The sequence below is a fragment of the Burkholderia alba genome, from assembly GCF_034721475.1.
GTDB lineage: Bacteria > Pseudomonadota > Gammaproteobacteria > Burkholderiales > Burkholderiaceae > Burkholderia > Burkholderia alba.
Map to the genome: position 1 here is coordinate 158,329 of NZ_JAWJWL010000004.1, position 56,946 is coordinate 215,274.

Sequence of the window (56,946 nt, forward strand, 5' to 3'; positions counted from 1 at the left end):
GATGCCGGCGCCGCGCGTGGAAATGTAATTCATGACCTCGGCCTTAGTTGAGCGCTTCCATGCGCAGCTTCGTCACCTTGGACACGACCGTCGACAGCGCCTCGATGCCGGCGATCGCCGCATTGACGTTCTTCTCGATCGTTTCGTGCGTGATCAGGATGATGTCGGTTTCGCCGTTGGCGGCGTCGACGTGCTCGGATTCCTTCTGCAGCAGCGCGTCGATCGAGATGCCCGACGCGGCGAGAATCCGGGTGATGTCGGCCAGCACGCCGGTCTGGTCGGCGACGCGCAGACGCAGGTAGTAGCCGCTCGTCACTTCGTCGATCGGCAGGATCGGCGTATTCGACAGGCTCTCCGGCTGGAATGCGAGATGCGGCACGCGGTGTTCCGGATCGGCGGTGTGCAGCCGCGTGACGTCGACCAGATCGGCGACCACGGCCGACGCCGTCGGCTCCGCGCCCGCGCCCTTGCCGTAGTAAAGCGTCGTGCCGACCGCATCGCCGTGCACGACGACCGCGTTCATCGCGCCTTCGACGTTCGCCAGCAGGCGCTTCTCGGGAATCAGCGTCGGATGCACGCGCAGCTCGATGCCGCGCTCGGTACGGCGCGTGATGCCGAGAAGCTTGATCCGGTAGCCGAGCTCTTCCGCATAGCGGATGTCGGTGGCCGCGAGCTGGCTGATCCCTTCGATGTACGCGCGCTCGAACTGCACCGGCACGCCGAATGCGATCGCGCTCATGATGGTCGCCTTGTGTGCGGCGTCGACGCCCTCGATGTCGAAGGTCGGATCGGCCTCCGCATAGCCCAGTTCCTGCGCGGCCTTCAGAGCCGTCGCGAAATCGAGGCCGCTGTCGCGCATTTCGGACAGGATGTAGTTCGTCGTGCCGTTGATGATGCCGGCGATGTACTGGATCCGGTTCGCGGTCAGGCCTTCGCGCAGCGCCTTGATGATCGGGATGCCGCCCGCGACCGCCGCCTCGAACGCGACCATCACGCCCTGCTTGCGCGCCGCCGCGAAGATCTCGCCGCCGTGCACCGCGAGGAGCGCCTTGTTGGCGGTCACGACGTGCTTGCCGTTCGCGATCGCGCGCAGCACCAGCTCGCGCGCGATGCCGGTGCCGCCGATCATCTCGGCAATGATCGCGATCGACGGATCGTCCACCACCGCGTTGAAATCGTCGGTGAGCTGCGCGCCGCCGAGGCTGCCGCCGGCGGCGGCCAGCGCCTTCGCCGGATTGCGCACCGCGATGCGCGTCACCTCGATGCTGCGCCCCGCGCGGCGTTTGATTTCTTCCTGGTTGCGGCCCAGCACCGTGAAGGTGCCGCTGCCTACCGTGCCGAAGCCCAACAGGCCAACTTTGATCGGTTCCATGCTGCGTGTGATCTATGTAATGAAGTGAGAAGACGCGCCCGGCTCAAACCGAGTGACGCTTGCGATAACCATCGAGAAAACGTGCGATCCGATTGATCGAATCGGTCAGATCGTCGAGATTCGGTAAAAAGACGACGCGGAAGTGATCCGGCGTCGCCCAGTTGAAGCCCGTGCCCTGCACGAGCAGCACACGCTCCTCCAGCAGCAGGTCGAGGATGAATTGCTGGTCGTTCTCGATCGGGTACACCTTCGGATCGAGCCGCGGAAACATGTAGAGCGCCGCCTCCGGCTTCACGCACGACACGCCCGGGATCGCCGTGAGCATGTCGTAGGCCAGTTCGCGCTGCTTGTACAGGCGCCCCGACGGGACGATCAGCTCGTCGATGCTCTGGTAGCCGCCGAGCGCCGTCTGGATCGCGTACTGACCCGGCACGTTCGCGCAGAGCCGCATCGACGACAGGATCCCGAGCCCTTCGAGATAATCCTTCGCGCGGGCGCGGTTTTCGCCCGCGAGGCCCGATACCGACATCCAGCCCGCGCGGTAGCCGCACGAGCGATAGCTCTTCGACAGGCTGTTGAACGTGACGATGATCACGTCCTCGGCGAGCGACGCGAGCGCCGTATGGTGCTTGCCGTCGTAGACGATCTTGTCGTACACCTCGTCCGCGAAGACCACGAGGCCGTGCTGGCGGGCGATCGCGAGCAATTCGAGCAGCAGTTCGTCCGAGTAAAGCGCACCCGTCGGATTGTTCGGGTTGATCACGACGAGCGCCTTCGTATTCGGCGTGATCTTGCGGCGGATATCGTCGAGATCGGGCATCCAGCGGTTCGACTCGTCGCAGACGTAGTGCACGGGCGTGCCGCCCGACAGGCTCACGGCCGCCGTCCACAGCGGGTAGTCGGGGGCGGGCAGCAGCACCTCGTCGCCGTCGTTCAGCAGCCCTTGCGTCGCCATCACGATCAGTTCGGACGCGCCGTTGCCGATGTAGATGTCGTCCAGCTCGACGCCCTTCACGCCCTTTTGCTGCGTGTAGTGCATCACCGCCTTGCGCGCCGAGAACACCCCCTTCGAATCCGAGTAGCCGGACGAGGTCGGCAGGTTGCGGATCATGTCCTGGATGATTTCGTCCGGCGCGTCGAAACCGAACGGGGCCAGATTGCCGATATTCAGCTTGATGATCCGATGGCCTTCGTCTTCGAGACGCTTCGCGTGCTCGAGCACCGGGCCGCGGATGTCATAGCAGACGTTGAGCAGCTTGTTCGATTTCTGGATCGGTTTCACGACGGACTCGGTTCCTGGGTCATGCCTGCGGGCCTTGGGGGGATGGGGATCAAAACTGGAGAGCGGCCGGTCAGCGCGCGCTGTCTAGGACTGGTCTGAAGCGGCGATCGGGCACGGCTTATGGCGGCGCACGATACAAACGCCGCCCGGGGGCGGCTTAAAAGCTATAATTTAGCGGATTTTGGCTATCTTTCGCAATGCACCATTCCGGTTCAGGCCCGCGCGGCAACCGGTAACATGCATTGCGGGGCGGCCCGCCTGGCCGCCGGGCGCATTTGCCCGCCCCTTTCGGAACCCGGAACACCAATTTGAAATTACACCAGGACACGAGCAGCGCGCTCAATACCGTCACCGGCTATGGCCCCGATTATGTCGACATCAATCTGACGCGTCACGACGGCAGCGTCGTCGTGCTGCCCGACGCGCCCGTGATCGCATGGCCCGTCACGTCGTTCGACGCGCTCGCGCCCGAGCATTTCGATCTGCTGCTCGCCCCGGCGCCCGAGGTGGTCATCTTCGGCAGCGGCGCGAAAATCCGCTTCCCGCACCCTCGCCTAACGGCCAAACTGACCGCGCAACGGATCGGCGTCGAAACGATGGACTTCCAGGCTGCCTGCCGCACCTACAACATCCTGATGGCGGAAGGCCGCAAGGTGGCGCTCGCGCTGTTGATCGAAACCCCGGCCCCGACGCGTTAAAACTTCGGCGGTCCGCCGGCGTCTTATCCCCGTCGCGAGCGGGCCGTTCGCGGCGCGCCCGCGACGGGCGCATTCCACACACCGATTTACAGGCTGATAACTCATGAACGATACGCCGTCGAGGCTACCGCTCAATCGCGCCGCGCTGCTTCTGCTGGTCGCCGTGCTCGCCCTCATCTGGTTCGGGCCGCTCGGCCTGCGCCACCTGATCCCGAGCGACGAAGGCCGCTACGCCGAAATGGCCCGGGAAATGTTCGCCACGGGCGACTGGATCACGCCGCGCTACAACGGCTACAAGTATTTCGAAAAACCGCCGCTGCAAACCTGGCTGAATGCGCTGACTTTCGCATGGTTCGGCCTCGGCGAATGGCAGGCCCGCCTGTACACGGCACTCGCGAGCTTCACGGGCGTGCTGCTGGTCGGCTACACCGGCGCGCGCGTGTTCAACCCGCTCGCGGGCTTCTTCGCCGCGCTGGTGCTCGCGACGTCGCCGTACTGGAACCTGATGGGCCACTTCAACGCGCTCGACATGGGGCTGTCGTTCTGGATGGCCGTCACGCTCTGCGCGCTGCTGCTCGCGCAGCGGCCCGGCCTGCCGGCCGGCGCCGCGCGCGGCTGGATGTGGCTGTGCTGGGCGGGCATGGCGTTCGCCGTGCTGTCGAAAGGCCTCGTCGGCCTCATCCTGCCCGGCGCCGTGCTCGTGCTGTACACCATCGTTTCGCGCGACTGGGCGCTATGGAAGCGGCTCTACCTGGTGAGCGGCCTCGCGATCTTCCTCGCGATCACCGCGCCGTGGTTCGTGCTGGTCCAGCAGCGCAATCCCGAATTCTTCGATTTCTTCTTCGTCGTCCAGCAGTTCCGCCGCTACCTGACGCCCGAGCAGAACCGGCCCGGCCCGTTCTACTACTTCGTGCCGGTGCTGCTGGTCGGCTTGCTGCCGTGGCTGTCGGTCGGCTTCCAGAGCATCCGCCAGGCGCTGCGCATGCCGCGCCAGCCGAACGGCTTCGCGCCGATGGTGCTGCTCCTGATCTGGAGCGCGTTCATCTTTCTGTTCTTCAGCGCATCGCACTCGAAGCTGATCTCGTACGTGCTGCCCGTGATGCCCGCGCTCGCGCTCGTGATCGGCGCCTACCTGCCGCTCGTCACCCGCGAACAGTTCCGCCGCCACCTGTTCGGCTATCTGGTGTTCCTGGTCGCCGCCGCATTCGGCACGATCTTCCTCGGCCACCTGGGCGACACGCGCACGCCCAACGCGCAGTATCTGGAATTCCAGAAGTGGGTGTACGCCGCGATCGGCGTCGCGTTCGCGCTGACGCTCGTCGCCGTCTGGCTGAACCGTCGCGGCCGCGCGGGCATCGCTATCGCGGCCACCGCGTTCGGCGCCGGCTGGCTGCTGCTCGGCACGATCGGCGGCACCGGCCACGACGCGTTCGGCCGCTACAGTTCGGGCGCGCTGCTCGCGCCGGCGATCCGCGCCGAACTGGCGAAACTGCCGCCGGACACGCCGTTCTACTCGGTCGAGGCGCTCGACCATACGCTGCCGTTCTACATGCGGCATACGACGATCATGGTGGCGCGCAAGGACGAACTGTCGTTCGGGATCTCGATGGAGCCGGATAAGTGGGTGCCGACCGTCGACGCATGGGTCGAGCGCTGGAAGGCCGATCGCTATGCGCTCGCGCTGATGTCGCCCGACCACTACCGGCAATTTGTCGCGCAAGGCCTGCCGATGAAGGTGCTCGCGCAGGACAACCGCCGCGTCATCGTCGAAAAGCCCCAACCGTAATACAGGGACCGAACGCAATGAATCCCATTTCGCTCATTTGCATCGTCACCGGCGTGATGCTGAACGCATGCGCGCAGTTGCTGCTGAAAGCCGGCGTGAATGCGGTTGGACACTTCGAATTCACCCGTGCGAACATTATCCCGGTCGGCTTCAAGATCGCCACTCAACTGCCGATCATCGGCGGCCTCGGCTGCTACGTGTTGAGCGTCGTCGTGTGGATCGTCGGGCTGTCCCGGGTGGATGTCTCGATCGCGTATCCGATGCTGTCGCTCGGCTACGTCGTCAATGCATTCGCCGCCTGGTACCTGTTCGGCGAAGTGCTGTCGATGCAGCGCCTGGTCGGCATCGGCATCATCCTGGTCGGGGTCGTGGTACTGGCGCGCAGCTGACGCCGCGCGAGCGCCGGCGCGGCTCCGAGGCCCGCAGGCACTTAAGCGCCTGCCTACAAAAAGAGACGGTGTAATCTCGCCAACCGGTGTTAAATGCGCGTTTTGGGCGCCCTGCCCGGCCTGCCACTTTCATGCCTTCACGAGCCAAGCTTTCATGAGCCAGACTTCCGTTCCTTTCCTGCCGTTCGTCAAACCCGAGATCGACGAAGACACCATCCAGGGCGTCGCCGACGTGCTGCGCTCCGGCTGGATCACGACCGGTCCGCAATGCCGGCAGTTCGAGGCCGCGCTGTCCGAATACTTCGGCGGCCGGCCGGTGCGCGTGTTCAATTCGGGCACCGCGACCCTCGAGATCGGCCTGCGGATCGCGGGCGTCGGCCCGGGCGACGAAGTGATCACGACGCCCGCGTCGTGGGTCGCCACCAGCAACGTGATCATCGAGACCGGCGCGACGCCCGTGTTCGTCGATATCGACCCCGCCACCCGCAACATCGATCTCGATCTGCTCGAGCGGGCGATCACGCCCCGCACGAAGGCGCTGATCCCGGTTTACCTGGCGGGCCTGCCCGTCGACATGGATCGCCTCTACGAGATCGCCGCGCGGCACCGGCTGCGCGTGATCGAAGATGCGGCGCAAGCGCTCGGTTCGACATGGAAGGGCCGGCGCATCGGCGCATTCGGCGACATCGTGTCGTTCAGCTTCCATCCGAACAAGAACCTCACGTCGATCGAAGGCGGCGCGCTGGTCCTCAACAACGAAGACGAAGCGCTGCTCGCGCAGAAGTACCGGCTGCAGGGCGTGACCCGCACCGGCCACGACGGGATGGATTGCGACGTGCTGGGCGGCAAGTACAATCTCACCGACGTCGCGGCCCGCGTCGGCCTCGGCCAGCTGCCGCACCTGGCGCGCTTCAACGCGCAGCGCCGCGTGCTCGCCCGCGCGTACTTCGATGCGTTCGCCGGCGGCGCCGCCGTCCAGCTCGGTGTCGGCCTGCCGGTCGCGGAGTTCGAACACGGCAACTGGCACATGTTCCAGATCACGCTGCCGCTCGAGCGGCTGTCGATCACGCGCGGCGAATTCATGGCGCAGTTGCAGGAGCGCGGCATCGGCTCGGGCGTGCACTACCCGGCGATCCACCTTTTCACGCTATACCGCGCGCGCGGCTTCAAGGAGGGCATGTTCCCCCACGCCGAGCGCTACGGCGCGAGCACCGTCACCTTGCCGCTCTTCACGCAGATGAACGACGGCGACGTGCAGCGAGTGGTCGGCGCCGTCAACCAGATTTGCGAACAATACGGAAAATAAGCGGACATGAGTCACCTTGAAGCACCCGCCGGGCAACCGGGCGCAGCGAACCCCGAAGTATCGATCGTCATCCCCGTGTACAACGAGGAAGCCGGCCTCGCCGCGCTGTTTGCCCGCCTGTACCCGGCGCTCGATGCGCTCGGCACGTCGTACGAGGTGATCCTCGTCAACGACGGCAGCCGCGACCGGTCGGCCGCGCTGCTCGCCGACCAGTTCCGGGTCCGTCCGGACACGACGCGCGTCGTGCTGCTGAACGGCAACTATGGCCAGCACATGGCGATTCTCGCCGGCTTCGAGCAGTCGCGCGGCGAGGTCGTCGTGACGCTCGACGCCGACCTGCAGAATCCGCCGGAGGAAATCGGCAAGCTCGTCACGAAGATCCGCGACGGCTTCGACTATGTCGGTTCGATCCGGATCCAGCGCCAGGACAGCCTGTTCCGGCGCAAGGCATCGACCGCGATGAACCGGCTGCGCGAGCGCATCACCCGCATCAAGATGACCGACCAGGGTTGCATGCTGCGCGCCTACAGCCGTCACATCATCGATACGATCAACCGCTGCGGCGAGGTGAACACGTTCATCCCGGCGCTCGCCTATACGTTCGCGCAGAACCCGACCGAAATCGAGGTCGCGCACGAGGAGCGTTTCGCGGGCGAATCCAAGTATTCGCTGTACAGCCTGATCCGCCTCAATTTCGACCTGGTGACGGGCTTTTCCGTCGTGCCGCTGCAATGGCTGTCGTTCATCGGCGTGATCCTGTCGCTCGGCTCGGCCGCGCTGTTCGCGCTGCTGCTGGTGCGACGCTTCATCGTCGGCGCCGAAGTGCAGGGCGTGTTCACGCTGTTCGCGATCACGTTCTTCCTGCTCGGCGTGATCATCTTCGCGCTCGGCCTGCTCGGCGAATACATCGGACGAATCTACCAGCAGGTCCGCGACCGGCCTCGCTACCTGATCCAGACCGTGCTCGAGGAGCGCGACGGCCGGCCGGGCGTCACGCTGCCGGGCGAACGCAACCCGCAGGAAACCGCGCGATGAAGCCGCGCGCCGTCGTCTTCGCGTATCACAACGTCGGCGTGCGCTGTCTGCAGGTACTGCTAGCGCGCGGCGTCGACGTCGCGCTCGTCGTCACGCACGAGGACAGCCCGACCGAAAACATCTGGTTCGGCAGCGTCGCGGCAGTGGCCGCCGAGCACGGCATTCCCGTCGCCACGCCCGCCGATCCGCGCAGCGCGGAACTGCGGGCGGCGGTCAGCGCGGCCCGCCCCGACTTCATCTTCTCGTTCTACTACCGGCACATGCTGCCGGTCGATCTGCTGGCGCTCGCGCCGCGCGGCGCGTACAACATGCACGGCTCGCTGCTGCCGAAGTACCGCGGCCGGGTACCGACCAATTGGGCAGTCCTGAAAGGCGAGACCGAAACCGGCGCGACGCTGCACGAAATGGCCGCGAAACCCGACGCCGGCGCGCTGGTCGGCCAGACCGCCGTGCCGATCCTGCCCGACGACACCGCCGCACAGGTCTTCGACAAGGTCACGGTCGCGGCCGAGCAAACCCTGTGGCGCGTGCTGCCCGCGCTGCTCGCCGGTGAAGCGCCGCACCTGCCGAACGATCTGTCGCAGGGCAGCTACTACGGCGGACGCAAGCCGGAAGACGGCCGGCTCGACTGGTCGCGGCCGGCCGCCGACGTCTACAACCTGATCCGCGCGGTGGCGCCGCCCTATCCGGGCGCGTTCACCGAACTGCACGATCGCCGCTTCGTGGTCGCCCGGGCGCGCCTCGCCGCACCCGGTTCGGCCGCCGCGCGGGCCGCGGCGGATTTGCCGCCGGGGCTGCACGTAAGCGATAATGCGCTATTCGGCGTTTGCGGCGACAGCCGTGCCGTCTCCATTCTCGAACTGCGGCAGCCACGCGACGGCGGCGAGACCGTCGTGTCTCCCGCGGAATTCGCGCAGTTCATTCATTCTTCCCGTCATTCATGAAAGCGAAAAAAGTCCTGATCCTGGGTGTGAACGGCTTCATCGGCCACCACCTGTCGAAACGCATCCTCGAGACCACCGATTGGGAAGTCTTCGGCATGGACATGCAGACCGACCGGCTCGGCGATCTCGTCAAGCACGAGCGGATGCATTTCTTCGAAGGCGACATCACGATCAACAAGGAATGGGTCGAGTATCACGTGAAGAAGTGCGACGTGATCCTCCCGCTGGTCGCCATCGCGACGCCCGCCACTTACGTGCAGCAGCCGCTGCGCGTGTTCGAGCTGGATTTCGAGGCGAACCTGCCGATCGTCCGCTCGGCGGTGAAGTACCACAAGCACCTGGTGTTCCCGTCGACCTCCGAGGTCTACGGCATGTGCTCGGACGAGCAGTTCGATCCGGACGCATCGGCCCTCACCTACGGTCCGATCAACAAGCCGCGCTGGATCTACGCGTGCTCGAAGCAGCTGATGGACCGCGTGATCTGGGGCTACGGCATGGAAGGCCTGAATTTCACGCTGTTCCGCCCGTTCAACTGGATCGGCCCGGGCCTCGATTCGATCTACACGCCGAAGGAAGGCAGCTCGCGCGTCGTCACGCAGTTCCTCGGCCACATCGTGCGCGGCGAAAACATCAGCCTCGTCGACGGCGGTTCGCAGAAGCGCGCGTTCACCGATATCGACGACGGCATCAGCGCGCTGATGAAGATCATCGACAACCAGAACGGCATCGCGTCGGGCAAGATCTACAACATCGGCAATCCGAGCAACAACTTCTCGGTGCGCGAACTCGCGCACAAGATGCTCGAGCTCGCCGCCGAATTCCCGGAATACGCCGACTCGGCCAAGCAGGTGAAGCTTGTCGAGACCACCTCGGGCGCGTACTACGGCAACGGCTACCAGGACGTGCAAAACCGCGTGCCGAAGATCGACAACACGATGCAGGAACTCGGCTGGGCGCCGCAGTCGACGTTCGACGACGCACTGCGCAAGATCTTCGAAGCGTATCGCGGCCATGTCGCCGATGCGCGCGCGCTTGTCGAGCAGCAAGGCTAAGGACGGTCCGGCTTGGCTCGCATCGTTCTCAAGATCGACGTCGACACGTTGCGCGGCACGCGCGAAGGCGTGCCGAATCTCGCCCGCATCTTCGACCGGTTCGCCGCGCGCGCGACGTTCCTGTTCAGCCTCGGCCCGGATCACACCGGCTGGGCGATGCGGCGCGTGCTGCGGCCCGGTTTTCTGAAAAAGGTGTCGCGCACGTCGGTGGTCGAGCATTACGGGATCCGGCAACTGATGTACGGCGTGTTGCTGCCGGGGCCCGACATCGGCCGGCGCGCCCGCTCGGAGATGCGCGCGATCCACGAAGCCGGCTTCGAGTGCGGGATCCACACGTGGGATCACGTGTACTGGCAGGACAACGTCAAACATCGTCCGCGCGACTGGACCGTGCGCGAGATGCAGAAGAGCCATGCGCGCTTCGCCGAGATTTTCGGCGCGCCGCCCGTCACGCACGGCGCGGCGGGCTGGCAGATGAACGACTCGGCATTCGAGCAGATCGACGCGTGGGGCATGCGCTACGCGTCCGACGGGCGCGGCCACTCGCCGTACCTCCCGGTGCTGAACGGCAAAACGCTCGACCACGTGCAGATGCCGACCACGCTGCCGACGCTCGACGAAGTGCTGGGCGTCGACGGTATCGATACCGGCAACGTCGCCGCGCACCTGCTGAAGCACACCGAACGCAATCCACACGATCAGGTCTTCACGCTGCATGCGGAGCTTGAGGGCCAGAAGCTCGCCCCGGTGTTCGAGCAACTGCTCGCGGGCTGGCGGGCGCAAGGCCATACGTTCGCGACGATGGGCGACTACCACGCGACGCTGGACCGCGCCACGCTCCCATCGTACCCTGTTACGTGGGGCGAAATTCCCGGCCGCTCGGGCGAGCTGATCGTCCAGCCCGACTAGGCTCGCGCGGCCGAGCAGGCCGCGCCCGTCCATCACACCAGGAGAATCACGTGTCTGTCGAAGTTGGCCGTCAAGTTCCCGATTTCACCGCGCCCGCGACCGGCGGCGATTTTTCGCTGTCCGGACTGAACGGCAAGAAGCTCGTGCTGTACTTCTATCCGAAGGACAATACGCCCGGCTGCACGACCGAAGGCCTGCAGTTCCGCGATCTCTATCCGAAGTTCAAGAAGGCCGGCGCGGAAGTGGTCGGTGTCTCGCGAGACAGCCTGCGCTCGCATGACAACTTCAAGGCCAAGCTCGAGCTGCCGTTTCCGCTGGTTTCCGATCCCGACGAAACGCTCTGCGCGCTCTTCAATGTCATGAAACTGAAGAAAATGTATGGCAAGGAAGTCCGCGGCATCGAGCGTTCGACGTTCCTGATCGACGCCTCCGGCGTGCTTCGCCAGGAATGGCGTGGCGTGAAAGTACCGGGGCATGTCGACGACGTGCTGAGTGCTGTACAAGCGCTTTGAGGCGCGTTATATTGGGCTTCAATGAATGCCTGTCCGCCCCATTTTTCTCGTAGCTGCGCCGGTTGTCGAAGCGATGCTGGTTGGCATGTGACGCGCAGCACGACGGTTGAAGCCGAGCCGCTTGCCCCTGTTCGGGGCAGCGGCTTTTTTTATGGTTTTTGCGCCGGTCGCATCAACCCGGCCGCTCATCCCGTCAAGGAGCTGATCGAAATCTAGGCGAACCGGCGTTTCGAAACCCATGTGCGCCACCGCGCGCAAACTGCCTGCAACCCGTGAGCAGGATGCGATCAGCGGCGCATGCAATGCGACACGATTCCTCTCGAGGGACACCATGCCTTTGCCTACTCCCCCCAGCAAGCTCGGCAGTCTGCTGCCGCCCGACGACTACAAGGCGAAAGCGCGGCCCGCGAAGGCCGCGAAATCATCCGCCGAAGGGGACACCGTTCAAGCGGCCGAGTACGGCCCGGCGAGCGTCGCCGACCCGATGGCGCCCGCGGCCAATACCGCCGCGCCGCTACGCGCCGTCGCTTCCGCGCCGGATACCGCGTCGCGGAGCCGCAAGACCAAACAGACCGCCGCGCTGCTGCAGCCGGTGGCCGCGCCCCCCGCAACCCCGGCCCCCGCGCCGTCCGCCCGCTCGGAGCGCCCCGCCGCCGCCAAACCGGCCGGCGCGCCCGCGGCTGCGCCGCGCGAAGCCGCCAAACCACGCGGCCGCAAGGGTGCGGAAGCCGAATTGCAGAAGCTGTTCGTGCTCGACACCAACGTGCTGATGCACGACCCGAGCAGCCTGTTCCGCTTCGAGGAGCACGACGTCTATCTGCCGATGATGACGCTCGAGGAACTCGACAATCACAAGAAGGGGATGTCGGAAGTCGCCCGCAACGCGCGTCAGGTCAGCCGTACGCTCGATGCGCTCGTCGCGAACGTCGGCCCGATCACGTCCGGCATTCCGCTCGCTCGCCTCGGCAGCCGCGAAGCGCTCGGCCGCCTGTATTTCCAGACCACGCTCACGCATATCGAGCCCGTGGACGGCCTGCCGGAAGGCAAGGCGGACAACCAGATCCTCGGCGTCGTGCGCGCGCTGCAGCGCGAGCGCACGGATCGCCAGGTCGTGCTGGTGTCGAAAGACATCAACATGCGGATCAAGGCGCATGCGCTCGGCCTGCCCGCCGAAGACTACTTCAACGATCAGGTTCTCGAGGACAAGGATCTGCTGTACTCGGGCGTGCGCGAGTTGCCGCAGGATTTCTGGGCGAAACATGCGAAAGGCATGGAAAGCTGGCAAGACACGAAAACCGGTACCACCTACTACCGCGTCACGGGCCCGCTCGTCGCGTCGCTGCTGGTCAACGAATTCGTGTATCTCGAGCCGCAGAACGGCGAGCCGACCTTCCACGCGCTCGTTCGCGAGCTGAACGGCAAGACCGCGCTGCTGCAGACGCTGCGCGACTACAGCCACCACAAGAACAACGTGTGGGGCATTACCGCGCGCAACCGCGAGCAGAATTTCGCGCTCAACCTGCTGATGAATCCGGAGATCGATTTCGTCACGCTGCTCGGTCAGGCCGGCACCGGCAAGACGCTCGTCGCGCTCGCGGCCGGCCTCGCGCAGGTGCTCGACGACAAGCGCTACAACGAGATCATCGTGACCCGCGCGACCGTGCCGGTCGGCGAGGATATCGGCTTCCTGCCCGGGACCGAGGAAGAAAAGATGCAGCCGTGGATGGGCGCATTCGACGACAACCTCGAAGTGCTGCAGAAAACCGACGACGCCGCAGGCGAATGGGGCCGCGCGGCGACCCAGGAACTGATCCGGTCGCGCCTCAAGGTGAAAAGCATGAACTTCATGCGCGGGCGCACGTTCGTCGACAAGTACGTGATCATCGACGAGGCGCAGAATCTGACGCCAAAGCAGATGAAAACGCTCGTCACGCGCGCCGGCCCCGGCACGAAGATCATCTGCCTCGGCAACATCGCGCAGATCGATACCCCGTACCTGACGGAAGGCAGTTCCGGCCTCACCTACGTCGTCGATCGCTTCAAGGGCTGGGGACACAGCGGCCACGTGACGCTCGCGCGCGGCGAACGCTCGCGTCTCGCCGACTACGCGTCGGACATCCTCTAATCCCGATCGCGCGTCGTCGGCGACGACGCGGCGAAAGCGGCGCACTGGCTTGCCAGGCGCCGCTTTTTTACTTAGAGGGTCGAATCGTTAGCATGGACCTGCGCAGATAAAACGACGTTTACGCGTGAAACTTCAAGTAATTTCTCAAGATTTCTTGCGAAAGCCCCACCGGACGCACTACTATCGGCACTGTCTGTCGTCCTACGATTGGTGAGCGCCGCGCGTTCGCCCGCCTCTCATGCTGCGAATCTGGCTGTCCCTCGTCGTCGTTTCCCTGCTTGCGGCCTGCTCAAGCGTGCCGCAGAAGACCGCGCGCTCGTCCGGCGGCGGTATGTCCATCGCGACGCCGCGTGCATTTCCGCCGCCGCGCGGCTTTCCCAATTTCGTCGATCACAGCGTCGGCCGCGAGGAAATCTCGATCCAGGCCATGAGCCTCGTCGGCGTGCCGTACCGCTGGGGCGGCAATACGCCCGAAAGCGGCTTCGATTGCAGCGGGCTGGTCCGCTACGTGGTCGGTCGCGCCGCCGACGTCACCCTGCCCCGCACCACCGCGGACATGAGCTCGCGCGGCGACGCGATCGAGCCGGACGGCGTCGCGCCGGGCGACCTGATCTTCTTCAATACGACGGGCCGGCCCCATTCGCACGTCGGTATTTACGTCGGCAAACTGCGCTTCGTGAACGCGCCGTCGACCGGCGGCACAGTTCGGCTCGACTATCTGACGAACCCGTACTGGGCAAAGCGGTTCGACGGGATCCGGCGAGTCGCCGCGCCGAAGGGCAAGGCCGCGCCGTTCGATACGCCGACCTACGAGGCGAGCCGCCCGCCGGAGCCGGCGCAGACGCCCGCACCGCGCGTGACGCAGACGCCGCAGCCGGCCTATGCCGCCGCCCCGGCCGTCGTTGTCCCTGCCGCCGCGCCGGCACCGGCCGCCGTCGCGCAGAGCGCGCCGCCGCTGCGGACCGCTCCGGTCGCCGCCGCGCAAGCCGATCCGTTCGAACCCCCGCCGTCCGCCATGTCGGCGGCGCAACAGCAGGCACGCGCGGCGGGCGCGGTCGCACCGGCCCTGGCCGTTACGCCCCCCACCACGCCGGCCGAGACTCGGCTGCCCGCCGGCACCGTGACGACGGCCGCCGCGCCGGACCCGATCGACTCCGCCGCCGACGCGTTCGAACCGCCTCCACCTACCGCCAATGCCGCCGCGCGTCAGGCGCAGTTGGCCACGCCCGGCAGCGTGCAGATCCTGCGCGCCTCTACCGCCCCCAGGGCCCCGAGCCCGGCGGCCAGCGGCACGAGCGACGACCCGATCGCCCGCTTCGCGACCGGCACCTACTGACAACGCCGCGGGCAGGCCCGCGCACCGCCGGCCTGCCCGCCGAACCGCGGGGGGCACGCCCAACGCTCGCCGAACCGCCGACCGGCTATTCCGGCGACACCCGGATCGAATCGAACATCCCTGAGAGCGAACGACTACGGCCCGCGCAAGCCGCCGTCCCGCTGCTGCGCAAGAGGGCCGGGCAAAGGGCGACGCCGACAATCGACCCGCGCCCCTCAACCAGGACAGCCGCCCCACTCGCCCGCCCCTTCGCACCGCTCCGGTCGATCCCGCCGCGCCCGTCGCTGCGCGACGCAGCCCGACATCGGCACCAAGACACGCCGCCGCAACCCGGCGCCGCAAAAACAAGGCGCCGCAGCCTCACGGCATGCGGCGCCTTGTCGTCGCCCTGGCCGGGTGACCCGCTCAGAAGATCCGGTGACCGATCCACCAGCCCGCGGCCGCGATCAGCGCCGACGCGGGAATCGTCAGCACCCACGCCCACACGATATTGCCGGCAACGCCCCAGCGGACCGCGGACAGCTTGCGTGTCGCGCCGACCCCGACGATCGCGCCGGTGATCGTATGCGTCGTCGAGACCGGGATGCCGAGCCAGGACGCGAGGAACAGCGTCAGCGCGCCCCCCGTTTCGGCGCAGAAACCACCGACCGGCTTGAGCTTGGTGATTTTTTGCCCCATCGTGCGCACGATCCGCCAGCCGCCGAACAGCGTGCCCAGCCCCATCGACAGATAGCAGCCGGCGATCACCCAGGCGGGCGGCGCATCGGCGGTGGCCGACGCGTAGCCCGACGCGATCAGCAGCATCCAGATGATCCCGATGGTTTTTTGCGCGTCGTTGCCGCCGTGGCCCAGGCTATAGAGGCCGGCGGACAGCAGCTGCAGCCGCCTGAAGCGCCGGTCCACCTTGCTGGGTGCGGTCCTGAAATACAGCCACGACACCCCGAGCATGAACAGCGAGCCGAGGATGAAGCCGAGCAGCGGCGAGATGAAGATGAACGCGACCGTCTTCAGCAGCCCGTCGACGTTGAGCGAGCCCCAGCCCGACTTCGCGACGGCGGCGCCCACGAGCCCGCCGATCAGCGCGTGCGACGAGCTGGACGGAATGCCGTAGTACCAGGTGATGACGTTCCAGCCGATCGCGCCGATCAGCGCGCCGAACACGACGTAGTGGTCGACGATGCTCGCATCGATCGTCCCTTTGCCGACGGTCTGAGCGACTTTCAGGTGGAAGATGAAATAGGCGATGACATTGAACGCGGCGGCAAACACGACCGCCTGCTGCGGCTTCAGCACGCCGGTCGACACGACGGTCGCGATCGAGTTCGCGGCGTCGTGGAAACCGTTCATGAAATCGAACAGGAGTGCGACGAGTACCAGCGTCGCGACCACCCACAGGGCGAGTTGTATCGAATGCATCGTAATCGGCTCAGGCGTTTTCCAGCACGATGCCTTCGATGATGTTCGCGACGTCCTCGCACTTGTCGGTGATCTGTTCGAGCAACTCGTAGATCGCCTTCAGCTTGATCAGCGTCTTGACGTCATCTTCCTCGCGGAACAGCTTCGACATCGCCGCGCGCAGTACGCGGTCGGCTTCCGATTCCCAGCGATCGATTTCTTCGCAGGACTTGAGAATCTGGCCCGACTGCTTCATGTCGGACAGCAGCGCGACGGCCTGCTGCACGTGCTGGACCGACTGCGTGACGATATGGGCAAGCTGACTCGCTTCCGACGTGACCGCGCGGACGTCATACAGCGATACGGCCGTGGCGACGTCCTCCATCAGGTCGAGAATGTCGTCCATCGTCGTGATCAACTTGTGGATTTCGTCGCGATCGAGCGGCGTGATGAAGGTCTTGTGCAGCAGGTCGATCGCTTCGTGCGTCAGTTTGTCGGCGGCTTTCTCGGCCGACTGGACGTTCTGCTTGTGAATCTCGGCATCCGCGAGATTGTCGATCAGAAGTTCGAGCTCGCGACCGCCGGAGACGATGTAATTCGCGTGCGCATTGAAGATTTCGAAGAACTTGCCCTCGGTGGGCATGAATCGACCGAACATGGGATTCCTGGAAAATTGTCAAACAACGGTCATAAAAACCGGCGACATTGTACCGTTTCCCAGTTTCCCGCCAAGCACCCGATTACACCGCCTGCGACGAGATACAACGTTTCGTAAAATAGGGGTTTACATCCGGCGTCACTCGCCGTAGAAGGTCTGCGTCCCTGCAAAATTATCGAACTTCGTGTATTGCCCAATGAACGTGAGCCGAACGGGGCCGATCGGGCCATTACGCTGCTTGCCGATGATGATCTCGGCCGTGCCCTTGTCGGGGCTGTCCGGGTTGTACACCTCGTCGCGATAGATGAACAGGATCACGTCCGCATCCTGCTCGATAGCGCCCGACTCCCGCAAATCCGACATCACCGGCCGCTTGTTGGGCCGCTGCTCCAGCCCCCGGTTCAACTGCGAGAGCGCGATCACGGGCACGTCCAGCTCTTTCGCGAGGCTCTTCAGCGAGCGCGAGATTTCCGAGATTTCGGTCGCGCGATTCTCGCCTTGCGACGAACCCGACATCAGCTGAAGGTAATCGACGATGATCAGACCGAGCTTGCCGCACTGGCGCGACAGGCGGCGCGCGCGCGAGCGCAGCTCCATCGGGTTCAGGCCGCCCGTCTCGTCGATGAACAGCTGCGCCTCGCTCATTTTCTGCACCGCGTGCGTGAGTTTCGGCCAATCCTCGTCGCTGAGACGCCCGGTCCGCATCCGATGCTGGTCGAGACGGCCGACCGAGCCGAGCATCCGCATCACGAGCTGGTTGCCCGGCATTTCCATCGAAAACACCGCGACCGGCAGCCCGTACTCGACCGCGACGTATTCGCCGATGTTCATCGAGAACGCAGTCTTGCCCATCGACGGGCGGCCGGCGACGATGATCAGCTCGCCGCCGTGCATGCCGGACGTCATCCGGTCGAGGTCGATGAAGCCGGTCGGCGTGCCCGTCACGTCGCTCGGATTCGCGGTGTGGTACAGCGTGTCGATGCGCTCGACCACCTGAGTCAGCAGCGGCCCGATCTCGAGGAAGCCCTGGGTGCCGCGCGCGCCATCCTCGGCGATCGAGAACACCTTCGATTCCGCCTCGTCGAGCAACTGACGGACTTCCTTGCCCTGCGGATTGAATGCGTCGGCGGAGATCTCGTCGGCGACCGACACAAGCCGGCGCAGCACCGCGCGGTCGCGCACGATTTCCGCATAGCGGCGGATGTTCGCCGCGCTCGGCGTGTTCTGGGCAAGCGCGTTCAGGTACGCGAGGCCGCCGACGTCCTCGGCCTTGCCGGCCGTACTCAGCGCTTCGTAGACCGTCACCACGTCGGCCGGACGCGTGGCCGCGATCAACCGGCCGATGTGCTCGAAGATGATCCGGTGGTCGTACCGGTAGAAGTCGCCTTGCGACAGGAAGTCGGCGATGCGGTCCCACGCGGCGTTGTCGAGCAACAGGCCGCCCAGCACGGATTGCTCGGCTTCGAGCGAGTGCGGCGGAACTTTAAGCGATTCGATTTGGGGATCTTGCGGCGCGTTCATGGCTAGGGATTATCGCGAAATGGGCGCGGCTTAGCCAGCGAAGTGTCGTCATGGCCGGAATACAAAAAGGCAGGAGCCGGTTGCCCGGGCTCCTGCCCTTTATCGGGCGGCCTGGCGACCACCCGAACATACTACCTGCAGCTTACGCGTGATCGCCGATCACCGAGATGGTGATGTCAGCCAGCACATCGGTGTGCAGCGCGACTTGCACCGGATGCTCGCCGATCATCTTCAGCGGGCCTTCCGGCAGACGCACTTGCGCCTTCTCGACGTCGTAACCTGCCTTCTTCAGCAGTTCGGCGATGTCGCCGTTCGTCACCGAGCCGAACAGACGGCCGTCGACGCCCGACTTCTGCGTGACCTGGAACGATTGGCCGCTCAGCTTCTCGCCGACGGCTTGCGCTGCCACCAGCTTCTCGGCGGCGACCTTTTCGAGTTCCGCGCGGCGGACTTCGAATTCGGCGATCGCATCCTTCGTCGCGCGGCGTGCCTTGCGATTCGGGATCAGGAAGTTGCGTGCGTAACCGTCCTTGACCTTGACGATGTCACCCAGGTTGCCCAGATTGGCGACTTTTTCCAACAGAATGATTTGCATTCGAATTCTCCTTATTGCGTCGCCTGATTACGCCTTGTGCTGGTCGGTGTACGGCAGCAGCGCGAGGAAACGCGCACGCTTGATCGCCGTATCCAGCTGACGCTGATAGTGGGCCTTGGTGCCCGTCAGGCGCGCCGGCGTGATCTTGCCGTTTTCGCCGATGAAGTCCTTCAGCGTTTCCGTGTCCTTGTAGTCGATCTGCTCGACGCCGGCTGCCGTGAAACGGCAGAACTTCTTACGCTTGAAGAGCGGGTTTTGTTGCTGACGACGCTTGTCGAATTTCTTACCAGTCGGGCGGGGCATGTTCAGTCCTTTCCAATGTCCTGCAATGATGTAATGTGAAACACCAAGGTTCTCGCGTTGCGGCTTTTCTTCGCCAGGAAGCCGGTGAAGTGCATTTCGACACCCAATCCGCAGCTTTCCAGCCTGCCGCTCGCCTCGCCTGCCGCCACGGCTTCGATGGTCAATTCCACCTGCCGAGGTATGCCTGCTTCGACGACTTCCGTGCGGTGATGCAACGTGCAGCTTGCGATCGGAACGCCGGCGGGGGTGTACCGCACCGGTTCTCGCTCGACGACGCTCGCCGTCAGTTGCAGCCTGTTCACGTCAGTAGCGCGCTCCTTGATGGCTTAGCAATAACGACTTAAGCCTGCGCTTCGGTCGGCTGAGCGGCAGCCGCCTTCTTGGCTTCTTCGCGCTGAACTTCCTTCATCATCGGCGACGGGCCGTTCTCGGCCTTCTTCATCTTGACGATGAGGTGACGCAGCACGGCGTCGTTGAACTTGAACGCGTGTTCGAGTTCGTCGAGCGTCGTCTGGTCGCACTCGATGTTCATGCAGACGTAGTGAGCCTTCGCGAGTTTCTCGATCATGTAGGCCAGCTGGCGGCGGCCCCAGTCTTCGACACGGTGGATCTGACCGCCGTGCGACGTGATCGTGGTCTTGTAACGCTCGATCATCGCGGGCACTTGCTCGCTTTGATCGGGATGCACGATGAATACGATTTCGTAATGACGCATACACACTCCTTGTGGATTAAAGCCACCCGGGCGTCTGAACCGGTGTGGCAAGTGAGAAGCCAGAGAGTGTAGCGCGCTTATAGAGGGCACGCAAGGTTTTTAGGTGATTGCGCGTGCAAATCGGCCATGTTTTCAACGACTTGACGCAAACAAGCGCGATTCGGAACGCCGCGACGCGCGGCCCCCCGCCCATCCTCCCCCGCCGCGCTCCGATTGCGCGAGCCCCGAAAACCGGGGCTGGACGAGCCGTTCGCCGGGTTCGGGGCGACGTTGCCCCTGAAATACACGGGAGATCGGTCCCCATCTCCAGCCGGACCGCCCCACCGTCCGCCTTACTCGGTGCCGCCGCCTGGCAGCCGCGCGGCGAGCGCGCTCCGGAATGCCGCAAGCGCCGCGGGCTCCGCGTCGGTGACCGCCCACCAGGTCATGCCGGCCGCCGGCCAGCGTTCGAGGGCATAACCCTGCGACACCGTCGCGAACGGCGCCGCCGCGCCAGGCAGCACATAGACGTCGATCACGTGCTTCCGGTAGCGGTAAATCAGCACCGCGACCCGGCGGTGATCGACGTAGTCGAGCCGGCCGCCCGTCAGCACGAATCCGCTCGCCGCCAGATCCTCGACGGGCGGCGCGTAATCCAGGCGGCCGTTGAACCACGGTTTCACGGTGTGCTGATCGGTCGAGACGACATCGATGTCGCGCCCGGACAACTCGGCACGCACGTGGCTCGCGACCAGTTCGTCGACCAGCGCGTCAGCCCCGGCATGGCGCTGGGTGAGCGCGACGCCGGCCCCAACCGCGCACGTCGCCAAAGCCAGGCCGGCCAGCCAGCCAGCGCCGGGCCACGTCGTCGCGCCGCCATGTTGCGGCCGGTCCGCGCCGCGTGGACCGCCGCCCGCTCCCAGCCAGTTCCGCCAGCGCGCCCGCCATCCTCCGGGCGAACGCGCCGCCGCGGCCGCGCCGTCCGGCATCGTACCGGGCAGCCCCGCCACGATCCGCGCCCGCAGCATGTCGGGCGCGCGATGGTAATCCGCGTGGCGCACCGCGCGCCCGACGAGCGCGAGCCCATCGCGCTCGTCGCGGCACGCGGCACAGCCGTCCAGATGCTGCGCGACGCGCAACGCGTCGGACGGCGGCAATTCACGGTCAAGGTCCGCATCGAGCAACGGACGCGCCTCTTTACAGTCCATCGACAGCCTCCGGTTCCGATCCGCCCGCGGCACCCGAAGGCCGGGCTCGCCGCCCGCCGGACGGGGCGCAGTCCGCGGCCGGGTCGCCCACCGGCCGCGCCGCCGCGCCGCCGGCCGCCGGCCGGCTTGCGCCGCGCCCGCCCTGCTGAGCCGTCAGCACCTCCGCGAGCCGGCGCCGGCCCCGAGCGAGCCGCGACATCACGGTACCGACCGGCAGATCCGCGATCGCCGCGATCTCGCGATAGCTCAGTTCCTCCATTTCGCGCAGCACCAGCACTTCGCGGTACTCGGCGGGCAGACGCCCCAGCGCGTCGTGCACGAGGCGGGCATCCTCCTCGCGGATCAGCAGCGCCTGCGGATCGATGCCGATGCTGCTCCAGCCGTCCGGCTGCGCATCCGTGTCGAAATCGTCGAGCGCGGCCATTTCGTGCGCCGTCGCGCGCCGCCGCCATTCGGTGTACCAGGTGTGCCGCACGATCGTCAGCAGCCATGCGCGCGCGCTGTCGCCGTGGAACGAGTCGAAGAAACGAAATGCGCGCATGCAGGCCTCCTGCACGATGTCCTCGGCATCCGACGCATTGCCGCACAGCCAGCGCGCGAGGTTGTACGCCGCATCGAGATGCGGCAGCGCCAGCTGCTGGAAACGCAGGCTGCGCACCGCCGCATCGCCCGTCGCACCCCGCGGATCGTCGCTGCCGACCTCCCGGTCGTGTTCCCCCACGTCGCCCCCTCGCCCAGATTGCCCCGGTTCATCCCCGTCGCGGTTGCCATGCGCATGCGGAGCGCGCCGTCATGCGCCGCTCCCTGCTCCCCTTACCGGCCATCCGTTCAGTTTATTCCCGCCCGCGCAAAAAATATTGCGGGAATAAGCCCGGCGACCGGCTGGTTTGACATGCATCCCGTCACGTTCGAAGGAACCGCCATGCCGACCTTGCACCCCCCCTTCAATCGGCGCGATTTCCTGCGCCTCGCCGCCTGCGGCGGCGGCGCCGCGTTCGCCTCCGCGCTGCCCGGCTGGAGTTTCGGCCGCGACAGCGAATTCTTCTTCGTCCAGCTGTCGGACGCGCACTGGGGCTTCGACGGTCCGGCGATCAATCCGGATGCGAAAGGCACGCTGCCGAAGGCGATCGCGGCCGTCAACGCGCTGCCCGTCGCGCCCGCTTTCGTGATCTTCACCGGCGACCTCACGCACACGACCGATGACGTCGACGAGCGCCATGCGCGGATGCGACAGTTCCAGTCGATCGTGTCGCGACTCGACGCGAAGCCGTTGTATCTGATGCCGGGCGAACACGACGCGAGCCTCGACGCGGGCGCTGCCTACCGCTCGCACTTCGGCGACACGCATTACACGTTCGACCATCAGGGCGTGCACTTCGTCACGCTGGACAACGTGTCGGACCCGGCCGGCCGCGTCGGCGACGCGCAGATCGACTGGCTCGCGCAGGACCTCGCCCGCCAGCCGAAGGACGCGCGGATCGTCGTCTTCACGCACCGCCCGCTGTTCGATCTCGCGCCGCAGTGGGACTGGGCGACGCGCGACGGCGCGAAAGTCCTCGACGTGCTGATGCCCTATCCGAACGTGACCGTGTTCTACGGACACATCCACCAGGCGCTGCACACGATGACGGGCCACATCGCGCATCACGCGGCACGTTCGCTGATGTTCCCGCTGCCCGCGCCCGGCTCGCAGGCGAAGCGCCTGCCGGTGCCGTGGGACGCCGCCGCGCCCTACCGGGGGCTCGGCTGGCGGGAAACCCGGGTCGGCGGCGCAGCGGGCGCATTCGCCCTCAGCGAAATGCCGATCGACCCCGCGCTCGCGGCCACGACTTCCTGAGGAGAACGACATGCCCCACGCCAATCCGCCCTCGCCCGACGCGACGCGACCGTCTGCCGTTCCACCGCGCCGCCGCTGGCTGCTCGCCGCCGGCTGCGCGGCGGCCGCCCTTGCCGGCTGGCAGGTGCGCGCGACCGCCGCGCCGCGCGTCATCAAGGTTCACGCGCGGCGCTTCGTGTTCACGCCGAACCGGATCACGCTGGCCCCGCACGAGGCCGTGGTGTTCGAACTGACCGCGCAGGACACGGTGATGGGCTTTTCGATTCCGCAGCTGGGCGTGCGCGCGGACGTCCCGCCGGGCACGGTCGTCATGCTGCCCGCGCAGGCGGGCCCGGCCGGCACGATCGACTTCCTGTGCGACATCTTCTGCGGCTCGGGACACGAAACCATGAACGGCACGATCGTGGTCGGCTAACGCGCGACGAGGGCCGGCACGGGCGGCCCTCGCCGGTCACGGCACCCCGCTCCAGTACCCCGGCTGCGCATAGACGTCGCGCAGATAGTCGATGAAGTACCGCACCCGCGCCGGCACATAGCGCTGCTGCGGGTAGACCGCGAGGATGTCGTAGTCGGGCAGCGCGAATTCGTCGAGCACCGTTTCCAGTTCGCCGCGCGCGAGCTGCTGCGCGATCTCCCAGGTCGAGCGCCAGCCGAGCCCGAGGCCCTCGGACGCCCAGCGGTGCAGCAGTTCGCCGTCGTTGCAGTCGAGCGTCCCGGTGACGCGCATCGTCACGAGCTTGCCGTTGCGCCGGAAGTACCAGCCCCGGTTCTGGCCGCCCTGCAGGTTGAACGCGAGACAGTTGTGACCGAGCAGGTCGTCGAGCGTCTTCGGCCGGCCGTGGCGGCGGAAATACTCCGGCGTGCCGCACACGACGCGCCGATTCGACGCGAGCTTCACCGCGACGAAGTTCGGATCGACCGCACCGCCGATCCGGATCGACAGGTCATAGCCCTCGCGCACCAGGTCGACCACCCGGTCGGTGAGATTGAACGACACCTGCAGCTCGGGCTTGTCCGCGAGAAACGCCGGCGCGAGCGGCGCGACGTGCTTGCGTCCGAACGCGGCGGGCGCCGAGACGATCAGGTGCCCGTTGACCGCGCGGCGCCCCGCCGCCAGCTCGTTTTCCGCCTGATCCCATTCGGCGAGCAGCCCCCGGCAGCGCTCCAGGAATGCGGCGCCCTCCTCGCTGATGACGAGCCGCCGCGTCGAGCGGTACATCAGCTTCACGCCGAGCCGCTTCTCCAGCGCATCGATCCGCCGCCCGAGCACGACGGGCGACACCCCTTCCTCCAGCGCCGCCGCCGCGAGACTGCCCGCGTCGGTCACCCGCACGAACGTCTCGATCTGCTTGAAGCGATCCATGTTGCGTCTCCTTCCGGTCTGCCCGCCGGATGGCCACCCGACGGCATTCCATACTTTTAGTTTCGAAATAAGCGACTCGACCGGATCTTATCAAACCTTTGATGCAGTTCTAAAGTGTGCCGAACCGTGTGATTCGCATCTACAAGGAGACATTTCATGGCCAGGATGAGAGCCGTCGACGCCGCAGTGCTCGTGCTCGAGAAAGAAGGGATCCAGACCGCCTTCGGCGTACCGGGCGCGGCGATCAACCCGTTCTACTCGGCAATGCGCCGCTCGGGCGGAATCAGCCACGTGCTCGCCCGCCACGTCGAGGGCGCGTCGCACATGGCCGAGGGCTTCACGCGTGCCGCGCCCGGCAACATCGGGGTCTGCATCGGCACGTCCGGACCGGCCGGCACCGACATGATCACCGGCCTCTATTCCGCCTCCGCCGACTCGATTCCGATTCTCGCGATCACGGGCCAGGCGCCGCGCGCCCGCCTGTACAAGGAAGATTTCCAGGCGGTCGACATCGAGTCGATCGCGAAGCCGGTGACCAAGTGGGCCGTCACAGTCCGCGAGCCCGCGCTGGTGCCGCGCGTGTTCCAGCAGGCGTTTCACCTGATGCGCTCGGGCCGCCCCGGCCCGGTGCTGATCGATCTGCCGATCGACGTGCAGCTCGCCGAGATCGAGTTCGACATCGCCACCTACGAACCGCTCCCGCTCTACAAGCCCGCGGCAACGCGCACGCAGATCGAGGCCGCGCTGACGATGCTCAACGACGCGGAGCGTCCGCTGATCGTGTCCGGCGGCGGCGTGCTGAACGCGGCGGCGGAGGATCTGCTGGTCGAGTTCGCCGAAACGCTCGGCGTGCCGGTGATCCCGACGCTGATGTCCTGGGGCGCGATTCCCGACGACCACCCGCTGATGGCCGGCATGGTCGGCCTGCAGACGTCGCACCGCTACGGCAACGCGACGCTGCTCGCGTCGGACTTCGTGCTCGGCATCGGCAACCGCTGGGCGAACCGCCATACGGGCAGCGTCGAGGTCTATACGAAGGGCCGCAAGTTCGTCCACGTCGACATCGAGCCGACCCAGATCGGCCGCGTGTTCGGCCCAGATCTCGGCATCGTGTCGGATGCGAAGGCCGCGCTGCAGCTGTTCGTCGCGGTGGCGCGCGAATGGAAGGCGGCCGGCAGGCTGAAGGATCGCAGCGCGTGGGTGGCCGACTGCCAGGACCGCAAGCGCACGCTGCAGCGCAAGACACATTTCGACAACGTGCCGATCAAGCCCCAGCGCGTGTACGAGGAAATGAACAAGGTGTTCGGCCGCGATACCTGCTACGTGAGCACGATCGGCCTGTCGCAGATCGCGGGCGCGCAGTTCCTGCACGTGTACCAGGCGCGCAACTGGATCAACTGCGGGCAGGCGGGCCCGCTCGGCTGGACGATTCCGGCGGCGCTCGGCGTGCGCGCGGCCGATCCGCGCCGGCCGATCGTCGCGCTGTCGGGCGACTACGACTTCCAGTTCATGATCGAGGAGCTGGCGGCGGGCGCGCAGTTCAAGCTGCCCTACGTGCACGTGGTCGTGAACAACTCGTACCTCGGCCTGATCCGCCAGGCGCAGCGCGCGTTCGACATGGACTACTGCGTGCAGCTCGCGTTCGACAACATCAACGCGCCGGAAGTGAACGGCTACGGGGTGGATCACGTCGCGGTCGCGGAAGGCCTTGGCTGCAAGGCGCTGCGCGTGTTCAAGCCGGAGGAGATCGAGCCGGCGCTGCGCAAGGCGCAGGACATGCTGTCCGAGTTCAACGTGCCGGTGGTCGTCGAGGTGATCCTCGAGCGCGTGACCAACATTTCGATGGGGGCCGAGATCGACGCGATCAACGAATTCGAGGCGCTTGCCGAGAAGGCGGAGCACGCGCCGACCGCGATCACCCTGCTCGACTGAGCATCCCTTTCACTGACCGACCAGCGAGACCTCGTCATGCCGAAATTCGCCGCCAACCTCACCATGCTGTTCAACGAAGTCCCGTTCCTCGACCGCTTCAAGGCGGCCGCCGACGCGGGCTTCGACGCGGTGGAGTTCCTGTTTCCGTATCCGTACGCGAAGGAGGCGCTTGCCGAACGGCTCGACGCCAACTGCCTGCGCCTCGCCCTGCACAACCTGCCCGCCGGCAATTGGGAACAGGGCGAGCGCGGCATCGCGTGTCTGCCCGATCGCATCGGCGAATTCCAGGACGGCGTCGGCCGTGCGATCGACTATGCGAAGGCGCTGCGGGTGCCGCAGCTGAACTGCCTGGTCGGGATTGCGTCGGCCAGCGCGAAGCGCGACACCACCTTCGTCACGATCGTGGAAAACCTGCGCTTCGCCGCGCAGGCGCTGAAGCAGGAAGGCATCCGGCTGCTCGTGGAGCCGTGCAATTCGTACGACATCCCGGGCTTCGCGCTGAACCGCTCGTCGGACGGGCTCGACGTGATCCGCGCGGTCGGGTCGGACAACCTGTTCCTGCAGTACGACATCTATCACATGCAGCGGATGGAAGGCGAGCTGGCCGCGACGCTCACCAAGCACTTCGCGTCGATCAAGCATGTCCAGCTCGCCGACAACCCCGGCCGCCACGAGCCCGGCACGGGCGAGATCAACTACGCGTACCTGTTCGCGCTGCTCGACTCGCTCGGTTACGACGGCTACGTCGGCTGCGAGTACAAGCCGCGCGCGACGACCGCGGACGGTCTCGGCTGGCTGCGGGAGATCGCCGGCGCCGGCGCGGCGCGCGAGGCCGCGTAAGCGGCCGCCCCTTCCTCGCTTCGAATACGTCCCAGCCCAACTAGGATAGGAGACTCATCCATGGCAACCATCGGTTTCATCGGCCTCGGCATCATGGGCGCGCACATGGCGCGCAATCTCATCAAGGGCGGCCACCGGCTCGTCGTCAACGGCGCGTATCCGGTGCCGGACGATCTGCGCGACACGACCCTCGTGGTCGCGAACTCGACCGCCGTCGCGCAGGCCGCCGACATCATCATCTCGATCGTGCCGGACACCCCGGACGTGCGCAACGTGCTGTTCGCCGACGACGGCGTCGCCCGGGGCCTGACGGCCGGCAAGCTGGTGATCGACATGAGCTCGATCTCGCCGCTCGACACGCAGGATTTCGCGAAGCAGATCAACGCGCTCGGTTGCGACTATCTGGACGCACCGGTGTCGGGCGGCGAAGTCGGCGCGCGCGACGCGACGCTCACGATCATGGTCGGCGGCCCGCAGAAATCGTTCGAGCGCGCGAAGCCGCTGTTCGACCTGATGGGCAAGAACATCTCGCTGATCGGCGACAACGGCGCCGGCCAGACCACCAAGGTCGCGAACCAGATCATCGTAGCGCTCAACCTCGAGGCGGTCGCCGAAGCGCTGCTGTTCGCGGCCCGCTCGGGCGCCGATCCGGAACGCGTGCGCCGCGCGCTGATGGGCGGCTTCGCATCGTCGCGCATACTCGAGCTGCATGGCGAACGGATGACAAAGCGCACGTTCAATCCGGGCTTCCGCATCGAACTGCACCAGAAGGATCTGAACCTCGCGCTCGACGGCGCGCGCCGGCTCGGCGTCGCGCTGCCGCACACCGCGAGCGCGCAGCAGCTGTTCAGCGTCTGCGCGGCGCACGGCGGCAAGGCATGGGATCACTCGGCAATCGTGCGCGCGCTCGAAATCATGTCGAACTACGCAATCGCCGAACCGCAAAGCGAGGCGAAGGTCGCCTGAGCGGCCGGGCGCGCGCGTCGCGCGCCCGCTGCGCCCGCGTCGGTATCTCTGCGATATCGCGCGGTCCGTATCCTGGCGCGATGCTTGCGCATCGCGCCGGCTGGTGGGGCGCTCCGCCGCATGCCCGCGCGTGCGACGGAGCTGTTGAAGCCGCTCTGGGCTGAGAGCGGCAGGTGGGGTCCGCAGCGGCGCCCGGCGATGCCGGGGAAGCCTTGGTCGGTCAGACGTCGTCGTCGGGTGTCCGTCTGTCGGATTTCGCGTATTACATTTCTTTACGTTCGTGCGCGCGATTTTTCATGCAATTTCGGGCGCGAACGCCTACACTTTCGCCACGCCTTTCGAAAAAATCACCGCGCTCGCCGCGGTGTTTTTTTCGCCACTTCACGGCGCGTTTTTTTCTCAACCACCTGAAGGAGTGTTGCGATGGGTCTTCTTTCGTTTATCAAAGAGGCGGGTGAAAAACTGCTGGGCAAGAGCGACGAGCAAGCCGCGAGCGATCCGGTCTCGGCCAACCAGACGGCAGCCGACGCAATCAAGAATTACATCTCCGCGCAAGGTCTCGACACGTCGAACCTGCAGGTCGCGTTCGACGGCGCATCGCGCACCGTCACGCTGTCGGGCAGCGTCAACGATCTCGATACGAAGGCCAAGGTCAAGGTGGCGGCCGGCAACGTGCAGGGTGTCGCGGGCGTCAACGACGACGACCTCCAGCCGGACGATCCGCAAGTGCAGTATCACGACGTCGTGTCCGGCGACAATCTGTGGAAGATCGCCGAGCAGTACTACGGTAGCGGCGCGAAGAACGACGTGATCTTCCAGGCGAACCGCCCGATGCTGTCGAGCCCGGACAAGATCTACCCGGGTCAGAAGCTGGTGATTCCGCCGCAGGCATAACACGGCCCGCACCACGAAAAAACGGACCTTCGGGTCCGTTTTTTTATCGGCATGCGCCGCGCGAGCCCAGGGCCGGGACCGAGAACTCAATACGTGTCGAATACCGCCTGCAGCGCGGCCGCATCCGGCGCCCCGCCCGCGAGCGCGAGCATCAGCAGCACACGCGCCTTGTACGGATTGAGCGAGCCCGCGCTGACGAAGCCGAGCGCATCGTCGCTCGCCGCGCCGTTGCGCATCACGTGGCCGGAGCCGACCCGCGACGCGCGCACCACCGCGACGCCGCGCGCGGCCGCGTCGGCCAGCGCGCCTTGCAGCGCCGCGTGAATCGAACCGTTGCCGGTACCTGCGACCACGATCCCCCGCACGCCGCCGGCCATGCAGGCATCGACCGCGAGCCGCGACACGCCCGCGTAGCTCGCCACCACCTCGACCGCCGGCCACGCCGAACCGGCGTCGAAAGGCGTATCGAGCGTGTGCGGACGGGTTGCGCGGCGTGCGAATTCCACCCGGCCGTCCTGCACCCAGCCGAGCGCGCCGAGTTCCGGCGACTGGAAGGCATCGACCGCGTAGGTGCTCGTCTTGATGACGTCGCGCGCGCAGTGGATCCGGTTGTTGAACGCGACCAGCACGCCCTGCCCGCGCGCGCTCGCGCTGCCCGCCACGGTCACGGCATTCAGCAGGTTCAGCGGGCCGTCGGACGATAGCGCGGTCGCGGGCCGCATCGCAGCGGTCAGCACGACCGGCTTCGCGCTCTTCACGGTCAGGTGCAGCAGATAGGCGGTTTCCTCGAGCGTATCGGTGCCGTGCGTGACGACGACGCCGTCGATTCCGTCGTCGGCGAGCAGGACATTGATCCGCGCCGCGAGCGTCGTCCACAGCGGCAGCGCGAGATCCTTGCTGTCGATGCTGGCGATCTGCTCGCCTTCGATCCGCGCGACCTGCGCGAGCGCCGGCACCGCGTCGAGCAGGAAGCCGACGCCAAGCGCGCCGGCCTGGTAGCGGGCCGTCTGCGCGGCGTCGGGCGCGGCGCCCGCGATCGTGCCGCCGGTCGCGAGCACGGCGATGCGCGGCAGCGCGCGCGGAGACGGGACGGGGGAAGAATTCGGTGTGGAGGCGTTCATGTGCGCGATTGTAATGGCTGCGGCCCGGGAGCCGGCAATTTCGCGCGTGTCCCGGCTCATGCCGGGGCGCCCGTCCGCCGTCACTGCAGCATGAAGGTCTCGTATTCGAGCCGTTCGAGCTTGCGGTCGAGCCACGCCATCCCGACGACGACCACCACCAGCAACGCGAGCGCGAAACCGTAGCCGTACCACGCCGGCGTCAGCACGAGCGTGGCCCACGTGAACAGCACGTTGAGCACGAGGAATGCCGCCGACAGCACCAGCACGCTCTTGCGCTTGTCCAGGTAGAAGAACACGTTGACGATGCCCATGAACAGCACCTGCAGGCTCGCGGCGATCACGTCGACGTGCAGAAGCGGCAGGTACAGCGGCGAGATCCGCAGCCACGCGAGCAGCGCGGCGCCGATCGTGAACAGCACGAGCGCGGTGACCGCCTGCACCTTCACGATGTCGAAGAAGCCGATGCGCAGCGCATCGATCATCGCGTCGCGGGCGCGCTCGATGTGCTGCAGCGACGCGCCGCCGCGCACGCCGTCGTAGAACGCCTCGAAGTGTTCGACGAAATCGGTCTCGATGCGCATCAGGAACACGGCCATCCCCGGGAGGATCGCGAGATACGCAAGGAACACCGGAATGTCGTAGATCACGGATGCATAGAACGGCCCGATCACCTGCTGGCCCGTACCCGGCGCATACCAGAACATGATCTTGTCCGCCCATACGCCGAGGTTGTAAAGCAGGCCGGTCGCCATCAGCGCCGGGTAGCGGTCGCGCCTGCCGAGGAAATCGAACGCGAGGAACGGCGCCGGCGGCACCGCGTCGCCGTTCGCCGCCCCGCCGCCCGCCGCATCGAACACCCCGTAGTCGCGATAGATCAGGGCAAGCAGGCCGACCAGCAGCACGGTCTGTCCCGCGACGAAACCGAGCAGCAGCCCGCCGAGCCCGTAGCGGGCGAGCAGCACCGCGCCCGCCGCCGTCAGCGTATAGCCGATCAGGAACACCGCGAGGATCGCGCGATACTGCTTCATCCCGGACAGGAAGATCGTCGCCAGCCAGATCTGGCTCATCACGACGAAGCCGGCGACCAGCAGCAGCCGGTAGGCGGCGCTCTCGCCGTCGAAGCCGAGCAGCGCGCCTGGCACGCCCAGCGCGAACGCGAGCGCGCTCACCAGCAGCGCCGCGCCGTGATAGTTCGGCAGGATCCGCGCGGTCTCGCCCGCGAACAGCCGATCGGACGTGAAACGTGTATAGGTCAGCTGAAATGGCCCGGTCAGGATCAGGCTGCCGGCGATCAAGTGGGTGACGCTCACCTGAAATTGCGTGATGAGCACGGTCGGCACGACGAACGGCAGGCTCAGCACGCCGATCAGCAGCATCCCGACGATCGACAGCACCCACGGCCCCGCGCCGATCAGCCCGGCATACGTATACGCCTGCACGAGCCCCGTCAGGGTGTCGCGCTTCAGCATCCGCCGCAATTCGAATCCGATTCCCGCCATGTCCTGTTCCTTCCGGTCGCCCGTTCGCCGCGCGGCTACGCCCGTTCCGCCCGCGCATCGGCGAGCGTGGGCAGGCCGATCATGCGCGCGTAACGCGTCCGATACGCGTCGATCATCTGCTCCTGCGTGTAATACCGCTCGACCCGCGCCATGCCCGCTCGCTGCGCGGCCAGCCAGGCCGCGTCGTCGCGCAGCAGTTCGAGCGCGGCGTCGGCCAGCGCCGCCGGATCGGCGATCTGCACGACGCGGCCCGCCGCGCCGAGCGCGGCATCGTCCGCATCGCGCCCTTCGATCAGCTCACGACACGCGCCGACGTCGGTGACGACGGCCGGCACGCCCGCGGCGAACCCCTCGAGCACCACCAGCGGAAGCGCTTCCGAGATCGAGCTGAGCACCAGCACCCCGACTTGCGGCAACAGTTCGTCGATCCGCCGGAAGCCGAGCAGCCGCACCCGCTCCGCGAGCCCGAGGCTCTCGATCAGGTTGCGGCATTCGAGCGAATAGGTTTCGTCCTCGTCCTCGGGGCCGGCGATCCACGCCTGCGCATCGGGCTCGTGGCGCAGCACCGTCAGCATCGCGCGAATGAAGGTCTTCACGTCCTTGATCGGCACGACCCGGCCGATCAGGCACAGCACCTTCGGCCGCGCCCGACCGCGCGCCGCCCGCAGCGCGGCGAAGCGCGGCAGGTCGACGCCGTTCGGAATGCTCGACGTGCGATGCGCGGGCGCGCCGTCGACGATCTGCCGCCGCCGGTTGCCCTCGTACAGCGCGACGATTTCGTCCGCCGCGTCGTAGCAGACCTGGCCGAGCGTTTCGAAGAAGCGCACCCACAGATCGCGGTAGTAGCCGACCTGCGACACGTCGCGCTCGAAGATGCTGCGGTTGTCGCGCACCCACTCGCTCTGGAACAGGTCGATCTTGCGTTCCTTGGTGTAGATGCCGTGTTCGGACACGCACAGCGGCCGTCCGCTGCGGTAGTGCGCGAGCGCGCCGAGAAAACCCGCGTAACCCGTCGACACGGCGTGATACACGCCGGCCCGCGGCAGCCCCTCGGCGATCCGCGCGAGCTGCCAGAGCGGCAGATGCATCATCCGCACGGTCCAGAAGTAGTCGACGAACGACGGATCGGTGCAATGGATCCGATATCGCTCGGCGATGAATTCCCACGCTTCGCGCGAATGCAGGAACGCGTCCTCGGACAGCTTGCCCCCCGCGCCGAGATCCGCCAGCATGCCCTTCAACATCACGCCCGCCGCGCGCCGCAACGCCGGGTTGCGCAGCGTGTCGTGCAGTTCGCCCATCGCGGCGAACGCAGGCGCGTCGCCCTCGCGCGGCCGCGCGGCCGCGGCCGGCTTGAAGTCGTGCAGGTAGTAATCCTCGTGGTGGACCACGTTGTCGGGCAGCACATAGCGCTGCTGCGGGTAGTCCTTCGGCCGGCTGCCGAGAAAGCAGATGCCGAAGCGATAGTCGGGGAACGCGCGGATCATCTGGTCGACCCAGGTCGACACGCCGCCGCGCACATACGGAAACGTGCCTTCGAGCAGCAGCATCACGTCCACCCGCGCGGGGCGCGGACGAACCGGAGGCTGGCCGCGCGCCAGCAAACGGGACAGGTTCATGACATATCGTGCCCGCGGGCACGCCAGTATTCGAGTATCGGTTGCATCAGCGGCAGCGCGGCCGCACTGTCGATCGTCCCGAGCAGCACGCGGACGCGGGCGAAATCGCCGCGCAGATAGGCGGCCTCGGCGAGATACGGCAGCAGGCGCTCGCGGGGGAATCCGTTCGCGAGCGCCGCTTCGAAATGCGCGTCGGCCGCGTCGAGTTCGCCCAGATCGAGCGCGATCCGCCCGCGCAGGCGCCACAGCGATGCGTCGCGCGGATCGCCTTCGAGCGCGGCGCGCGCGTGGCGCTCGGCTTCCATCGCCGCGTTGCGATGCACGTCGCCCTGCACCAGCTGCGCATAGATCAGTTCGCCGTACAGCTGCGCGAGCGTCTTGTGCGCGGCACGGCGCGCATCGGGCGCAAGGTCCGGGCGCGCGAGCGTCGGCCGCACCGCGAGAATCTGCTGGGTCAGGCTCTTTTCGTCCCGCTCGAGCATCCCGTAGGCCAGCAGGCGCACATCGTCGAGCGGATCGGCCAACATGCCGCGCAGCATCGGGCTGCGGGATTGCGCGGGCATCGCCTGCAGCGCGAGCAGCGCGGTCATCCGCGCCGACGCGCTCGCCCGGTCGTTGAGCAGTTCGGCCTTCAGCCGCGCGCCGCGCCCGTACGCGATGTACGGCACACGCTGGGTCGCGAAGCGCGGCTCCTCGACATGCGCGATACCCGACACGGCCGCCGCTTTCGGCAGCCGCGCCGCCACCCGCATCGCGACGCACGTCACGCCGATGCCGCCGAGCGGCAGCGCCGCGTTGACGAGCCACGCGTACAGGAACGGCCAGCCCCGCTGCGGACCGCGCGCCGGCATCACGCGCAGCGTGCCGTATGCAAGCGGCAGCGCCGCGCACGCGCACAGCAGCAACGCGTCGGCCAGCGCCGCCGTCTCGCGGCCCGGCGCGCGCGCGCCGAACGCGAGCGTCGTCAGCACCGCCGCCTGCGCGAACGCGCCGGCCAGGATCGCGCCCCACGCCAGCCAGCCGGCGCGTACAGGCGGCACGGGACGATCACGCACGCGCATCGCAACGCGCGAGGAAATCGCCCAGCGCCGCGACCGGCTCCGCGCCGTCGACGCGCATCGAATACACGCCGATCCGCGCCCGCTCGAACGTCACGCCGAACTGCGCGCGCAGGCTCTCCTCCATCCGCATCAGATAGCCGTCCACCGCGCTGCCGCCCGCGAGCGGCATCAGCGTCAGCACGGCATTCGCCGCCGTGCCCGCGCGCGACCATTGCGCGTCGAGCGCCCGGCGCGTGCGCAGCACGTGTTCGCGCCATGCGCGGCTCGACTCGCCGGGTTCGAATACCAGCGCCACCAGCGACGATTCGATCTTCGTGCTGCCGTACAGCCGCGCGAGCCGCGCGTAGTCGAGCGCGAAGTCGTACGGGCACGCATCGAACGCGCGCACCAGTTCGCGCGTCACCGGCGCGTGACGCAGGCCGTCCGCGTAATAGCCGCACATCACCAGCAGGAACTGCAGGTTGTCGCGCGTCAGCGCGAGAAACGGCATGTGCTCGACCACCAGCATCCCCACCGGCTCGCCCGCCGCGTCGACGAGCGGCGCGCACGCGAGATAGCGGCTCTTCGCCTCGCGCACCGGCGCTCCCGACTGCGGGTGCGCGAGCGTGCCGGTTTCGAACGCCTCGCGCACCAGCGGATCGGCCGGATCGAACACGAACGGCTCGCCGATCGACGCGGACGGCGTGCTCGCGAACGCGCCCTGGTGCCAGCTGTACAGCGCGGCCCGATCGAACTGACACGCATGCGCGGCGGTTTCGAGAAAACGCGCCGCGCCCGCCAGTTGAGCGGGCTCGGCCGGCTCGTCGTCGAGCGCGAGCGCGCGCAGGCGGCCGAGCGCGTCGCGCAGTGTCGCCGGACGCGCGAGCACGTCCTGCTCCAGCCGCTCGTGCGACAGCCGCAGCAGGAACTGATGCTTGGTCAGCACCGACAGCCGTTCGGCCAGGTAGGCGTTGGCCGCACGCGCCTGCCGCGCCCGCGCGGCCCAGATATCGCCGAACTGTCCCGCGATCAGGACCAGCGCGAAGCCGCCGAAGAAAAACGCGGCGGGTGGAAATGTGGTCGCGGCATGCGCCGCCTCGAACAGGAATCCCGCGAGCACCAGCAGCCCGCCGCTGCCGACGCCCGCGAGCGTGCCGTAGCGCAGCGCGAACACGGCCGGCGCCAGCCAGATCCACGGGAAATCGGCCTGCGTCTGCAACGGATCGGCCGGATCGAGCGCATGCCCGAGCGCGACCAGCACGGCCGTCGTCAACAGCGTCTCGAACGCGATCGCCCTGCCGCGGCGGGTCGGCGACAGCCAGCCGGCGAGGCGCGACGCGCCGCCGCCCTGGCCGTCGGCCGCGCGGCGCGGCGTGCGAGGCGCGCTCACGTGGGTTGAAATCGATTCAGCCATGACCGCGATCTCCTTCGATGATGCGTGTGAGCATTAGCGCGCGAGCGGCGCGAGCAATTCCCGCTCGAGCTTCTGCGCGACCCCCGACAGCGCGTCGCGGCTCCAGCCCGTGCGGCTGCCCGCCGCGCTCCAGATCACGTTGCCGCTGTCGACGTCGATCACGTCGAACGCGAGCCCCACCGCCGGCTCGCCGTCGACGCCCGCCTTGTAGCGCCACTCCGTGACCGAGCCCGTCAGCGCATAGCGGATCCGCTGCGCGCGCGCCCACGTCAGCGCATCCTTCTGCGCATCGGGCTGAGCCGGGTCGAACAGCGTCTCGTCGGCGCTGCCGCCCGGATAGCGCGTCAGCTTCGCGACGCCGCCGGCGGCCAGCAGCGTCTGCGCGATCGCCGCCGCGCGCTGGCCGGCCTGCGGGGTCTCCGTGGTGTTGGCGATCGGCAGCACCGTCCAGGTCGCGCCCGGCTCGAACGGCGGCCGCGACCGGTCGAGCGCGCTGCGGTCGACCACCGAGCACGCGCTCAGCGCGGCCGCGAGACAGCAGGCGGCGACCAGCGACGCGGGTCGCCGCCCGCCGCCCGCCGTGGGGGTATCGATACTCGAACGTGTCATGTTTCTCTCTCCGTGATTGCCGCTTGTGGGTGGCGGCGCCGGCCCGCGCCGCCTGCCTCAGTACATCCATCGATAGCGAACGCCGTATTCGGTCACCGGCGTCGCGTGATTCGACGACACGCCCTGATGCTCGAAATACAGCGTCGCCTGATCGTTGCCGGCCACGCTGCCCGTCGCGCCGAGCGCAACCTGCGCCGCCCAGCCCTGCCGCGAATCGACGATCGGCCCCGCCGACAGGAACGGCCGCCATCCCTTGGCGTAGCTGTCGGCGCGCGCGGCATCGCCGCCCGCGAGCGCATCGCCGCCGACCACCGCGTCGCCGAACGAGAACAGCAGCCCCGCCTGCGTGAAGCTCTGCGGCATGAACGCCGCCGACGTCGCCGCGACGCCGCCCGGCAGCAGCCGCCGGATCGCCGTGCCGGGCATGCCCGCCGCGTTGCTGTACTGGCCGTGCGTGAGCACAGCCCGCACCGTGTAGTCCGGGTAGTCGGCGAAAAGCTTGTAGCCCGCCGTCAGGTCGACCACCGACCCCGCGCCCAGCAGCGAGTGGTCCTGACCGTAGAAGCGCGCGTATTCGAAACGCGCGCCGGCAAACAGATGCGCGCCGCCCTGGTACTGCACGCCGAGGCTCGCCAGGTGCTTCATCCCGCCGACCAGCAGCTGGGCCGTCTCGATCGCCGGCGCATTCATCGCCAGCGCGTAGTAGAACGACAGCGGCCGCGCCGCGCGCCAGGTCCCGTCGACGCGCGCGGTCACGATGCGCGCCACGCCGTCGCGATAGCCGACGCTCCACTGCATGCTGCGATCGGCGCCCAGCGCGCGAACGCTGGCCGTGAGCGTGCTGTCGCGGCGCGGCACGTTCGGCATCGTGTCGTCGCTGTGCTGGCTGCGCGACAGGAACGCCAGACCCAGCGACAGCGACGGCGACCACCGGACGCCGCCCGAAACGCCGCTTTCCGCGTATCTGAATCCGCCTTGGTCGACATAGCGAAAGCTCGGCGCGATGGCCTGCGCGGTGCGCAGCAGTTGATCGCGCGCCAGCGCGTCGGCCGCATCGTCGCGCGGCAGCCGGGTCTGCAGATCGAACGCATCCGATTGCGCGGCGGCGTAGCGGCCCGCCCGCGCCTCGGCCTCGATCCGGGTCTGCAGGGGCAGCCAGGCGGCCGCCGTGTCGAGCAGACGGTCGAGCGTCGCCGCGTCGCCCTGCGCGAGCGCGAGCGTCAGTTCCGCGTAGACCGGCCGCCCGGCGCCTTTCAGGAAGCGGGCGAGCAACCAGGCGCGCTCCATGTCGTCGGCGTCGTGATTGCGCGCCCATGCGAGCGCCACCTCGCGGGCCAGCGCCGAATGAATCCGCGCGCGCCGCGTCAGGCGAGCCTGGGTCGCATCGGGCAGCCCGGCGAGATCGCCGAGCGCATCGTCCGCGGGTTCGTTCAGATCCTCGCGCAGCAGCGCGATCAGCGCGCCGCGCGATGCGTCGCCGCCTTGGAATTCGTCGACGAGACCGACCAGACGCGCACGCAGCGCATCGCGCTCGCGCGCCGTGAGCCGCGGGGCGGATACCGACTCGGGCGCGAGCGTTTGCCGCCACACCGCGCGCCGCACCCGCCACGCGGCATCCGGACGTCCGGCGAGTTCGAGCGCCTCCGCATAGCTCAACAGCCACAGGGGATCGCCGCGCCGCTCGCCGGCCTCCTTGCGCAGATAGTGGACGGCCGCGCGCCCGTCGTTCAGCCGCAGATACCCCGCCGCGTACGCGCTCCACAGCTGCGCATCGCCTTGCGCATCGCGTGCGCCGCGCGCCAGCGCGTCGCGCAATTCGGCGTCGCTGCCGGATTCGGTCAACGCCCACACCCGCGCCGCGCGCACCTGCGTGTCGCCCGGGCTCAGTTCGGCCGCCGCGCGCAGGTCGGCCAGCGCCGCGCGGCCGTCGCCCTGACCGAGCCGCGCCTGAGCGCGCGCAACCCGCACGCCCGCCGAACGGTCCGCGTCGCGTCGCTCGGCGGGCGTCAGCGACGCGAGCAGCGCCGTGCCGCGAGCCGGCGCCTGCGCGCGGGTGTAGTAGATCAGCGCCTGTTCGAGCAGCCTGACGCGGCCGCTGCGCCGGTAGCCGAATTCGGCGAGGCGCCCCGCGTCCAGCGGGCGATCGTCGTAGAGCGCGACCATGGCCGCGATGTCGTCGGCGCTCGCATGCGCGCCCGCGACGAGCGCCGCATAGCCGGTCCGCGCGCTGTCGCTCCGGCCGGTCAGCCCGGCAAGCTGCGTGTAGAAGCGCCAGAACGTATCGTCGGCCGGCGTCGCGGCGGACCGCGCGGCGTCGAGCACCGCGAGCGCCTGCGCGAACGCGGCCCGGGTGTACAGCGCCAGTCCGATCTGCAGCGCATACGCGGGCGCCGGACCGTATTCGCGATTGAGCGTCTCGTAGGCGGCGAGTGCCGCGGGGTCGTCGCCCTTGCGCAGCGCCAGCGCCGCACTGCGCTCGAGCAGCGCCTGCCGGCGTGCGCCGCGCGCCCGCTCCGACAGGAACCGCAGCGCGGCGTCCGGATCGCCCAGCCGCTCCTGAAGGGCCACGACCCGGTCGACGGCGGAGAGGTCGTCCGGAGCGGCCGCCGCATCGCGCAGCGCCGCCGCCAGCAGCGCGCGATTGTCGTTCAGCGCGGGCGCGAGACGCTTCACGGACGCCCAGTCCGCCGCGCCGTCGCGCCGCTGCGCGAGCGCCACGTATTGCGCAAGCGCGACGTTCGGCGCGCCGTTCCATTCGGCGGTCCGCGCAAGCCGCTCGCGCCATTCGAGCGCGTCCGGCGCCTGGTCGACTGCGCTTTGCGCGACGCGCTGCGCGCGCGCCAAGTCGCCGTTAGCGAGAAACACGCGGTAGGCCAGGTCGTAATCGGTCGCCTCGTAGCGGGCCATGTCCGTCGGGGCGAACCTGCTCGGCAGCGCGGGGATCCCGGTGGCACGCAGTGACGGGACCGCACGCGGCGTTACCGCTCGCGCACGCGGCGGCGCGACCGGCCGCGGACGTGGTTCGGCCCTTGTCGCCGCACGCAATACGCCGTGCGACGGCGGCCCGGCACGCGCGACGGCCGGCGCCGCGCGCACGCCCCGCTTCGCCATCGATTGCCCAGGCGGCCCGCTATCCCGATACGGCGCAACCGACGTCGTCGGCCTCCCCGCTCGCGCAGGCGATAGCGGCGGATCCGACGTCACCCGTACCAGCCGCGGGCGCGCCGCCCGCGCGGCATGCCCGTTCGCGACGCGCGGCCCGGCACCGTCGGCGCGCGCCATCCGCAGCAGCCGGCGCGCATAGCGCTGCGCATCGTCGGGCGCGCGTGCCGCCAGCGCGAGCGTGGCGAGATAGCGCAGCACCTGCGGGTCGTCGGCCAGCCTCTGCGGCAAATGCTGCTCGGCCGCGCGCAGCGCATCCGACGCCGCCCCGCCCGACTGCAGCGCCTGCACGGCGGACAGGAAATAGCGGCGCGCGTCCGCCGGGGACGCCGCCGCGCGCTGCGCGGCGAAGAAGCGTTCGGCCGCGAGCCGGTGGTCGCTCGCGGCAAGCGCCAGCCGTCCCGCCTGCGCGAGCCAGCGCGGCGCCTCCCCGGGCTGCGCATCGGCCAGCCGCTCGCAGTAGCGCGCGGCCAGCGGAGCGTCGTTCAGCGCAAGCGCCTTGCGTTGCAACTGCTCGAGTTGCGCCGCCTCCCAGGGGTCGCGCAGCGCGTCGGTCAGTTGCGCCTGCAGCACGCGCAGCCGGCGGGCGCGCTCGCTCACATCGGGGGCCAGTTGATAGGCGTCGATTTCAGCCAGCTCGATCGACATCAGACGGCCTCTGCGCCGCAGCGCGGCATCGCGCGAAGCGACCAGCACGGCGAGCGCCGGCCTGGCGTCGGCGAGCCGCTGCGCCGTCAGATATTCGCGCGCCAGCTCCGCGAGCACCTCGCCGTTGTCCGGCTCGATCGTGCGCCAGGCTTCCAGATACGCGATCGTCAGCGTGTCGGCGTCGTGCCCCTCAAGCAGCCTCGTCTGTAGCCGCTCGCGCGGAAACGCGAGCGCGAGGAGCGCCGCCATCAGCGCGGCGAACAGCGCGACGGCCCACGGCGAAACCAGCCGCGCGCGCTCAGCGCGGGCAAACGGCGTCGACATGGATCGTCACACTGGCGACATCGGGCGGATTGCCCGCAAGCCCCGCGCCGGGCAGCGCGGGGGCGTACTCGCGACGGCCGTCCGGCGCGGCGCGCGCGGCGAGCGGCCGGCCGTCGACGGCGACCCGGCAGTCCGCCGCGTTCGCGAGCGAAAACTGCGGCGCGACATGCGAGGCGAGATCGAACGACAGTCCGCCTGCACGCCGCGCGAAATTCGACAGTACGCCGTTCGCATCGGCCAGGTACGGCAGCGCGCCGGCCTCGCGCAGGCCGACCACCCGGAAGCGCGCCGCGCCGCCCGTCAGATGCACATAAGTGCCGCCCGGTCCCGGCAGGAAGCCCGCCACGCCGTCCGCGTCGTCCAGCGCGGGCGCCTGTCCCGCCGGCAGCCGCAGCGTGCGCAGGCGCCCCGCGCCGCGCACCTGCCAGAATGCGCCGTCGCGCGCGATGCTCATCTGTTCGAAATCCAGCACGCGCTGCGCATACTCCGACACGAACACCGGAAACAGCGGCATCCGGACCAGCGTGCCGTAGATCGTGTCGAGCGCTTTCAGCGATGCGTATTTGGTGCCGCTGAACATGTGGTAGTACACGTCGACCGGCTTGAAGCGCAGCGGCGCGTCGGTCATCGCGAAGGTTTCGAGCACGCGCGTGAAGCCGTAGAACGGCCCCTGCCACAGCGCGGTGTACAGCTCCTCGTTCTGATTGGGCGCATAGACCTGGTAGGCATCGCCCTTGCGCACGCCGAGCGGCGCGATCGCGGTCCAGCTCGGAAACTGTTTCGTGATGACGGTATCGCCGCCGTTCATCGCGAATACGCCGGCCCGCTGCGCCGCCTGCAGCACGGCTTCGGGCACCTGGCAGTCGCCGCTCCACAGCACCACCCGGGTGCGCTTGCCCGGCGGCGCCAGTTCACGATCGATATAGCGGACCGACCCGGCGATCTCGCGCTCGGCGTCGTAGCGATAACCGGGAATGCCGACCGCAAGCCCGCTCGCGTTCGCGACGCTGCCGCCCTCGGTCTGCTTGCCGTCGTCGCCCGTCGAGCGGTCCAAGCCGGTGATCCGCAGCCACTTGAACGGATGCGTGTACGTGTGGCTCGCGATCTCGACGTTCGGCAGCGTGAAGATCCGGCGGGCCAGCGTGCGCAGGCGCGGGCCGATCGGCCGGTACGGCCCTTCGTCGGTCACCTCGCCCTCGATCACCGACACCGTGACCGGCAGGCCGAACTTCTTCAGCGCGTCGTACAGCGATTCGCCCGGATAGGCATAGCGCGGCGCGCCGACGGCCGCGCCGACCGGCTCCTCGACACGCGACGGAAACCCGTCGCCGTCGATGTGCGACATGAACAGGCGCCGGCCGTTCTCGGTGGTCGTGTCGGGGACGGGCATCGCATCGGGCAGGCGCAGCGCCGCTTTGAGGAACGCGAGCGGCTGCGTGACCCAGCGCGTCTGGTCGACGGCCCGCAGTTCGAACACCGCGAACGGACGCAGCGCATAGCCGCCCCACGGCGTGAGCGCGGCCGCGTCGATCGCGAACGGATTGCCCGCGTCGGCCGAACGCAGACGCAGCAGCGAGCGGCTGCGCGGTCCGGCCGCGAGCGGCGCGTAGTCGCCCGCATCGGGCGTCGGCGGCATCTCGAAGCCCATCAGCGCGCGATCGTAGGACGCGACGTCGAGCCGCTTGCCCGGCGTCCCGGCGACGAGCTTCAGATCGAGTTGCGCCGCGAGCGCGCCGTCCACCGGAATACCGAACGAATTGAATACGGCGACCGGCACACCGTCGCGCACCTGCTTCATCAGCCACGCGCGAAATGCGCCGGCCCGCGCAGGCGCATCGTTCAGCCACACGACGACGCCCGCGTAGCGGCCGGCCAGCGTGCCGCCCGGCAGCGGCTTGCCCACTTCCGCGTATTCCACCCGGTAGCCCAGATAATTGAGCGGCGTCGCGACGAACCGCACGCCGTCCGACGTATCGAGGCCGGTATTGGGCGCGAGGTCCTGCACGACCAGCACGGTGCGCGGCATGACCTGCAACGCCCCGGAGCCGACGGTCTCCAGCGCGCCGTCCGTCACGTACGGCACCAGTCCGTCGGCGCGAATCCGGGCGACCGTATCCCGCGCGCAGGCCGAATCGGCCGGCGCGCAATAGTCGATCGCGACGACCGGCAGCCGATAGCGCTCGCGCAGTGTCCGCGCCTGCGCGAGCAGCCACGCGCGGTCGTCGGCCGATACCTCGACGTAACGCCGCTGCGCCTGATTCCAGCCGCGATACAGCGATTCGAACGCGACCGCGTAGACCCGGTCGTGCACCTGCGGCAACACTTCGAAACCGCGATTGAGGATCAACTGCGCATCCGGATAGCGCGCCTTCACCGCGCGAATCGCGGCGACGAGCCCCGCCTCCTGTTGCGCGCGCTCGGCGGGCGTGGTGGCGATCAGCTGATAGGAATCGAGCGTGTCGAGAAAGAAGCCGCGGTAGCCGCGCGCCCATAGCGGCGCGATCACCTGCTCGACGAAGAAGCGCGGCCAGCCCGGCGCGCGCTGATCGACGACCTTCGACGCCCATGCCTCGTTGCGGCCGACGAGCCACGCGGCCGGCATCGCTTTCGCGTAGTCGCGCCCGGGCGCCACCTCGCCGATGCTCACGTACGCGAACCAGCGCGTGCCCGGCGTGTCCTGCGCACGCGGCTCGAAGCCGTGGTCGGGCTCGACCACCGCCGCGTCGAACGCGGACAATTGGGACACCGGCGGCTTGTCGCCGTAGAACCAGGCGATCGACGGCGCGGGTACGCTCGCGGACGGCACGGCAGCGGCGGGCGCCAAGGCGCCGCCGCTCGACGCCGCCTCGACGGCCGCGGCATGCGCCGAGCCCGAGCCCGCTGCCGCGCACGCCGCGACCCCGCATGCGAGCAGCGCGGCCCGACGCAACCAGGCGACGGCCCCGCCCCTCTCCCTCTCAAGATGCACCGGCGCGCGATGCCGGCAGACGCGGGTTGCCCCGCGCAGCGCGCGTATCAGGTCGATCGACCACATCAGCAAACAACCTGCCGCCCGGCAAACTGCCTGGGCCGCGTGAAGCCGCCGCGCGCGAACGATCCCCGGCGCGCGACGAATATTGGCCATGCCCCGGTTGAAACCGCGGCTATCTTGGTGTCGATACCCCCAGTGCATCGGTATCGCGGGTCTGACTGCTCGCGGGCAAATACTTCGTTGCCGATTCGCCGCCTATTATCTCAAAAACAAGAGGTGCAACCGCCGCGCAGCGAGGTTATAACCCGCCGCCACGCGCCCCTCAAGCGAGGTTGCCGACATGCCGATGCCCGCCGCACGGGGGTTTGCGCGCGATGACCGGATGCCAATCGTTTGCGAATGGAAAATGAACGAACCTGTACGTTTGCGCGAAAAATGCGCGCATCGATATTTTCCCGGTGTTTTTTGTTGTTTTTAGGATGATTTGCCATAATGCAAGCCGCGACCCGCGCAGCCGCGCGATTCGCAGCGATGTCATAGAAAACGCAATTCACCCATTGGGAGTGTCAAATGAAAATCCGATCGCTCATGGCTGCGCTGCTCGTCGGCGGCATGCTGGCTTCGCCGGCTTTCGCCCAAAACAGTCAGCAGGACAAGATGAAGGCATGCAACACGCAAGCGGCCGGCAAGTCGGGCGACGAGCGCAAGGCCTTCATGAAGGACTGTCTGTCGACCAAGAAGAAGATGACGCAGCAGGACAAGATGAAGGCCTGCAACAAGGACGCCACCGGCAAGACCGGCGACGACCGCAAGGCCTTCATGAAGAGCTGCCTGTCGAGCCAGCCGGCCGCCTGAGCGGCGTTTGCTCCGGCACAATGCCGCGCGCCGTTTCGACGGGCGCGGCATTTTTTCTTTCGCGCGCCGGTTCCGTGCGCGCTCCCCGCCACGCGACTGCGGCGATACGTCGCATTTTCTTCTATGATGGCTGCTACGCGGCCCTCCCCACGTATAAGAAGCGCCATCGGGCCGCCCTCATGACGGATGCGTACCTTCGCATCAAACGGAGGCAGGGATGGCATGGAGACAACACCGCTGGTTTCGGCGCTGGGTCATCGTGATCGTGTTCTGGGCGGTGCCCGTCGCGATCGTCGCGGTGCGAGAGATTCGCGAGGAGATGGCCTATAACTACACCGATCTCCAGCAGGCGCTGACCACCTGGCAGCTGACCGACGCGCAGCGCGCGGCGGGCGCGGCCGCGCGCTGCCACGGCGACCCGGACGAGGCGCGCGCCGCCGGCTGCCCCGCGGACGTGCTGGCCGCCAATGCGGCCCGCCAGCAGGAGGCCCGCGACGAATTCACGCTGCGCCGCAGCACCCTGTTCGGCTATCTCTGGCATGCCTTCGTCGGCTACTGGGTCGTGCCCGCCGCGTTCCTGTTCGCCTGCGGCGTGCTGATCGCTCTGATCCGCCGCGCACTGCGGCGCCCGCCGATCAAGCCCCCCGTCTCCCACTGAGCCGCCGCGTGCCCCACCAGGCCGCGGTGTGCCGACATGCGCATTGATGCGGCGCAGCATCGAACCGGCGCCGGCCCCTCGGCGAAATACCCTTGTAATGCGCTGTGTTATAACGTCTGACGTGACTCTCCCTCAGGCGAGAATCACGTCGAACAACTAAACGATGGAGTAATACGATGCTGAAACGGAATCTCGCATTGAAAGCCGCTGCCGCGCTCGTCATCGGCACTCTCGCGCTCACCGGCTGCACGACCACGCCGGACAAGCCCGCCAGCGCGGCGACAAATGCGTCGAAGCGCCAAGCAATCGATGCGAGCGTCGACGGCACCCTGTCGCGTCTCTACTCGACCGTGCCGGGCGCGCGCGAGCTGGTCGGCAAATCGCGCGGCGTGCTGGTATTCCCCAACGTGATCCAGGCCGGCCTCATCGTCGGCGGCCAGTCGGGCAACGGTTCGCTGCGGGTCGGCGGCGGCACCGTCGGCTACTACAACACGTCGTCGCTGTCGGTCGGCCTGCAGGCGGGCGCGCAATCGAAGGCGATCGTGTTCCTGTTCATGACCCAGGACGCGCTCGACAAATTCCGCGCGTCGAACGGCTGGGCCGCCGGCGCCGACGCCTCCGTCGCGCTCGTGAAGATGGGCGCGAACGGCGCGATCGACACGACGACGGCCACCGCGCCGGTCGAAGTGATCGTGCTGACCAACGCGGGCCTGATGGGCGACGTGTCGATCAGCGGCACCAAGGTCTCGAAGCTCGATATCTGATGCGCGGCGCGCCGCTCGAGGCGCGCGGCTTCGATACGACAACGGCGATGCGCTTGCGCGCATCGCCGTTTTTTCATGGCCTCGCCATCCGTGACGCGGTCACGGTGCCGAATCGATCACCTTGAAGCGCGCCCGCTTCTGCGCGCGGATCAGCGACTGGTAGACGTCGACATACTGCTGCGCCATCCGGCGGGACGTGAAGCGCTCCTCGAAGCGCTGCCGCACCCGCGCGCGCGGCAGCGTGTGCAGACGGTTCACCGCCGCCACCGCGCCGATCTCGTCCTCGACGATGAAGCCCGACACGCCCTCTTCCAGCACTTCCGGCACCGCCCCGCGATTGAACGCGATCACCGGGGTGCCGCACGCCATCGCCTCGATCATCACCAGCCCGAAAGGCTCCGGCCAGTCGATCGGAAACAGCAGCGCATGCGCGCCCGACAGGAATTCCGCCTTCTGATGGTCGGCGATCTCGCCGATGAATTCGACGTGCGGCAGCGCGAACAGCGGCTTGATCTGGCGTTCGAAGTACTCCTCGTCCGCCGCGTCGATCTTCGCGGCGATCCGGATCGGCATCCCGCAGCGCTGCGCGATGCGGATCGCGCGGTCGACCCGCTTCTCCGGCGAGATGCGGCCGAGGAAAGCCAGATACTTCTGCTCGACGGGCTGCGGCGTATACAGCGTGTCGGGCAGCCCGTGATAGACGGTCGTCAGCCACTTGGCCTGCGGCAGCGGCTGGCGCTGCGCATTCGAGATCGAGATCACGGGCGCCGTATTGAACGTATCGAACACCGGCTGCTGCTCGGGCAGATCGAGACGGCCGTGCAGCGTCGTCACGAACGGCGTGTCCTGCCGCTTGAACACCGAGAACGAGTAGTAATCCATATGGAAATGCAGCACGTCGAAGTCGTTCGCGCGACGGGCGACCGTTTCCATCAACAGCATGTGCGGCGCGATCCGGTCGCGAATCGACACGTCGAGCCGCAGCGCGCGCGGCCATACCGCTTCGAGCTTCGCGCGGGTCTGCGAATCGCCGCTCGCGAACAGCGTGACATCGTGGCCCAGGTCAACCAGCGCTTCCGTGATGTACGACACCACGCGCTCCGTCCCGCCGTACAGCTTCGGCGGCACCGACTCGGTCAAGGGGGCGATCTGCGCAATTCTCATGGGGAGGATCTCCAATGGCGGCCGGGGAAACGATGCGGCATGCCGCCGTCCCGCCGGTTCGAATAGCTCATTATTAGCGATTGCCGCGCCGCTCAGCGGTGCGATTGCATTTTCTGGGGCTTGTTACACACGGGATACATCCGGTCGCCCGCTTGCCGCATGGCTCGCGGGCGACCCGCCGGCGCCGCTTCGCGCGCCTCGCCGCGCCTCGCCACGGCATCCGTGCGACATCGCGTGTCCGACCCGCAGCGGCCTATTCTCGCGCGTTGCGCCGCCGCGCGCCATGCCCGGATACCCGGGGCCGTGCCGTTACCGCGCCGGCCACTTCCACGGCGGCAGGTCATGGCCGTGCTCACCGGCGATCCGGGTCGCGCCCAGTTCCTTCTCGAGCACGATCGAATGGCTGTCCGGCTCGCGCTCGAGCGACGCGATCAGGCGCGCGGCGTGCGACACCACGATCACCTGCGACCGCTCGGCCGCGTGCGCGATCAGACGGCCCAACGCGGGCAGCAAGTCCGGATGCAGGCTCGTTTCCGGTTCGTTCAGCACCAGCAGCGCCGGCGGACGCGGCGTCAGCAACGCCGCCGCGAGCAGCAGATAGCGCAGCGTGCCGTCCGACAGCTCCGCGACGCTCAGCGGCCGCAGCAATCCATGCTGGCGCATCAGCAGTTCGAAGCGGCCGCGCTTGCCCGGATTGTCGATCTCGATCGTCGCGCCGGGAAACGCGTCGTCGATCGTCGCGTCGAGTGCCCCGCCGTCGCCGATTTCCCGGATCGTCTGCAGCGCCGCGGCCAGATCCGCGCCGTCGTCGGCGAGCACCGGCGTATGCGTGCCGATGTGCGACAGGCGCGCGGGCGCGGCGGCATCGGTCCGGAAGTGATCGTAGAAGCGCCACGAGCGGATCCGCTCGCGCACCGCGATCATCTCGGGCGCCGTGGTCGGATCGACGAACTCGGTAAGCATGCTGTCGAAGCTCGCGACCGGCTGCGGCACGGTGTGCCAGTCGCCCGCCGCGGTGCGCGCGCGAATCTGCGAGCCGTGCCGGTCGACCAGCAGCGCCGACGGCCGCAGCATCGGCCCGCTCCAGATGCATTCGCGTTTCACCACCGGATCGAAATTGAACGCCGACTCGCCCGGCACCGGCATCCCGAGGTCGATCGCATAGCCGAAGTCGTCGCACGCGAAACCGAGCTTCAGGCTCACCGGATCCCGGCGGACCGTGCCCTGCACCGGCTCCGTACCCGCCAGCATGCCGCGCGAGAAACGCTCCGGCCCCGCCCATAGGGTCGACGGCAGGCCGCCCTCGCGCGCGAGCGACGGAATCACGCGCCCCTGCGCGGTCTCGGCAAGCAGGCGCAGCGAACGGTACACGCTCGACTTGCCGCTGCCGTTCGGCCCGGTGATCACATTCAGCGCCGCAAGCGGCACGATCAGCTCACGCAGCGAACGGTAGTTGGCGATGGCCAGTGCGGAAACATGCGACATGGGTGTCAGGGATAAGAAGAGCAACGGTCGTCGAAGCGCGCCCCGGGCCGCGCGGGCTTCAGCGCAGTCAGGCGGGCGGCTCGGACACGGTCGGGTCGGCGGCGGTATTGGCTGCCGTGCTGGCCGCCGCGCGCGCTACGCCGAATGCGGGCTCGCGCGGCGGCGCGTCGGCTTGCCCCGCATGCGTGAACAGTTCCGCGCGCGCACGCGGCAGGCACTGCGGATAGTGCTGCTGGATGAACGCGATCAGCCCTTCCCGCACCCGGCAGCGCAAATCCCATGCAAGCGACGAATCGCGCGCGCTCACCAGCGCCCGCAACTGCATGGCGCGCTCCGTGGCATCCGTCACCTGCAGCACCTGTACCCGGCCGTCCCATTCGGGCGCGGCGGCGACGATGCGCGCAAGCTCCTCGCGCACCGGCGCGAGCGGCAGCGCATAGTCGACGAACAGGAACACGGTGCCGATGATCTCGGCGTTGTTGCGAGTCCAGTTCGCGAACGGATTCTCGATGAACCATTGCAGCGGCACCACGAGCCGCCGCTGATCCCACAACCGCACCGACACGTAGGTGCCGGTGATTTCCTCGATACGCCCCCACTCGCCCTGGATCACGACCACGTCGTCGAGCCGGATCGGCTGCGACAACGCGATCTGCAGCCCGGCGATCAGGTTGCCCAGCACCGGCCGCGCGGCGATACCGGCAACCAGCCCCGCGACCCCGGCCGATGCCAGCAGGCTCGCGCCCACTTGCCGCACGTTCGGGAAGGTCATCAGCGCCGCGCCGGTACCGACGATCACGATGATCACCATCACGGTCCGGGCCAGCACGCGCGCCTGCGTGTGGACGCGGCGCGCCTGCAGGTTGTCGGGCGTGTCGAGCGGATGCGCCTGCACGATCGCCTCGGCGACGGCCGCCGCGACCCGCACCAGCAGCCAGGTCAGCGAGGCGATCAGCCCGACCGCGGCGAACGAGCGCAGCCCGCCCGCGAACGGCAGCGCGTCGGCGACCTGCAGCCACAGGAATTCAAGCGCGAGGAACGCGAACACGGCCAGCGACGGCTTGTCGATGTAGCGCACGATCGCGTACGTGACCGGGTAGGGCCGCGCAAGACGCCGCACGACCCGCGCGCCGATCCGGTGCAGGCCCGCCGCGACGAGCAGCACGAGCGCGGACACGAGCAGCGTGCCGAGCCAGGTATGAAGCGGCGCATCGGCGATGCTCCGCAGGTCGTCGAGCGTGATCATGAGTGCCGTGGCTGCGTCAGGAAGACGAAGAACGGGAGTGAGCCCCACCGGGAGCGCCGCGCCCCGGCCCGGGCCCCGCGGCGGGACGGCGGATCAGTTGCCGCCCCGGCAGGGGAAAGCCTTGCCGAGCCCGAGCGATACCGCCGTGCTCGCGTTGTAGTCGCCCAGCTTCGGATTTTCCGCGATGTACTTGCGCACCGCGTCGGTCATCTGCTGCGCCTTGATATCCGCCGGCAGGCAGAAATACTGCCCGACTCTCGGCCCGGTCGTGCCGCCGATCGCATCGATGGTGTTGTAGACGCCATCCGCCGCGCCTTCGATATAGGCGGCGCACGAAGCCCGCGACTTGACGTCGGTCTTCGCGCACAGCTTGTCGAGGTCGCCGCCGGTAAAGGCAGCCGCCGTCAACGGCACGGCGAGCGCGGCGGCACAAAACATAGCCCGCAACATTGGTGTTCCTTATCTCAAAACGGCGTCGATCCGCCGCTGCTACAACGAACGGCGCGACCCTGGGCCGCGCCGAAAACCGTCATTTTGCACTCTTTTGCGCATCGGCCGGCGTTCCCGCGCCAATCCGCACCGTCCGCTTCGACAGGATCTCGATCGCGTCGGGCGCCTTGTAGTGCTTCGCGAAGTCGAGCGCGGTGATGCCGAGTTGGTTCTTCAGCGCCGGATCCGCGCCCTGGTCGAGCAGCAGCGTGACCGTCGTCGGATGGTTGCCGCGCGCGGCCATCATCAGCGGCGTCGTGCCGTTCGGCGAACCGGCATCGATGTACGCGGACTTGTCGAGCAGCAGCTTCACGACGTCGTCGTTGCCGTTGGTCGCCGCGTAGTGCAGCGGCGACCAGCCTTTCTTGCTTACCTCGGCGCCCTTGTCGATCAAGAGCTTCGCGAGCCCCAGATCGCCGTTCAGCGCCGCCAGCATCAGTGCGTTCTCGCCCGCCGCGTCCTGCTTTTCGAGATCGACGTTCGGGGCCGCCGCGAGCGCCGCCGCGACCTTGTCCGATTTCTCGCGCGCGGCGATCACGAGCAGCGGATCGCCCTTTTCGTCGGTCGTGTTCGGATCGAGGCCGTTCTTCAGTTGCTTCGAGATGTCCGCGATGTCGTCGAACTTGACCGCCTTCACGATCCCGTTCAGCGATTCCGCGTGCGCCGGCGCGCCGGCGGCGAACAAGCCGCCCGCGACGAGCAGCGAACCGAGCGCTGCGCGCAGCGTGCGTTGTTTCGACAAGTCCTTGATCGATTTCATGTTTTTAGCTCCTACCCTGGTTGTGACTGGGCCGCGACCGCCTTAGCGGGCAATCTTGAACAGCCGGAAAAAGTTCTGCGACGTCGCGGCGGCGAGCGCCTCGTCGGTCATCCCGCGCTGTGCCGCGATAAAGCGTCCGACATAACTCACGTACGCAGGTTCATTCGGCTTGCCCCGATACGGCACCGGCGCGAGGTACGGCGAGTCGGTTTCGATCAGCAGGCGCTCGAGCGGCACGCGCCGGGCGACGTCCTGCACGTCCTCGGCTTTCTTGAACGTGACGATCCCCGACAGCGAGATATGGAAGTCCTGCGCGAGCGCCTGCTCGGCGACCTGCCAAGGCTCGGTGAAGCAGTGCATCACCCCGCCCGGCACGCTCGCGCGCTCCTCGGCCATGATCCGCAGCGTGTCGTCCGACGACGCCCGGGTATGGACGATCAGCGGTTTCATCGTCGCGTGCGCCGCGCGGATGTGGGTGCGAAACCGCTCGCGCTGCCACGCCATGTCGGCAATCGAGCGCCCGTCGAGCCGGTAATAGTCGAGCCCCGTTTCGCCGATCGCGACCACCTTCGGGTGCGCGGCCAGTTCGACCAGTTCGGCGAGCGTCGGCTCCTTCGCGTCCTCGTGATCGGGATGCACGCCGACCGACGCGTAGACGTTGTCGTGCTCGCGGGCGATCGCGAGCACCGAGGGCAGCGTTTCCAGGTCGACCGACACGCACAGCGCATGCGTCACGTCATGCCGGCGCATGTTCTCGAGCACTTGCGGCAGCCGGTCGGCCAGCCCGTCGAAATTGATATGGCAGTGAGAATCGACAAACATGGTGAATTCCTGATGACGTCTGCGCGGCGCTCAGCGCGCGGCGCCGATGCGCTTGCCGACGATCACGAGATCGCGCTCCACGCCGTCGAGCACGGCGACGCGCGGCAGCGTTCCCCAGGTCGTGAAACCGTAGCGGGCGAACAGTTTGAGGCTCGGCGCGTTGTGGCCGAAGATGAAGCCGAGCGCGGTATCGATTTGCAGCGCGGGCGCCTTCGCGAGCGCCGCCTCGAGCAGCCGACTGCCAAGCCCCCGGCCGCGCGCGGCTTCGTCGAGATAGATGCTGATCTCGCTCGAATGCCGGTACGCGGGGCGGCCGTAGAAATCGGAGAAGCTGAGCCACGCGATCACGCGCCCCGCGTCCTCGACCACCCACAGCGGACGCGTGTCCGGGCGATGCGCGTCGAACCACGCGCGGCGGCTCTCGACGGTGACGGGTTCGGTGTCGGCCGTCACCTGGCGGGACGCGACCGTCGAATTGTAGATCGCGACGATCGCCGGCAGGTCGTCGAGGGTGGCGTCACGGGTTGAAAGCGTCATGATGTCCATCTGAAAGAAAGCCTGCGGCCATCACGCGAACAGGTCGCGATAGCCGAGAAAAAGTTCTTCGAACACGAGCCGCGCGCTGAGCGGATGATTTTCCACCGCCCGCTGACGCGTGACCGTCTTCATGAATCGGGCGAGGCCGTTCGCTTCGAGCGCCTGCGCGCAGCGCGCGAGCGCGAGCGCGTGATCGGGAAAATAGCGCGGCGTGTCGGCCATCCGCTGCGCGAGCAGATCGTAGAGCCAGCGCTGCAGCCAGCCGAGCACGAGCGGCACGGGCAGCTTCTGCAGCGTCTCGCCGCACGCGAACGGATCGCAGCCGCCGCCCGCGGCGAGCTGCGCGAGCGTCCAGTCGCGCAGCGGCCGGTTCTCGTCGCTCGCGAGCGCGAGCGCGGCGAGCGGCGCGCCGCCCGCCTCGGCCAGCAGCGCGGGCGCGTCGCTCACGCCCTGCGCCGCCAGCCACGCGATCGCCTCGGCCGGCGCGGGCGCCGTCATCGGCCACTGCCGGCAGCGACTGATGATGGTCGGCAACAGCCGGTCGACGCGCGCCGACACGAGCAGGAACACGACGCCGGCGGACGGCTCCTCCAGCGTCTTCAGCAGCGCGTTGGCGGCGGCCATGTTGAGCGCCTCGGCCGGATACAGCACGACGACGCGCGCGCCGCCGCGATGCGAGCCGATGCCGCAGAAATCGAGCAGCGCCCGCACTTGCTCGATCTTGATTTCCTTGCTGGGCGCGCGAGTCTTCTTGCCGCCGTCGTCCGCGTCGGCGGCCTTCGGCTCGTCGGCCAGCGCCGCCGCGAACGCCTCGCCCGCGAGCGCTTCGGGCAGCACGACCCGGTAGTCAGGATGATTGCCCTGCGCGAACCACGTGCAGGCCGCGCAGGTGCCGCACGGCTCGCCGTTCGCGAGCGGCGCCTCGCACAGGAAGCCCTGCGCGACGTGCTGCGCGAAGCGCAGCTTGCCGATGCCCGCCTGACCATGCAGCAGCAGCGCATGCGGCCAGTGCGCGCGCAGCGCCTGCAGGCGGTTCCAGTCGTCGGTTTGCCACGGATAGATCATGGGTGCGTCATTCCTTCGTTACAGCGAAGCCAGCACGCCTTCGAGACGCGTCTGGATCTGCGCAATCGTTTCGGTCGAATCGACGATCACGAAGCGGTACGGCGCTTCCTCCGCGCGGCGCAGGTATTCGGCGCGGGTACGGGAGAAGAACGCGTCGGACTCGCTCTCGAACTTGTCGGGCATCCGCACCGCGCCGCGCCGCTCGCTCGCGACCTGGGGCGGCACGTCGAACAGGATCGTCAGGTCCGGCTGGAAGCCGCCCTGCACCCAGCGCTCGAGCGCTTCGAGCTTGTCGCGCGGCAGGCCGCGCCCGCCGCCCTGGTACGCGAAGGTCGCGTCGCTGAAACGGTCGGACACGACCCAGTCGCCGCGCGCGAGCGCCGGCTCGATCACCAGCGCGAGGTGCTCGCGCCGTCCGGCGAACATCAGCAACGCCTCGGTCTCGAGGTCCATCGGCTGGTTCAGCAGGATCCCCCGCAGCGTTTCGCCGAGCGTCGTGCCGCCCGGTTCGCGCGTGACGACGACGTGCCGCCCGCCCGGCGCCAGCTTCGCGTCGAGCCGTTCGCAGAACCATTTCAGGTGGGTGGTCTTGCCCGCACCGTCGATGCCCTCGAACGTGATGAATTTTCCGCGCGCCATCTCTATTGCCCTCGTATGTATTTGTCTACGGCTTTGTTGTGATCCCCCAGCGTGTCGGAAAAGACGCTCGTGCCGTCGCCCTTTGCAACGAAATAGAGCGCCGTCGTCGGCGCGGGATTCACGGCGGCCTGCAATGCCGCCGCGCCGGGTAGCGCGATCGGCGTCGGGGGCAGCCCGCGGCGCGTATAGGTATTGTAAGGAGTGTCGGCCTGCAAATCGCGCTTGCGCAAGTGGCCGTCGTAGGCGTCGCCCATCCCGTAGATGACGGTGGGGTCGGTCTGCAGCGGCATGCCGATGCGCAACCGGTTCGCGAATACCGCGGCCACGAACGCGCGATCCGCCGCATGGCCGGTTTCTTTCTCGACGATCGACGCGATCGTCAGCATTTCGTAAGGCGTTTGATACGGCAGGCCGGGCGCGCGCATCGTCCATGCTTCGTCGATGCGCGACTGCATCAGCCGGTACGCGCGCCGGTAGATGTTCAGATCGCTCGTGCCCTTGTCGAACAGGTAGGTATCCGGAAAGAACAGCCCCTCGCCGCTGCCGCGCGCGACCTCGCCGTCGGACGCGCCGATCGCCCGCAGCAGATCGGCGTCGTTCATGCCCGCGCTCGCGTGCCGCAGCGCCGGATTCGCGTCCAGCTCGGCGCGCATCCGCTTGAACGTCCATCCTTCGATCACCGTCGCGACGAATTCGTTCACGTCGCCGCGTGCAATCTTCTGCAGCACCTCGTAAGGGGTGACGCCGGTCTTGAATTCGTAATTGCCCGACTTCAGCTGGCTCGACAGTCGCAACAGGCGGGTGAGCGCGACGAACAACTGCGGCTCGACCGGCACGCCGCCCCGTTTCAGTTGCAGGGCCACGCTGCGCACGCTGCTGCGCGGCTTGATCGTGACGTCGAGCGACGCGGCGGACAACAGCAGCGGCCGGGTCGCCCAGTAATAGCCGCCGCCCGCAAGCGCGGCGGCCAAAACGACGGCCAGCGCCGCAAGCGCGGCGCATTTCTTCAGTAGGGACATGCGGAACGGGACTCAGATAGACCCCATATAATACAAGCTCGTCTCTGCCAAAGTCAGGATTGACTCTTCCCTCATTCCATGAGCACACCGATTGTCCCGGCGGCCGCTTCCGCCGCCGCCCCCGCTGCGCTTGCCCCGCTGCCCCGCCCGTCCGCCGCCGACTTCGATGCCGTGCTCAACGGCGGTGCATATATGCTACTGCCGCAGTTCGGCATCATCGATGTCGCGGGCGCCGACGCCGCGACCTTCCTGCACAGCCAACTGACGAGCGACATCGAACATCTCGACGCCGGCACCGCCCGGCTCGCCGGCTACTGCTCGCCGAAGGGCCGCCTGCTGGCGTCGTTTCTCGCCTGGCGCGCCGGCCCAGACGTACGCCTGCTGGTGTCGAAGGACGTGCAGCCGGCCGCGCAAAAGCGGCTGTCGATGTTCGTGCTGCGCGCGAAGGCGAAGCTGACCGACGCCGGCGACACGCTCGCCGCCGTGGGCTTCGCCGGCGATGTGCGCGACGCGCTGTCGACCGTGTTCGACGCGCTGCCGGACGGCGTGCATACCAAAGTCGACGGCCCGGCGGGCGCGCTGATCCGGCTGCCCGACGCGGCCGGCCGCGCGCGCTATCTGTGGGTCGGTCCGCGCGCCGACGTCGACGCCCGGCTCGCGGCGCTCGAGGGCAGGCTGCCGCGCGTGTCGCCGGCCGTCTGGGACTGGCTCGACGTGCGCGCGGCGGAACCGCGCATCACGCAGCCCGTCGTCGAGCAGTTCGTCCCGCAAATGATCAATTTCGACGTGATCGGCGGGATCAATTTCCGCAAGGGCTGCTATCCCGGCCAGGAAATCGTCGCGCGCAGCCAGTACCGCGGCACGATCAAGCGCCGCACCTCGCTCGCGCACGTCGCGGGTGAAACCGGTACCGTGCGCGCCGGGGTCGAAATCTTCCACTCGGCGGATCCCGGCCAGCCGTGCGGGATGATCGTCAATGCGGCGGCCGCGCCCGAAGGCGGCGTCGATCTGCTCGTCGAGATCAAGCTGGCGGCGCTCGATCAGGGCACGGTGCACCTGGCGGCGCCCGACGGCCCCGTGCTGCAATTCCTGCCGCTGCCCTACGCACTGCCCACCGAGAGCTGATCCGGCGTGCTATCGTCTGCCGCAAGCCGCGCGATGCGCGGCCGCTTCGCTTCGCACGCACCCAGCAAGGAACCGCCCGATGTGCCTGATCGTATTCGACTGGCAGCCCGAGGCCGATAACGGCTCGATCCTGACGCTCACCGCCAACCGCGACGAATTCTTCCGCCGCACGAGCGCGCCGGTGTCCTGGTGGGAGGATGTGCCCGGCGTGCTGGCCGGCCGGGATCTCGAAGGCGGCGGCACCTGGTTCGGGGTATCGCGCGACGGCCGCTTCGCCGCGCTCACCAACTATCGTGCGCCGTTCGACATCCGCGCGGGCGCGCCGACGCGCGGCCGCCTCGTGTCCGGTTTCCTCGGCGGCACGCCGGTCGCGCCGCGCGACTACCTTGCGCACGTGGCCGAAACGGCCGCGCTCTACAACGGCTTCAACCTGCTGGTCGGCGATTGCATCCGGCGCGAGCTGGCGTGGTACTGCAACCGCCCCGCGGAATCGCAAACCTCGCCCGACGCCCCCGCGCTCGTCACGCCCGGCATGCACGGGCTGTCGAACGCCCGGCTCGACACACCGTGGCCGAAACTCGTCCACAAACGCAGCGAACTCGGCACGCTGCTCACCTACGAAGCCGCCCCGCCGCTCGACGTCCTGATCGACATGATGCGCGACCCCCTCACCGCGGACGACGACGTGCTGCCGCATACGGGCATCCCGATCGAACGGGAGCGCGCGCTCTCCGCCGCCTTCATCGAAACGCCCGAGTACGGCTCGCGCGGCACGACCGCGCTGCGGGTCGCGATCAAGGAAGGCGCCCGGCTCACGGTCGACATCAAGGAGCGCTGCGACGACGACGGCTCGCACCGGATCGTGCGCCCCGGCGCATTCGAGCGCGCCATGACGTTCGATATCGACGTCGCCGCCCGCCGCTAGCCGGCCCGGCGACGCGCGGCGCGAGCGATGCCGG

Annotated in this window: 53 protein-coding genes and 1 pseudogene (1 of these 54 only partly in view); 22 read left to right on the forward strand and 32 right to left on the reverse strand. The window is 67.9% G+C overall.

Annotated features, from left to right (window positions below; all coding sequences use genetic code 11):
• The 3 genes in view from thrC to RZR99_RS05745 are tightly spaced (at most 43 nt apart) and all read right to left on the reverse strand, a layout consistent with a single transcriptional unit that may run on beyond the window.
• On the reverse strand, positions 1-33 hold the 5' end (the start) of the coding sequence (gene thrC / locus RZR99_RS05735; RefSeq protein WP_323118775.1) for a threonine synthase. 1,419 nt of this gene lie to the left of the window's left edge; 33 of the gene's 1,452 nt are visible here — the first part of the coding sequence; its start codon is at positions 31-33; its stop codon lies beyond the left edge, outside the window.
• 10 nt (positions 34-43) lie between these two features.
• On the reverse strand, positions 44-1,372 hold the full coding sequence (locus tag RZR99_RS05740) for a homoserine dehydrogenase (protein WP_323118776.1): 1,329 nt from the start codon (positions 1,370-1,372) through the stop codon (positions 44-46).
• A 43-nt stretch (positions 1,373-1,415) separates the two neighbouring features.
• Positions 1,416-2,654 (reverse strand): pyridoxal phosphate-dependent aminotransferase, encoded by a 1,239-nt coding sequence (locus RZR99_RS05745; protein ID WP_323118777.1) that lies wholly within the window; start codon positions 2,652-2,654, stop codon positions 1,416-1,418.
• 308 nt (positions 2,655-2,962) lie between these two features.
• On the opposite strand from RZR99_RS05745, the gene RZR99_RS05750 reads away from it, so the two are divergent.
• The 9 genes from RZR99_RS05750 (at position 2,963) to RZR99_RS05790 (ending at position 11,285) form a co-directional block, all read left to right on the forward strand.
• Complete coding sequence (locus RZR99_RS05750; protein ID WP_323118778.1) at positions 2,963-3,352, forward strand: Mth938-like domain-containing protein; 390 nt, start codon at positions 2,963-2,965, stop codon at positions 3,350-3,352.
• 103 nt (positions 3,353-3,455) lie between these two features.
• Positions 3,456-5,138, forward strand: a complete 1,683-nt coding sequence (locus RZR99_RS05755) for a glycosyltransferase family 39 protein (RefSeq protein WP_323118779.1) — start codon at positions 3,456-3,458, stop codon at positions 5,136-5,138.
• A gap of 17 nt (positions 5,139-5,155) precedes the next feature.
• Entirely contained in the window at positions 5,156-5,527 is a 372-nt protein-coding gene (locus RZR99_RS05760; RefSeq protein ID WP_323118780.1) for a DMT family transporter, read from the forward strand.
• A 154-nt stretch (positions 5,528-5,681) separates the two neighbouring features.
• On the forward strand, positions 5,682-6,833 hold the full coding sequence (locus RZR99_RS05765) for a DegT/DnrJ/EryC1/StrS family aminotransferase (protein WP_323118781.1): 1,152 nt from the start codon (positions 5,682-5,684) through the stop codon (positions 6,831-6,833).
• 6 nt (positions 6,834-6,839) lie between these two features.
• Positions 6,840-7,868 carry a glycosyltransferase gene (locus RZR99_RS05770; protein ID WP_323118782.1) on the forward strand — a complete coding sequence of 343 codons (1,029 nt, stop codon included), beginning with the start codon at positions 6,840-6,842 and terminating at the stop codon, positions 7,866-7,868.
• The gene (locus RZR99_RS05775) at positions 7,865-8,812 is read left to right on the forward strand and encodes a formyltransferase (RefSeq protein ID WP_323118783.1); all 948 of its coding nucleotides are present in this window, start codon (positions 7,865-7,867) and stop codon (positions 8,810-8,812) included. Before RZR99_RS05770 ends, RZR99_RS05775 begins: the two co-directional genes overlap by 4 nt.
• Positions 8,809-9,864 carry a bifunctional UDP-4-keto-pentose/UDP-xylose synthase gene (locus tag RZR99_RS05780; protein ID WP_323118784.1) on the forward strand — a complete coding sequence of 352 codons (1,056 nt, stop codon included), beginning with the start codon at positions 8,809-8,811 and terminating at the stop codon, positions 9,862-9,864. Before RZR99_RS05775 ends, RZR99_RS05780 begins: the two co-directional genes overlap by 4 nt.
• Positions 9,865-9,876: 12 nt before the next feature.
• Complete coding sequence (locus RZR99_RS05785) at positions 9,877-10,773, forward strand: polysaccharide deacetylase family protein (RefSeq protein WP_323118785.1); 897 nt, start codon at positions 9,877-9,879, stop codon at positions 10,771-10,773.
• A 50-nt stretch (positions 10,774-10,823) separates the two neighbouring features.
• Positions 10,824-11,285: a peroxiredoxin gene (locus RZR99_RS05790; protein WP_323118786.1), complete on the forward strand. Its 462-nt coding sequence runs from the start codon at positions 10,824-10,826 to the stop codon at positions 11,283-11,285.
• Positions 11,286-11,303: 18 nt separating this feature from the next.
• On the opposite strand, the gene RZR99_RS05795 is transcribed toward RZR99_RS05790, so the two are convergent.
• Positions 11,304-11,618: a hypothetical protein gene (locus tag RZR99_RS05795; RefSeq protein ID WP_323118787.1), complete on the reverse strand. Its 315-nt coding sequence runs from the start codon at positions 11,616-11,618 to the stop codon at positions 11,304-11,306.
• On the opposite strand from RZR99_RS05795, the gene RZR99_RS05800 reads away from it, so the two are divergent.
• Positions 11,617-13,410, forward strand: a complete 1,794-nt coding sequence (locus tag RZR99_RS05800; RefSeq protein WP_323118788.1) for a PhoH family protein — start codon at positions 11,617-11,619, stop codon at positions 13,408-13,410. The genes RZR99_RS05795 and RZR99_RS05800 overlap by 2 nt on opposite strands.
• Positions 13,411-13,648: 238 nt before the next feature.
• Positions 13,649-14,746 carry an NlpC/P60 family protein gene (locus RZR99_RS05805; protein WP_323118789.1) on the forward strand — a complete coding sequence of 366 codons (1,098 nt, stop codon included), beginning with the start codon at positions 13,649-13,651 and terminating at the stop codon, positions 14,744-14,746.
• A gap of 405 nt (positions 14,747-15,151) precedes the next feature.
• Here the strand turns inward: RZR99_RS05805 and RZR99_RS05810 are convergent, their stop codons facing one another.
• The 9 genes from RZR99_RS05810 to RZR99_RS05850 form a co-directional block, all read right to left on the reverse strand.
• Positions 15,152-16,162 (reverse strand): inorganic phosphate transporter, encoded by a 1,011-nt coding sequence (locus RZR99_RS05810; RefSeq protein ID WP_323118790.1) that lies wholly within the window; start codon positions 16,160-16,162, stop codon positions 15,152-15,154.
• Between the two features lie 10 nt (positions 16,163-16,172).
• A complete protein-coding gene (locus RZR99_RS05815; RefSeq protein WP_323118791.1) occupies positions 16,173-16,799 on the reverse strand; it encodes a DUF47 domain-containing protein in 627 nt (208 codons plus the stop codon).
• Between the two features lie 138 nt (positions 16,800-16,937).
• Positions 16,938-18,320, reverse strand: coding sequence for a replicative DNA helicase (locus RZR99_RS05820; protein ID WP_323118792.1), 1,383 nt, complete (start codon positions 18,318-18,320; stop codon positions 16,938-16,940).
• Between the two features lie 142 nt (positions 18,321-18,462).
• Positions 18,463-18,915, reverse strand: a complete 453-nt coding sequence (gene rplI / locus RZR99_RS05825) for a 50S ribosomal protein L9 (protein WP_323118793.1) — start codon at positions 18,913-18,915, stop codon at positions 18,463-18,465.
• Between the two features lie 27 nt (positions 18,916-18,942).
• Complete coding sequence (rpsR, locus tag RZR99_RS05830; RefSeq protein WP_006486248.1) at positions 18,943-19,218, reverse strand: 30S ribosomal protein S18; 276 nt, start codon at positions 19,216-19,218, stop codon at positions 18,943-18,945.
• Between the two features lie 2 nt (positions 19,219-19,220).
• Entirely contained in the window at positions 19,221-19,520 is a 300-nt protein-coding gene (gene priB, locus RZR99_RS05835) for a primosomal replication protein N (RefSeq protein WP_323118794.1), read from the reverse strand.
• A gap of 38 nt (positions 19,521-19,558) precedes the next feature.
• The gene (gene rpsF / locus RZR99_RS05840) at positions 19,559-19,933 is read right to left on the reverse strand and encodes a 30S ribosomal protein S6 (protein ID WP_323118795.1); all 375 of its coding nucleotides are present in this window, start codon (positions 19,931-19,933) and stop codon (positions 19,559-19,561) included.
• A 332-nt stretch (positions 19,934-20,265) separates the two neighbouring features.
• A complete protein-coding gene (locus RZR99_RS05845) occupies positions 20,266-21,120 on the reverse strand; it encodes an anti-sigma factor family protein (RefSeq protein ID WP_323118796.1) in 855 nt (284 codons plus the stop codon).
• Positions 21,110-21,841, reverse strand: coding sequence for an RNA polymerase sigma factor (locus tag RZR99_RS05850; RefSeq protein WP_323118797.1), 732 nt, complete (start codon positions 21,839-21,841; stop codon positions 21,110-21,112). The genes RZR99_RS05845 and RZR99_RS05850 overlap by 11 nt, the downstream gene beginning before the upstream one ends.
• Positions 21,842-22,042: 201 nt before the next feature.
• Here RZR99_RS05850 and RZR99_RS05855 point away from each other — a divergent pair.
• A pseudogene (locus tag RZR99_RS05855) lies at positions 22,043-22,952 on the forward strand (metallophosphoesterase family protein); the annotation flags it as partial.
• Between the two features lie 15 nt (positions 22,953-22,967).
• Positions 22,968-23,372 (forward strand): cupredoxin domain-containing protein, encoded by a 405-nt coding sequence (locus tag RZR99_RS05860; RefSeq protein ID WP_323118799.1) that lies wholly within the window; start codon positions 22,968-22,970, stop codon positions 23,370-23,372.
• Between the two features lie 36 nt (positions 23,373-23,408).
• On the opposite strand, the gene RZR99_RS05865 is transcribed toward RZR99_RS05860, so the two are convergent.
• Positions 23,409-24,320: a LysR family transcriptional regulator gene (locus tag RZR99_RS05865; RefSeq protein ID WP_323118800.1), complete on the reverse strand. Its 912-nt coding sequence runs from the start codon at positions 24,318-24,320 to the stop codon at positions 23,409-23,411.
• Between the two features lie 156 nt (positions 24,321-24,476).
• Between RZR99_RS05865 and gcl the strand changes: the two genes are divergently transcribed.
• The 4 genes from gcl (at position 24,477) to lysM (ending at position 28,952) form a co-directional block, all read left to right on the forward strand.
• Positions 24,477-26,252, forward strand: coding sequence for a glyoxylate carboligase (gcl, locus tag RZR99_RS05870; protein WP_323118801.1), 1,776 nt, complete (start codon positions 24,477-24,479; stop codon positions 26,250-26,252).
• Between the two features lie 36 nt (positions 26,253-26,288).
• On the forward strand, positions 26,289-27,092 hold the full coding sequence (otnI, locus tag RZR99_RS05875) for a 2-oxo-tetronate isomerase (protein WP_323118802.1): 804 nt from the start codon (positions 26,289-26,291) through the stop codon (positions 27,090-27,092).
• 60 nt (positions 27,093-27,152) lie between these two features.
• The gene (locus tag RZR99_RS05880) at positions 27,153-28,058 is read left to right on the forward strand and encodes a 2-hydroxy-3-oxopropionate reductase (RefSeq protein ID WP_323118803.1); all 906 of its coding nucleotides are present in this window, start codon (positions 27,153-27,155) and stop codon (positions 28,056-28,058) included.
• A 423-nt stretch (positions 28,059-28,481) separates the two neighbouring features.
• Positions 28,482-28,952, forward strand: a complete 471-nt coding sequence (lysM, locus tag RZR99_RS05885; protein WP_323118804.1) for a peptidoglycan-binding protein LysM — start codon at positions 28,482-28,484, stop codon at positions 28,950-28,952.
• An 86-nt stretch (positions 28,953-29,038) separates the two neighbouring features.
• Here lysM and RZR99_RS05890 read toward each other — a convergent pair whose 3' ends face one another.
• The 8 genes from RZR99_RS05890 to RZR99_RS05925 form a co-directional block, all read right to left on the reverse strand.
• Positions 29,039-30,073 (reverse strand): asparaginase, encoded by a 1,035-nt coding sequence (locus RZR99_RS05890; RefSeq protein WP_323118805.1) that lies wholly within the window; start codon positions 30,071-30,073, stop codon positions 29,039-29,041.
• 80 nt (positions 30,074-30,153) lie between these two features.
• The gene (gene pelG, locus RZR99_RS05895) at positions 30,154-31,572 is read right to left on the reverse strand and encodes an exopolysaccharide Pel transporter PelG (protein ID WP_323118806.1); all 1,419 of its coding nucleotides are present in this window, start codon (positions 31,570-31,572) and stop codon (positions 30,154-30,156) included.
• Positions 31,573-31,607: 35 nt separating this feature from the next.
• Entirely contained in the window at positions 31,608-33,191 is a 1,584-nt protein-coding gene (gene pelF / locus RZR99_RS05900; RefSeq protein WP_407655405.1) for a GT4 family glycosyltransferase PelF, read from the reverse strand.
• Entirely contained in the window at positions 33,188-34,231 is a 1,044-nt protein-coding gene (locus RZR99_RS05905; protein WP_323118807.1) for a tetratricopeptide repeat protein, read from the reverse strand. The genes pelF and RZR99_RS05905 overlap by 4 nt, the downstream gene beginning before the upstream one ends.
• Before the next feature lie 7 nt (positions 34,232-34,238).
• Positions 34,239-35,645 (reverse strand): PelD GGDEF domain-containing protein, encoded by a 1,407-nt coding sequence (locus RZR99_RS05910; RefSeq protein ID WP_323118808.1) that lies wholly within the window; start codon positions 35,643-35,645, stop codon positions 34,239-34,241.
• Between the two features lie 33 nt (positions 35,646-35,678).
• Positions 35,679-36,254, reverse strand: coding sequence for a penicillin-binding protein activator LpoB (locus RZR99_RS05915; protein WP_323118809.1), 576 nt, complete (start codon positions 36,252-36,254; stop codon positions 35,679-35,681).
• Positions 36,255-36,311: 57 nt separating this feature from the next.
• A complete protein-coding gene (locus RZR99_RS05920) occupies positions 36,312-40,388 on the reverse strand; it encodes a tetratricopeptide repeat protein (protein ID WP_323118810.1) in 4,077 nt (1,358 codons plus the stop codon).
• Positions 40,363-43,422, reverse strand: a complete 3,060-nt coding sequence (locus RZR99_RS05925) for a bifunctional glycoside hydrolase 114/ polysaccharide deacetylase family protein (protein WP_323118811.1) — start codon at positions 43,420-43,422, stop codon at positions 40,363-40,365. Before RZR99_RS05925 ends, RZR99_RS05920 begins: the two co-directional genes overlap by 26 nt.
• Before the next feature lie 507 nt (positions 43,423-43,929).
• On the opposite strand from RZR99_RS05925, the gene RZR99_RS05930 reads away from it, so the two are divergent.
• The 3 genes from RZR99_RS05930 (at position 43,930) to RZR99_RS05940 (ending at position 45,636) form a co-directional block, all read left to right on the forward strand.
• Positions 43,930-44,214, forward strand: a complete 285-nt coding sequence (locus tag RZR99_RS05930) for a PsiF family protein (protein WP_323118812.1) — start codon at positions 43,930-43,932, stop codon at positions 44,212-44,214.
• Positions 44,215-44,431: 217 nt separating this feature from the next.
• Complete coding sequence (locus RZR99_RS05935) at positions 44,432-44,872, forward strand: hypothetical protein (RefSeq protein WP_323118813.1); 441 nt, start codon at positions 44,432-44,434, stop codon at positions 44,870-44,872.
• Between the two features lie 176 nt (positions 44,873-45,048).
• Positions 45,049-45,636 carry a BPSL1445 family SYLF domain-containing lipoprotein gene (locus tag RZR99_RS05940; protein ID WP_323118814.1) on the forward strand — a complete coding sequence of 196 codons (588 nt, stop codon included), beginning with the start codon at positions 45,049-45,051 and terminating at the stop codon, positions 45,634-45,636.
• A 99-nt stretch (positions 45,637-45,735) separates the two neighbouring features.
• Here RZR99_RS05940 and RZR99_RS05945 read toward each other — a convergent pair whose 3' ends face one another.
• From RZR99_RS05945 to mltG, 10 genes are all read right to left on the reverse strand, one after another.
• On the reverse strand, positions 45,736-46,800 hold the full coding sequence (locus RZR99_RS05945) for a glycosyltransferase family 4 protein (protein WP_323118815.1): 1,065 nt from the start codon (positions 46,798-46,800) through the stop codon (positions 45,736-45,738).
• A 309-nt stretch (positions 46,801-47,109) separates the two neighbouring features.
• Positions 47,110-48,285 (reverse strand): AAA family ATPase, encoded by a 1,176-nt coding sequence (locus RZR99_RS05950; RefSeq protein ID WP_323118816.1) that lies wholly within the window; start codon positions 48,283-48,285, stop codon positions 47,110-47,112.
• 67 nt (positions 48,286-48,352) lie between these two features.
• Complete coding sequence (locus tag RZR99_RS05955) at positions 48,353-49,531, reverse strand: mechanosensitive ion channel family protein (RefSeq protein ID WP_323118817.1); 1,179 nt, start codon at positions 49,529-49,531, stop codon at positions 48,353-48,355.
• A 93-nt stretch (positions 49,532-49,624) separates the two neighbouring features.
• The gene (locus tag RZR99_RS05960; RefSeq protein WP_323118818.1) at positions 49,625-49,981 is read right to left on the reverse strand and encodes a Rap1a/Tai family immunity protein; all 357 of its coding nucleotides are present in this window, start codon (positions 49,979-49,981) and stop codon (positions 49,625-49,627) included.
• A 79-nt stretch (positions 49,982-50,060) separates the two neighbouring features.
• Positions 50,061-50,780 carry an ankyrin repeat domain-containing protein gene (locus RZR99_RS05965; protein WP_323118819.1) on the reverse strand — a complete coding sequence of 240 codons (720 nt, stop codon included), beginning with the start codon at positions 50,778-50,780 and terminating at the stop codon, positions 50,061-50,063.
• 42 nt (positions 50,781-50,822) lie between these two features.
• Entirely contained in the window at positions 50,823-51,602 is a 780-nt protein-coding gene (locus tag RZR99_RS05970) for a TatD family hydrolase (protein WP_323118820.1), read from the reverse strand.
• 30 nt (positions 51,603-51,632) lie between these two features.
• Positions 51,633-52,139 (reverse strand): GNAT family N-acetyltransferase, encoded by a 507-nt coding sequence (locus RZR99_RS05975; protein WP_407655406.1) that lies wholly within the window; start codon positions 52,137-52,139, stop codon positions 51,633-51,635.
• A gap of 30 nt (positions 52,140-52,169) precedes the next feature.
• On the reverse strand, positions 52,170-53,204 hold the full coding sequence (locus RZR99_RS05980) for a DNA polymerase III subunit delta' (RefSeq protein WP_323118821.1): 1,035 nt from the start codon (positions 53,202-53,204) through the stop codon (positions 52,170-52,172).
• A gap of 18 nt (positions 53,205-53,222) precedes the next feature.
• Entirely contained in the window at positions 53,223-53,843 is a 621-nt protein-coding gene (gene tmk, locus RZR99_RS05985; protein WP_323118822.1) for a dTMP kinase, read from the reverse strand.
• Positions 53,844-53,845: 2 nt separating this feature from the next.
• Positions 53,846-54,862, reverse strand: a complete 1,017-nt coding sequence (gene mltG / locus RZR99_RS05990) for an endolytic transglycosylase MltG (RefSeq protein WP_323118823.1) — start codon at positions 54,860-54,862, stop codon at positions 53,846-53,848.
• Between the two features lie 78 nt (positions 54,863-54,940).
• Here mltG and ygfZ point away from each other — a divergent pair, with 78 nt between their 5' ends.
• On the forward strand, positions 54,941-55,987 hold the full coding sequence (ygfZ, locus tag RZR99_RS05995) for a CAF17-like 4Fe-4S cluster assembly/insertion protein YgfZ (protein WP_323118824.1): 1,047 nt from the start codon (positions 54,941-54,943) through the stop codon (positions 55,985-55,987).
• Positions 55,988-56,066: 79 nt separating this feature from the next.
• The gene (locus RZR99_RS06000; RefSeq protein WP_323118825.1) at positions 56,067-56,912 is read left to right on the forward strand and encodes an NRDE family protein; all 846 of its coding nucleotides are present in this window, start codon (positions 56,067-56,069) and stop codon (positions 56,910-56,912) included.
• Positions 56,913-56,946 lie beyond the last annotated feature (34 nt).

Bases quoted from the DNA above. Each gene is read 5' to 3' on its own strand.
- RZR99_RS06000 (WP_323118825.1), top strand. From the start codon at position 56,067: ATGTGCCTGATCGTATTCGACTGGCAGCCCGAGGCCGATAACGGCTCG.
- otnI (WP_323118802.1), top strand. From the start codon at position 26,289: ATGCCGAAATTCGCCGCCAACCTCACCATGCTGTTCAACGAAGTCCCG.
- RZR99_RS05965 (WP_323118819.1), bottom strand. From the start codon at position 50,780: ATGAAATCGATCAAGGACTTGTCGAAACAACGCACGCTGCGCGCAGCG.
- RZR99_RS05970 (WP_323118820.1), bottom strand. From the start codon at position 51,602: ATGTTTGTCGATTCTCACTGCCATATCAATTTCGACGGGCTGGCCGAC.
- RZR99_RS05935 (WP_323118813.1), top strand. From the start codon at position 44,432: ATGGCATGGAGACAACACCGCTGGTTTCGGCGCTGGGTCATCGTGATC.
- ygfZ (WP_323118824.1), top strand. From the start codon at position 54,941: ATGAGCACACCGATTGTCCCGGCGGCCGCTTCCGCCGCCGCCCCCGCT.
- RZR99_RS05780 (WP_323118784.1), top strand. From the start codon at position 8,809: ATGAAAGCGAAAAAAGTCCTGATCCTGGGTGTGAACGGCTTCATCGGC.
- RZR99_RS05945 (WP_323118815.1), bottom strand. From the start codon at position 46,800: ATGAGAATTGCGCAGATCGCCCCCTTGACCGAGTCGGTGCCGCCGAAG.
- RZR99_RS05795 (WP_323118787.1), bottom strand. From the start codon at position 11,618: ATGGTGTCCCTCGAGAGGAATCGTGTCGCATTGCATGCGCCGCTGATC.
- pelF (WP_407655405.1), bottom strand. From the start codon at position 33,191: ATGAACCTGTCCCGTTTGCTGGCGCGCGGCCAGCCTCCGGTTCGTCCG.
- mltG (WP_323118823.1), bottom strand. From the start codon at position 54,862: ATGTCCCTACTGAAGAAATGCGCCGCGCTTGCGGCGCTGGCCGTCGTT.
- rplI (WP_323118793.1), bottom strand. From the start codon at position 18,915: ATGCAAATCATTCTGTTGGAAAAAGTCGCCAATCTGGGCAACCTGGGT.
- RZR99_RS05950 (WP_323118816.1), bottom strand. From the start codon at position 48,285: ATGTCGCATGTTTCCGCACTGGCCATCGCCAACTACCGTTCGCTGCGT.
- rpsF (WP_323118795.1), bottom strand. From the start codon at position 19,933: ATGCGTCATTACGAAATCGTATTCATCGTGCATCCCGATCAAAGCGAG.
- RZR99_RS05810 (WP_323118790.1), bottom strand. From the start codon at position 16,162: ATGCATTCGATACAACTCGCCCTGTGGGTGGTCGCGACGCTGGTACTC.
- RZR99_RS05800 (WP_323118788.1), top strand. From the start codon at position 11,617: ATGCCTTTGCCTACTCCCCCCAGCAAGCTCGGCAGTCTGCTGCCGCCC.
- RZR99_RS05820 (WP_323118792.1), bottom strand. From the start codon at position 18,320: ATGAACGCGCCGCAAGATCCCCAAATCGAATCGCTTAAAGTTCCGCCG.
- RZR99_RS05760 (WP_323118780.1), top strand. From the start codon at position 5,156: ATGAATCCCATTTCGCTCATTTGCATCGTCACCGGCGTGATGCTGAAC.
- RZR99_RS05925 (WP_323118811.1), bottom strand. From the start codon at position 43,422: ATGTGGTCGATCGACCTGATACGCGCGCTGCGCGGGGCAACCCGCGTC.
- RZR99_RS05740 (WP_323118776.1), bottom strand. From the start codon at position 1,372: ATGGAACCGATCAAAGTTGGCCTGTTGGGCTTCGGCACGGTAGGCAGC.
- RZR99_RS05980 (WP_323118821.1), bottom strand. From the start codon at position 53,204: ATGATCTATCCGTGGCAAACCGACGACTGGAACCGCCTGCAGGCGCTG.
- RZR99_RS05775 (WP_323118783.1), top strand. From the start codon at position 7,865: ATGAAGCCGCGCGCCGTCGTCTTCGCGTATCACAACGTCGGCGTGCGC.
- gcl (WP_323118801.1), top strand. From the start codon at position 24,477: ATGGCCAGGATGAGAGCCGTCGACGCCGCAGTGCTCGTGCTCGAGAAA.
- RZR99_RS05910 (WP_323118808.1), bottom strand. From the start codon at position 35,645: ATGGCTGAATCGATTTCAACCCACGTGAGCGCGCCTCGCACGCCGCGC.
- RZR99_RS05975 (WP_407655406.1), bottom strand. From the start codon at position 52,139: ATGACGCTTTCAACCCGTGACGCCACCCTCGACGACCTGCCGGCGATC.
- RZR99_RS05890 (WP_323118805.1), bottom strand. From the start codon at position 30,073: ATGAACGCCTCCACACCGAATTCTTCCCCCGTCCCGTCTCCGCGCGCG.
- RZR99_RS05755 (WP_323118779.1), top strand. From the start codon at position 3,456: ATGAACGATACGCCGTCGAGGCTACCGCTCAATCGCGCCGCGCTGCTT.
- pelG (WP_323118806.1), bottom strand. From the start codon at position 31,572: ATGGCGGGAATCGGATTCGAATTGCGGCGGATGCTGAAGCGCGACACC.
- RZR99_RS05920 (WP_323118810.1), bottom strand. From the start codon at position 40,388: ATGTCGACGCCGTTTGCCCGCGCTGAGCGCGCGCGGCTGGTTTCGCCG.
- RZR99_RS05930 (WP_323118812.1), top strand. From the start codon at position 43,930: ATGAAAATCCGATCGCTCATGGCTGCGCTGCTCGTCGGCGGCATGCTG.
- RZR99_RS05815 (WP_323118791.1), bottom strand. From the start codon at position 16,799: ATGTTCGGTCGATTCATGCCCACCGAGGGCAAGTTCTTCGAAATCTTC.
- rpsR (WP_006486248.1), bottom strand. From the start codon at position 19,218: ATGCCCCGCCCGACTGGTAAGAAATTCGACAAGCGTCGTCAGCAACAA.
- RZR99_RS05865 (WP_323118800.1), bottom strand. From the start codon at position 24,320: ATGGATCGCTTCAAGCAGATCGAGACGTTCGTGCGGGTGACCGACGCG.
- RZR99_RS05770 (WP_323118782.1), top strand. From the start codon at position 6,840: ATGAGTCACCTTGAAGCACCCGCCGGGCAACCGGGCGCAGCGAACCCC.
- RZR99_RS05880 (WP_323118803.1), top strand. From the start codon at position 27,153: ATGGCAACCATCGGTTTCATCGGCCTCGGCATCATGGGCGCGCACATG.
- RZR99_RS05860 (WP_323118799.1), top strand. From the start codon at position 22,968: ATGCCCCACGCCAATCCGCCCTCGCCCGACGCGACGCGACCGTCTGCC.
- RZR99_RS05915 (WP_323118809.1), bottom strand. From the start codon at position 36,254: ATGACACGTTCGAGTATCGATACCCCCACGGCGGGCGGCGGGCGGCGA.
- lysM (WP_323118804.1), top strand. From the start codon at position 28,482: ATGGGTCTTCTTTCGTTTATCAAAGAGGCGGGTGAAAAACTGCTGGGC.
- RZR99_RS05960 (WP_323118818.1), bottom strand. From the start codon at position 49,981: ATGTTGCGGGCTATGTTTTGTGCCGCCGCGCTCGCCGTGCCGTTGACG.
- RZR99_RS05765 (WP_323118781.1), top strand. From the start codon at position 5,682: ATGAGCCAGACTTCCGTTCCTTTCCTGCCGTTCGTCAAACCCGAGATC.
- RZR99_RS05805 (WP_323118789.1), top strand. From the start codon at position 13,649: ATGCTGCGAATCTGGCTGTCCCTCGTCGTCGTTTCCCTGCTTGCGGCC.
- RZR99_RS05955 (WP_323118817.1), bottom strand. From the start codon at position 49,531: ATGATCACGCTCGACGACCTGCGGAGCATCGCCGATGCGCCGCTTCAT.
- tmk (WP_323118822.1), bottom strand. From the start codon at position 53,843: ATGGCGCGCGGAAAATTCATCACGTTCGAGGGCATCGACGGTGCGGGC.
- RZR99_RS05845 (WP_323118796.1), bottom strand. From the start codon at position 21,120: ATGGACTGTAAAGAGGCGCGTCCGTTGCTCGATGCGGACCTTGACCGT.
- RZR99_RS05940 (WP_323118814.1), top strand. From the start codon at position 45,049: ATGCTGAAACGGAATCTCGCATTGAAAGCCGCTGCCGCGCTCGTCATC.